Source organism: Blastococcus sp. TBT05-19 (assembly GCF_003319095.1).
Lineage (GTDB): Bacteria > Actinomycetota > Actinomycetes > Mycobacteriales > Geodermatophilaceae > Blastococcus.
On record NZ_QOHI01000003.1, the window covers coordinates 281200 to 338870 of the forward strand.

At 74.1% G+C, this 57671-nt stretch carries 50 protein-coding genes (2 of these 50 only partly in view); 28 read left to right on the forward strand and 22 right to left on the reverse strand.

Features of this window, described 5'->3' with window-relative positions:
* Positions 1–405: the 3' portion of a DEAD/DEAH box helicase gene (locus tag DQ244_RS10470; RefSeq protein ID WP_233491310.1), read on the forward strand. 1068 nt of this gene lie to the left of the window's left edge; only the last 405 of its 1473 coding nucleotides appear in the window; its start codon lies off the left edge, out of view; the stop codon is at positions 403–405.
* 67 nt (positions 406–472) lie between these two features.
* Here the strand turns inward: DQ244_RS10470 and DQ244_RS10475 are convergent, their stop codons facing one another.
* From DQ244_RS10475 to DQ244_RS10505, 8 genes are all read right to left on the reverse strand, one after another.
* Positions 473–1864, reverse strand: a complete 1392-nt coding sequence (locus tag DQ244_RS10475; protein WP_113811399.1) for a hypothetical protein — start codon at positions 1862–1864, stop codon at positions 473–475.
* A gap of 93 nt (positions 1865–1957) precedes the next feature.
* The gene (gene lpdA, locus DQ244_RS10480; RefSeq protein WP_113811400.1) at positions 1958–3361 is read right to left on the reverse strand and encodes a dihydrolipoyl dehydrogenase; all 1404 of its coding nucleotides are present in this window, start codon (positions 3359–3361) and stop codon (positions 1958–1960) included.
* Positions 3362–3434: 73 nt separating this feature from the next.
* Positions 3435–4307 carry an aldehyde dehydrogenase family protein gene (locus tag DQ244_RS10485; protein ID WP_233491311.1) on the reverse strand — a complete coding sequence of 291 codons (873 nt, stop codon included), beginning with the start codon at positions 4305–4307 and terminating at the stop codon, positions 3435–3437.
* On the reverse strand, positions 4304–5746 hold the full coding sequence (locus tag DQ244_RS10490) for an aldehyde dehydrogenase family protein (protein WP_113811401.1): 1443 nt from the start codon (positions 5744–5746) through the stop codon (positions 4304–4306). The genes DQ244_RS10485 and DQ244_RS10490 overlap by 4 nt, the downstream gene beginning before the upstream one ends.
* Before the next feature lie 5 nt (positions 5747–5751).
* Positions 5752–6762, reverse strand: coding sequence for a deoxyribose-phosphate aldolase (gene deoC, locus DQ244_RS10495; RefSeq protein ID WP_113811581.1), 1011 nt, complete (start codon positions 6760–6762; stop codon positions 5752–5754).
* 157 nt (positions 6763–6919) lie between these two features.
* Entirely contained in the window at positions 6920–7417 is a 498-nt protein-coding gene (locus tag DQ244_RS19640) for an SRPBCC family protein (RefSeq protein ID WP_199580339.1), read from the reverse strand.
* Positions 7414–8082 (reverse strand): hemerythrin domain-containing protein, encoded by a 669-nt coding sequence (locus DQ244_RS19645; RefSeq protein WP_199580340.1) that lies wholly within the window; start codon positions 8080–8082, stop codon positions 7414–7416. Before DQ244_RS19645 ends, DQ244_RS19640 begins: the two co-directional genes overlap by 4 nt.
* A 1-nt stretch (position 8083) precedes the next feature.
* Entirely contained in the window at positions 8084–8770 is a 687-nt protein-coding gene (locus DQ244_RS10505; protein WP_113811403.1) for a TetR/AcrR family transcriptional regulator, read from the reverse strand.
* Positions 8771–8935: 165 nt separating this feature from the next.
* Here DQ244_RS10505 and DQ244_RS10510 point away from each other — a divergent pair, with 165 nt between their 5' ends.
* The 3 genes from DQ244_RS10510 (at position 8936) to DQ244_RS10520 (ending at position 11776) form a co-directional block, all read left to right on the forward strand.
* On the forward strand, positions 8936–10180 hold the full coding sequence (locus DQ244_RS10510) for an HNH endonuclease signature motif containing protein (protein WP_113811404.1): 1245 nt from the start codon (positions 8936–8938) through the stop codon (positions 10178–10180).
* A gap of 79 nt (positions 10181–10259) precedes the next feature.
* Positions 10260–10883 (forward strand): uracil phosphoribosyltransferase, encoded by a 624-nt coding sequence (gene upp, locus DQ244_RS10515; RefSeq protein WP_113811582.1) that lies wholly within the window; start codon positions 10260–10262, stop codon positions 10881–10883.
* 2 nt (positions 10884–10885) lie between these two features.
* Positions 10886–11776: a Gfo/Idh/MocA family protein gene (locus DQ244_RS10520; protein ID WP_113811405.1), complete on the forward strand. Its 891-nt coding sequence runs from the start codon at positions 10886–10888 to the stop codon at positions 11774–11776.
* Positions 11777–11780: 4 nt separating this feature from the next.
* Here the strand turns inward: DQ244_RS10520 and DQ244_RS10525 are convergent, their stop codons facing one another.
* From DQ244_RS10525 to DQ244_RS10540, 4 genes are all read right to left on the reverse strand, one after another.
* Positions 11781–12344, reverse strand: a complete 564-nt coding sequence (locus tag DQ244_RS10525) for a dihydrofolate reductase family protein (protein WP_113811406.1) — start codon at positions 12342–12344, stop codon at positions 11781–11783.
* Positions 12345–12405: 61 nt separating this feature from the next.
* Positions 12406–14037 (reverse strand): phospho-sugar mutase, encoded by a 1632-nt coding sequence (locus DQ244_RS10530; RefSeq protein WP_113811407.1) that lies wholly within the window; start codon positions 14035–14037, stop codon positions 12406–12408.
* Positions 14034–14855 carry an NAD(P)-dependent oxidoreductase gene (locus tag DQ244_RS10535; protein WP_113811408.1) on the reverse strand — a complete coding sequence of 274 codons (822 nt, stop codon included), beginning with the start codon at positions 14853–14855 and terminating at the stop codon, positions 14034–14036. Before DQ244_RS10535 ends, DQ244_RS10530 begins: the two co-directional genes overlap by 4 nt.
* Positions 14852–15661: a purine-nucleoside phosphorylase gene (locus DQ244_RS10540; protein WP_113811409.1), complete on the reverse strand. Its 810-nt coding sequence runs from the start codon at positions 15659–15661 to the stop codon at positions 14852–14854. Before DQ244_RS10540 ends, DQ244_RS10535 begins: the two co-directional genes overlap by 4 nt.
* A gap of 114 nt (positions 15662–15775) precedes the next feature.
* Here DQ244_RS10540 and DQ244_RS10545 point away from each other — a divergent pair, with 114 nt between their 5' ends.
* The 5 genes from DQ244_RS10545 to meaB are packed head-to-tail and all read left to right on the forward strand — an operon-like array spanning position 15776 to position 23372.
* The gene (locus tag DQ244_RS10545; RefSeq protein ID WP_113811410.1) at positions 15776–16930 is read left to right on the forward strand and encodes a glutamate--cysteine ligase; all 1155 of its coding nucleotides are present in this window, start codon (positions 15776–15778) and stop codon (positions 16928–16930) included.
* Complete coding sequence (locus tag DQ244_RS10550) at positions 16927–18264, forward strand: amidohydrolase (RefSeq protein WP_113811411.1); 1338 nt, start codon at positions 16927–16929, stop codon at positions 18262–18264. Before DQ244_RS10545 ends, DQ244_RS10550 begins: the two co-directional genes overlap by 4 nt.
* Positions 18218–20158 (forward strand): methylmalonyl-CoA mutase family protein, encoded by a 1941-nt coding sequence (locus tag DQ244_RS10555; RefSeq protein ID WP_113811412.1) that lies wholly within the window; start codon positions 18218–18220, stop codon positions 20156–20158. The genes DQ244_RS10550 and DQ244_RS10555 overlap by 47 nt, the downstream gene beginning before the upstream one ends.
* Positions 20155–22362, forward strand: a complete 2208-nt coding sequence (gene scpA / locus DQ244_RS10560; protein WP_113811413.1) for a methylmalonyl-CoA mutase — start codon at positions 20155–20157, stop codon at positions 22360–22362. Before DQ244_RS10555 ends, scpA begins: the two co-directional genes overlap by 4 nt.
* Complete coding sequence (meaB, locus tag DQ244_RS10565) at positions 22362–23372, forward strand: methylmalonyl Co-A mutase-associated GTPase MeaB (protein ID WP_233491312.1); 1011 nt, start codon at positions 22362–22364, stop codon at positions 23370–23372. The genes scpA and meaB overlap by 1 nt, the downstream gene beginning before the upstream one ends.
* Here the strand turns inward: meaB and DQ244_RS10570 are convergent, their stop codons facing one another.
* Together DQ244_RS10570 and DQ244_RS10575 are read right to left on the reverse strand one after the other, a co-directional pair.
* Positions 23373–24029 carry a hypothetical protein gene (locus DQ244_RS10570; protein ID WP_147251499.1) on the reverse strand — a complete coding sequence of 219 codons (657 nt, stop codon included), beginning with the start codon at positions 24027–24029 and terminating at the stop codon, positions 23373–23375. It abuts the gene before it with no gap.
* Positions 24030–24098: 69 nt separating this feature from the next.
* A complete protein-coding gene (locus DQ244_RS10575) occupies positions 24099–24551 on the reverse strand; it encodes a gamma-glutamylcyclotransferase (protein WP_113811415.1) in 453 nt (150 codons plus the stop codon).
* A 116-nt stretch (positions 24552–24667) separates the two neighbouring features.
* Here DQ244_RS10575 and DQ244_RS10580 point away from each other — a divergent pair, with 116 nt between their 5' ends.
* From DQ244_RS10580 to DQ244_RS10590, 3 genes are all read left to right on the forward strand, one after another.
* A complete protein-coding gene (locus DQ244_RS10580) occupies positions 24668–26071 on the forward strand; it encodes an NAD(P)H-quinone dehydrogenase (RefSeq protein ID WP_113811416.1) in 1404 nt (467 codons plus the stop codon).
* Positions 26072–26191: 120 nt separating this feature from the next.
* The gene (locus DQ244_RS10585; protein WP_147251500.1) at positions 26192–27871 is read left to right on the forward strand and encodes a reprolysin-like metallopeptidase; all 1680 of its coding nucleotides are present in this window, start codon (positions 26192–26194) and stop codon (positions 27869–27871) included.
* 65 nt (positions 27872–27936) lie between these two features.
* Positions 27937–30618 carry a reprolysin-like metallopeptidase gene (locus tag DQ244_RS10590; RefSeq protein ID WP_147251501.1) on the forward strand — a complete coding sequence of 894 codons (2682 nt, stop codon included), beginning with the start codon at positions 27937–27939 and terminating at the stop codon, positions 30616–30618.
* Between the two features lie 58 nt (positions 30619–30676).
* On the opposite strand, the gene DQ244_RS10595 is transcribed toward DQ244_RS10590, so the two are convergent.
* From DQ244_RS10595 to DQ244_RS10620, 6 genes are all read right to left on the reverse strand, one after another.
* Positions 30677–32440: an acetyl/propionyl/methylcrotonyl-CoA carboxylase subunit alpha gene (locus tag DQ244_RS10595; RefSeq protein ID WP_199580341.1), complete on the reverse strand. Its 1764-nt coding sequence runs from the start codon at positions 32438–32440 to the stop codon at positions 30677–30679.
* 100 nt (positions 32441–32540) lie between these two features.
* Entirely contained in the window at positions 32541–33032 is a 492-nt protein-coding gene (locus DQ244_RS10600) for a hypothetical protein (protein WP_113811420.1), read from the reverse strand.
* Positions 33029–35005 carry a serine hydrolase gene (locus tag DQ244_RS10605; RefSeq protein WP_113811421.1) on the reverse strand — a complete coding sequence of 659 codons (1977 nt, stop codon included), beginning with the start codon at positions 35003–35005 and terminating at the stop codon, positions 33029–33031. Before DQ244_RS10605 ends, DQ244_RS10600 begins: the two co-directional genes overlap by 4 nt.
* A gap of 67 nt (positions 35006–35072) precedes the next feature.
* Complete coding sequence (locus tag DQ244_RS10610) at positions 35073–35681, reverse strand: nucleoside triphosphate pyrophosphatase (protein WP_113811422.1); 609 nt, start codon at positions 35679–35681, stop codon at positions 35073–35075.
* Positions 35678–35899, reverse strand: a complete 222-nt coding sequence (locus DQ244_RS10615; protein WP_113811423.1) for an acyl-CoA carboxylase subunit epsilon — start codon at positions 35897–35899, stop codon at positions 35678–35680. Before DQ244_RS10615 ends, DQ244_RS10610 begins: the two co-directional genes overlap by 4 nt.
* A complete protein-coding gene (locus DQ244_RS10620) occupies positions 35896–37524 on the reverse strand; it encodes an acyl-CoA carboxylase subunit beta (protein WP_113811424.1) in 1629 nt (542 codons plus the stop codon). Before DQ244_RS10620 ends, DQ244_RS10615 begins: the two co-directional genes overlap by 4 nt.
* Positions 37525–37823: 299 nt before the next feature.
* Here DQ244_RS10620 and DQ244_RS10625 point away from each other — a divergent pair, with 299 nt between their 5' ends.
* From DQ244_RS10625 to DQ244_RS10685, 13 genes are all read left to right on the forward strand, one after another.
* The gene (locus tag DQ244_RS10625) at positions 37824–38813 is read left to right on the forward strand and encodes a decaprenyl-phosphate phosphoribosyltransferase (RefSeq protein ID WP_113811425.1); all 990 of its coding nucleotides are present in this window, start codon (positions 37824–37826) and stop codon (positions 38811–38813) included.
* A 19-nt stretch (positions 38814–38832) separates the two neighbouring features.
* Positions 38833–40170, forward strand: a complete 1338-nt coding sequence (locus DQ244_RS10630) for an FAD-binding oxidoreductase (protein ID WP_233491313.1) — start codon at positions 38833–38835, stop codon at positions 40168–40170.
* Positions 40167–40922, forward strand: a complete 756-nt coding sequence (locus DQ244_RS10635; RefSeq protein WP_113811427.1) for a decaprenylphospho-beta-D-erythro-pentofuranosid-2-ulose 2-reductase — start codon at positions 40167–40169, stop codon at positions 40920–40922. The genes DQ244_RS10630 and DQ244_RS10635 overlap by 4 nt, the downstream gene beginning before the upstream one ends.
* 22 nt (positions 40923–40944) lie before the next feature.
* Positions 40945–41781, forward strand: coding sequence for a biotin--[acetyl-CoA-carboxylase] ligase (locus DQ244_RS10640; RefSeq protein WP_113811428.1), 837 nt, complete (start codon positions 40945–40947; stop codon positions 41779–41781).
* Positions 41782–41812: 31 nt separating this feature from the next.
* Positions 41813–42406, forward strand: coding sequence for a PH domain-containing protein (locus tag DQ244_RS10645; RefSeq protein ID WP_113811429.1), 594 nt, complete (start codon positions 41813–41815; stop codon positions 42404–42406).
* A gap of 77 nt (positions 42407–42483) precedes the next feature.
* Complete coding sequence (locus DQ244_RS10650; protein WP_113811430.1) at positions 42484–43632, forward strand: exonuclease SbcCD subunit D; 1149 nt, start codon at positions 42484–42486, stop codon at positions 43630–43632.
* On the forward strand, positions 43629–46589 hold the full coding sequence (locus tag DQ244_RS10655; RefSeq protein WP_113811431.1) for an AAA family ATPase: 2961 nt from the start codon (positions 43629–43631) through the stop codon (positions 46587–46589). The genes DQ244_RS10650 and DQ244_RS10655 overlap by 4 nt, the downstream gene beginning before the upstream one ends.
* A gap of 329 nt (positions 46590–46918) precedes the next feature.
* The gene (locus tag DQ244_RS10660; RefSeq protein WP_113811432.1) at positions 46919–48490 is read left to right on the forward strand and encodes a class I SAM-dependent methyltransferase; all 1572 of its coding nucleotides are present in this window, start codon (positions 46919–46921) and stop codon (positions 48488–48490) included.
* On the forward strand, positions 48487–48912 hold the full coding sequence (locus tag DQ244_RS10665) for a DUF6752 domain-containing protein (protein ID WP_147251502.1): 426 nt from the start codon (positions 48487–48489) through the stop codon (positions 48910–48912). Before DQ244_RS10660 ends, DQ244_RS10665 begins: the two co-directional genes overlap by 4 nt.
* Positions 48913–49018: 106 nt before the next feature.
* Positions 49019–50227, forward strand: coding sequence for a 5-(carboxyamino)imidazole ribonucleotide synthase (locus tag DQ244_RS10670; RefSeq protein ID WP_113811434.1), 1209 nt, complete (start codon positions 49019–49021; stop codon positions 50225–50227).
* Positions 50228–50255: 28 nt separating this feature from the next.
* A complete protein-coding gene (gene purE / locus DQ244_RS10675) occupies positions 50256–50735 on the forward strand; it encodes a 5-(carboxyamino)imidazole ribonucleotide mutase (protein ID WP_113811584.1) in 480 nt (159 codons plus the stop codon).
* Positions 50736–50758: 23 nt separating this feature from the next.
* Positions 50759–51916 (forward strand): acyl-CoA dehydrogenase family protein, encoded by a 1158-nt coding sequence (locus tag DQ244_RS10680; protein WP_113811435.1) that lies wholly within the window; start codon positions 50759–50761, stop codon positions 51914–51916.
* 45 nt (positions 51917–51961) lie between these two features.
* On the forward strand, positions 51962–52861 hold the full coding sequence (locus DQ244_RS10685) for a class I SAM-dependent methyltransferase (RefSeq protein ID WP_113811436.1): 900 nt from the start codon (positions 51962–51964) through the stop codon (positions 52859–52861).
* On the opposite strand, the gene DQ244_RS10690 is transcribed toward DQ244_RS10685, so the two are convergent.
* Both DQ244_RS10690 and DQ244_RS10695 read right to left on the reverse strand, forming a co-directional pair.
* Positions 52835–53656, reverse strand: coding sequence for a DUF1028 domain-containing protein (locus DQ244_RS10690; protein WP_113811437.1), 822 nt, complete (start codon positions 53654–53656; stop codon positions 52835–52837). The two genes, DQ244_RS10685 and DQ244_RS10690, sit on opposite strands and share 27 nt — an antisense overlap.
* 91 nt (positions 53657–53747) lie before the next feature.
* Positions 53748–54551: a TIGR03089 family protein gene (locus tag DQ244_RS10695; protein ID WP_113811438.1), complete on the reverse strand. Its 804-nt coding sequence runs from the start codon at positions 54549–54551 to the stop codon at positions 53748–53750.
* 238 nt (positions 54552–54789) lie between these two features.
* On the opposite strand from DQ244_RS10695, the gene DQ244_RS10700 reads away from it, so the two are divergent.
* The 3 genes in view from DQ244_RS10700 to DQ244_RS10705 are tightly spaced (each overlapping or abutting the next) and all read left to right on the forward strand, a layout consistent with a single transcriptional unit that may run on beyond the window.
* The gene (locus tag DQ244_RS10700; protein ID WP_158544515.1) at positions 54790–57114 is read left to right on the forward strand and encodes a hypothetical protein; all 2325 of its coding nucleotides are present in this window, start codon (positions 54790–54792) and stop codon (positions 57112–57114) included.
* Complete coding sequence (locus DQ244_RS19395) at positions 57111–57578, forward strand: GtrA family protein (protein ID WP_158544517.1); 468 nt, start codon at positions 57111–57113, stop codon at positions 57576–57578. The genes DQ244_RS10700 and DQ244_RS19395 overlap by 4 nt, the downstream gene beginning before the upstream one ends.
* A protein-coding gene (locus DQ244_RS10705) for an HAD family phosphatase (RefSeq protein ID WP_113811439.1) crosses the window boundary here: on the forward strand, positions 57575–57671 show its 5' end (the start). Its footprint extends 500 nt past the window's final position; 97 of the gene's 597 nt are visible here — the first part of the coding sequence; its start codon is at positions 57575–57577; its stop codon lies beyond the right edge, outside the window. Before DQ244_RS19395 ends, DQ244_RS10705 begins: the two co-directional genes overlap by 4 nt.

Here is a 57671-nt window from a genome sequence, read left to right on the forward strand (position 1 = left end):
GCCAAGACCTACCTGCACCGTTCGGGCCGGACCGCCCGCGCGGGTGCCGCCGGTGTCGTCGTCTCGCTGCTCCTGCCCGACCAGGTGGGCCAGTCGAAGCGCCGGTTCCGCACGGCCAAGGTCGACCCGGCGATCGACCGCATCCGGCCCAGCGACCAGGTCATCCTCGACCTCGTGGCCTCCGGGGTGGCGGTCGAGCCCAAGGAGCGCACGCAGCGCGACATGCGCCGCGGCGGCGGTGGCCCCGGTGGCCGTCCGCGTCGTGACGGCGACCGCCCCGGCGGCCCCCGTCGCTCCTACGGCGACCGCAACCGCTCCGGCGGTGGCGAGCGCTCGGGTCGCCCGGGTGGCGGCGAGCGCCGCTTCGGCGGGGAGCGCTCCGCGCGTCCGCCGCGCCAGGGCTGAACGAGCGCACCTCCGCACGCAGACGGCGGCCCGTCCCGGATTCCCGGGGCGGGCCGCCGTCGTCGTGTCAGCTGCGGAAGACGAGCGCTCCGCTGATCGCCGCGACGGCCTCGTCCCACACCGGGCGCAGCGTGGCGGCGTCGGCCTGGGTGAGCGTGGCGCCGGGCTCCCGGTCGGCGCGGCCGACCGCGCGACCCAGGGGAGCGGTGGGTGCGAGCAGCTCGTCGACGCGGGTCAGCCCCGCGTACTCGGCCAGGTCGCGCACCCCCTCGACCGGCTGCGCGAGCGCCTGGTGGGTGACCAGGCCGGGTGCGCCGTCGGCCACCTCGCCCAGGACCTCGGACAGCTCGGTGAGGTCGTAGCGGTCCTGGTCGGCCGGCAGCGGCATCGTGTCGGTGTCGGCCACCTCGGGCCACGACGCGATCTCGCTGAGGTCGTGGCGCTCGTTGCCGGCGCAGAAGCGGGCCAGGTCGGCCGGGGTGTCGAAGACGAAGATCTCGCCGTCGCGGCCCAGGAACCGGGCGACGTCGTCGACGTAGCAGCGCAGGGTGACCCCGGCGCCGTCGGGCACGACGACCTCCACCGGCAGGATGCCCACGGCCTCCCAGAACTCCGCGGCGGCGGCGACCGCGGCGGGGGAGGCGGTGACCTTGCTGCCGCGGGCGATCGTGCTCACCCCGGCGCTGGACGCCGCGGTCGCGCCGGCCGGCTCGGCCCCGGCGTCCTCGTCGGAGGCGTCCTCGTCCTCCAGCGGCTCCTCGGGGGCCTCCGAGGCCGACGGGTAGTCCTCGGGCGACACGGTGCCGCCGCCGGTCCAGTCGAAGTGCTCCGAGAGCTCCTCGACGACGTCCTCCCACAGGTCGTCCAGGATGCTCCCCACCCCGAGCCACGCGTCCTCGCCGGAGCGCCCGACGAAGGCCTCCACGCCGAGGCCCAGCGAGCCGATCTCCGGCTTGGCGACGAGCTCGGCGACGGCCTCGAACTCGGTCTCGTCCTCGCCCAGGTCGTCGTCGTCCTCGTCGTCGGTGGTGTCGAGGCACTCGGCCAGCCGGCCCACGACGTCGACGGTGGCGGCGAGCTCCTCGACGGCCCAGCGGTCGGGGCTCTCCGCGGCGATGTCGTAGACGCCGTCGAGGTCGAAGCGGTGGTCCTCGTCGGGCGTCAGGTCAGCGGCGCGCAGACCGGAGACGACCGGCCACACCGGGTGGTCGGCGAGGTCGTGGTCGGTGCGCGCGCGGCAGAACGCGGCCAGCGCGGCCGGCGAGGGGAAGAGGTGGACGACGGCCCGCGAGATGGGGCTGTCGGGGTCGTCGTCGTTGATGTCCGCGCGCACCTCGACGGTCGTGCCGAGGAACGCCTGCCACTCCTCGCCGTCCTCCTCCCACGGAGGAGCCCACAGGGTGTACCCCGTGCGGTCGTCGAGGGTGAGGGCGATCGGGACGATGCTCGGCCTGGCCACCCGCCCATCCTGCCCTGTCGGCCCGGCGGCGCATCCCCGGGGCAGAACCGTCACCGGCCCGTTCCCGAGCGGGAACGGGCCGGCAGCCGGGCGTCAGAGGTTGATCATGTGCCCGGCGAGGCCGTGGATGGCCTCCTGCAGCCCCTCGCTGAGCGTGGGGTGCGCGTGCACGTTGCGTGCCAGCTCGGTGGCCGTGAGGTCCCACTTCTGCGCCAGGGTGAGCTCGGGCAGCAGCTCGGTGACCTCGGGGCCGACCAGGTGGCCGCCGAGCAGCTCGCCGTAGGTGTCGTCGGCGATCAGCTTCACGAAGCCGGTCGGCTCGGCGAGGCCGTGCGCCTTGCCGTTGGCGGTGAAGGGGAAGGACGAGACCTTGACCTTCCAGCCCTTCTCGTCGGCGAGCTCCCGGGCCTGCTTCTCGGTGTAGCCGAAGCTGGCCACCTGGGGGGAGCAGAAGGTGGCCCGCGGCATCATCACGTAGTCCAGCTCCATCGTCTCCGCACCCGCGAGGGTCTCGGCGGCGACGACGCCCTGGGCCTCGGCGACGTGGGCCAGCATGAGCTTGGCCGTGACGTCGCCGATCGCGTAGACGTGCGGGACGTTGGTGCGCATCCGGTCGTCGACGGCGATCGCGCCGCGGTCGGTGAGCTCGACGCCGAGCTTCTCCAGGCCGTAGCCCTCGGTCCGCGGGACGAAGCCGATCGCCTGCATCACCTTGTCGGCGGTCAGCTCGCGGGTGCCCTTGGCGTCGGAGACCGTGACGGTGACCTGGTCGCCGGAGTCGTCGATCTTCTCCACCTTGGTCGAGGTGAGGACGTCGACGCCGAGCTTGCGGTAGGCCTTGGCCAGCTCCTTGGAGACGGCCTCGTCCTCCAGCGGCAGGACGCGGTCGGCGAACTCGACGATGGTGACCTGGACGCCGAAGTTGCGGAGCACGAAGGCGAACTCGACGCCGATCGCGCCGGCGCCGGCGATGATGATGCTCTTCGGCAGCTCGCGGGTGAGGATCTGCTCCTCGTAGGTGACCACGCGCTCGGAGAGCTCGGTCCCGGGCAGCAGCCGGGTCTTCGCGCCCGGGGCCAGGATCACGGCGTCGAAGGTGACGGTCTCCTCGCCACCGCCGTTCAGCGCCACCTGCAGCGTGTGCTGGTCGGTGAAGGTGCCCCACCCGTCGAACTCGGTGACCTTGTTCTTCTTCATCAGGAAGTGCACGCCCTTGACCCGGCCGTCGGCGACCGAGCGGCTGCGGTCGAAGGCGGCGCCGAAGTCGAAGGAGACGTCACCGGAGATGCCGAAGGTCTTGGCCTCGTCGCGCACGAGGTGGGCGAGCTCGGCGTTGCGCAGCAGGGCCTTGCTGGGGATGCAGCCCACGTTGAGGCAGACACCGCCCCAGTACGTGGACTCCACAACGGCCACGCTCTTGCCGAGCTGGGCGGCGCGGATGGCGGCGACGTACCCACCGGGGCCGGCACCGAGGACGACGACGTCGAAATGAGGCACGGAGAGAGGGTAGTGCGACCGCGGCCGGTGACCTTTGAGAGGTCACCGGCCGCGGCAAGGCGATGGAACGGCCTCAGATGCCCATCGGGTGCCAGACCGTCTTCGTCTCGAGGAACGGTGTCATGCGGGTGAGGCCCGGGTCGGCGGTCCAGTCCGGCTCGGTCGCCGGCGGGCGGACGACGCGCTTGATGGTGCCGGCGGCCTCCCGCTCGAACTCCATCGCCCGGCTCGCGGGGGCGCCGGTGAGGTCGATGCCGTCGACGTCGGCGTGCTCGGCCAGCCAGGGGCCGAGCTCCTCGGCGGAGCCGGTGAGCAGGTTGACCACACCGCCGGGGACGTCGCTGGTCGCGAGCACCTCGCCGAGGGTGACGGCCGGGAGCGGCCGCTCCTTGGAGGTGACGACGACGGCGGTGTTGCCGGTGGCCAGGACCGGGGCGAGCACGCTGACCAGGCCCAGCAGCGACGACTGCTGCGGCGCGAGGACCGCCACCACGCCGGTGGGCTCCGGCGTCGAGAAGTCGAAGTACGGGCCGGCGACCGGGTTCGACCCGCCGAGGACGGCGGCGAGCTTGTCGGTCCAGCCGGCGTACCAGACCCAGCGGTCGATGGCGGCGTCCACTGCGGCCCGCGCCTTCGACGTCGACAGGCCCTCGGCGGCGGCGACCTCCTCGCAGAACTGGACGTGCCGGCCCTCCATCACCTCCGCGACGCGGTAGAGCACCTGGCCGCGGTTGTAGGCGGTGGCGCCGGACCACGTCGCGAAGGCGCCGCGGGCCGCGACGACGGCGTCGCGGGCGTCCTTGCGGCTGGCCCACGCCGTGTTGGCGAGGAAGTGGCCCTTGGCGTCGGTGACCTCGTAGGTGCGGCCGCTCTCCGAGCGCGGGAAGGCGCCGTTCACGTACAGCTTGTAGGTCTTGCGGACGGCGAGACGGTCGTTGCCGATCACTGGTCAGCACCCTTCAGGTAAGCGGCGAGCCCGTGCCGACCGCCCTCGCGGCCGTAGCCGGACTGCTTGTAGCCGCCGAAGGGCGACGTCGGGTCGAACTTGTTGAACGTGTTGGCCCACACCACGCCGGCGCGCAGCTGGTTCGCGATCTGCAGGATCCGCGAGCCCTTCTCGCTCCAGATGCCGGCCGACAGCCCGTAGGTCGAGTTGTTGGCCTTGGCCACCGCCTCGTCGGGCGTGCGGAAGGTGAGCACCGAGAGCACCGGGCCGAACACCTCGTCGCGGGCGATCCGGTGCGCGGGGGAGACGTCGGTGAAGACCGTCGGCGGGAACCAGAAGCCCCGGTCGGGCAGCTCGCAGGCGGGCTGCCAGCGGTTCGCGCCCTCGGCCTCGCCGATGTCGGAGAGCTCCCGGATGCGGGCGAGCTGCTCGGCGGAGTTGATCGCGCCGATGTCGGTGTTCTTGTCCAGCGGGTCGCCGACGCGCAGGGTGCCGATGCGGCGCTGCAGGCTGGCGATGACCTCGTCGTGGATCGACTCCTGCACGAGCAGCCGGGAGCCGGCGCAGCAGACGTGGCCCTGGTTGAAGAAGATGCCCTGGACGATGCCCTCGACGGCCTGGTCGATCGGGGCGTCGTCGAAGACGATGTTCGCCGCCTTGCCGCCGAGCTCCAGCGTCAGCTTCTTGCTGGTGCCGGCCACCGCGCGGGCGATCGACCGGCCGACCTCGGTGGAACCGGTGAAGGCCACCTTGTCGACGTCGCCGTGCTCGACGACCGCGCGACCGGTGTCACCGGCGCCGGTCACGATGTTGACCACGCCGGCCGGCAGGTCGGCCTGGCGGCAGATCTCGGCGAACAGCAGCGCGCTCAGCGGGGTGGTCTCGGCCGGCTTGAGGACGACGGTGTTGCCGGCGGCCAGCGCCGGGGCGACCTTCCACGCCAGCATGAGCAGCGGGAAGTTCCAGGGGATGACCTGGCCCGCCACGCCCAGCGGCCGCGGCTGCGTGCCGAGCCCGACGTGGTCGAGCTTGTCGGCCCAGCCGGCGTAGTAGAAGAAGTGCGCCGCGGCGAGGGGCACGTCGACGTCCCGGGACTCCCGGATCGGCTTGCCGTTGTCCAGCGACTCCAGGACGGCGAACTCCCGGGCCCGCTCCTGCAGCAGCCGCGCGATGCGGAACAGGTACTTGCCGCGGTCGGCGGGGCGCATCGGGCCCCAGGTCTTCTCGAAGGCGCGGCGGGCGGCGCGGACGGCGCGGTCGACGTCGGCGTCGCTGGCGGAGGAGACCTCGGTGAGCACCTCCTCGGTGGCCGGGTTGACCGTCTTGAAGGACTCGCCGGTGCCGTCGACGAACTCGCCGTCGATGAACAGGCCGTAGGAGGGGGCGATGTCGACGATCGACCGCGACTCGGGGGCGGGGGCGTACTCGAATACGGACATCTCGTTCAGTCCACCGTGACGTAGTCGGGGCCGGAGTAGTGGCCGGTGCGCAGCTTCTGCCGCTGCAGGAGGAGGTCGTTGAGGAGGCTGGAGGCGCCGAAGCGGAACCAGTCGGGGTCCAGCCAGTCCGGGCCGACGGTCTCGTTGATCATCACGAGGTGCTTGACGGCGTCCTTCGTCGTCTTGATGCCGCCGGCGGGCTTGAAGCCGATCTGGCGGCCGGTGGCGATGCGGAAGTCGCGCACGGCCTCGAGCATGACCAGGCCGACCGGCAGCGTGGCGGCCGGGTTGACCTTGCCGGTCGAGGTCTTGATGAAGTCGCCCCCGGCGAGCATGGCGATCCAGCTGGCGCGGCGGACGTTGTCGAGCGTCTTCAGCTCGCCGGTCTCCAGAATGACCTTGAGGTGGGCTGGGTCCTTCCCGGGGCGCGCACAGGCTTCCCTGACCGCGACGATCTCCTCGTAGACCTCGAGGTAGCGGCCGGTCAGGAAGGCGCCCCGGTCGATGACCATGTCGATCTCGTCGGCACCGTTCTCCACGGCGTCGCGGACGTCGGCGATCTTCACCGCGCGGCTGGCGCGACCGCTGGGGAAGGCGGTGGCGACGGCGGCGACGTGGATGCCGGTGCCGGCCAGGGCGTCGCGGGCCACGCCGGCGAGGTCGCCGTAGACGCAGACGGCGGCGACCTTCGGGGTGGTCGGGTCGCCCGGGTCGGGCTGCTTGGCCTTCGCGGCGAGGCTGCGCACCTTGCCGGGGGTGTCGGCGCCCTCGAGCGTGGTCAGGTCGACCATCGAGATGGCCATGTCGATCGCCCACGCCTTCGACGTGGTCTTGATCGAGCGGGTGCCGAGCTGGGCGGCGCGCGCCTCGGCGCCGACCTGGTCGACACCTGGCAGGCCGTGCAGGAAGGCGCGGAAGGCCGAGTCCGAGCGGGTCACGTCGTCGTACGGCGGCAGCGGCGCGTGCACCGCGGGGGTCGCCCCGGGCAGCGCGTCGGGGTCGAGCACGTGGGTCATGCCGGCCATTCTCCACTGACGGCGACCGCTTCCCGACCACCGCTCACCCGCCGTGGGGGCATCGCCCCCGCGGGGTGCCGGGCGATGTCCCCCAGGCGCGCATTCGCGGGCCGGAGATGCGCGCCTCCGGGACCTCGCTCCCGGCCGACACCGCGGCTCAGGCGGCGACGGCGGCGAGCTGCGCCCGGAGCGTCCCGAGGTTGAGCCGCATCTGCGGTCGCATGTCCCGGTGCTGCGGCAGGAGCAGGCCGTAGACGGCGCGCATGGGGCGCAGCGGCAGCTGCGTGATGACGTAGGAGTGCCGCACCCGGGTTCCACCGGGAACCGGCTCCAGGTCGTAGCGCCAGGTGGTGGAGTCGCGGCGGGTGAGGTCCAGTCGCTCCGGCAGCGTGCGGAAGGCGAAGACCCGCCCCGGCTCAGCGGCGACGACCTCGCAGCGCCTCGACCACCGGGCCGCCCGGCCCGCCCGGTTGCTGCCGCGGAAGACCGCGCCCACCGTGCCGGCCGGTGCGCCCGGCAGCCAGGTGGCGGTGTGGCACTCCGGGCTGCGCTCGCCGATCCGCGTCACGTCGGCGACCACGGCGTAGACGGCGTCCGGACCGGCCGGCACGACGAGCTCGACCGAGCCCGACGTGCGCCACGGGCGCGCGGTCACGGGGTGGCCGTGCCGAACAGGCGCGTGGCATACCGCGCGTAGACCCGCGGCGCGAGGAACGGCAGCAGCAGGCGAGGCAGGAGCGGGGCGTGCGCCAGCATCCCCCGGATGACCTCCGGGTCCGCCCGGTACATCACCATCCCGAACACCAGGGGCAGCTGCGACTTCGGCAGCCCGCCGATGCCCGCCTCGCCCAGCCGAGCCCACTCCGCCGGTGTCATGTGCACGGCCGCCAGCGGCAGGATGTGCTCCTCCTCGGCGGCCAGGTGCTCGGTGATCCGCCCGGTGAGCGCCTCGAACGCCGTGGCCAGCGCCTCGCGCTCGTCCGGGCCGCCGGTGCTGCGCCAGGCGGCGAGGGCGGCGCTCACCGCCCCCTGCTGCTCCGCGATGCCCTCGTGCTGGGCCTCCATCCGCTCCACGGTCGCTGCCACCTCCGCCGGCAGGCGGGGCTGCAGCACCGGCCAGAGCAGCCGGTCCTCGCCGGTGTGGTGGTGGTGGACCAGGTCGCCCAGGAGCTGGAGGTGGTCGGCGACGACGGCGGCGCGGGCGGTGTCGCCGTCGGCCACCCCGCGGACCAGCCCCGGCGCCTCGCCGAACTGTCGCCGGATGGAGGCGTGCACGACCAGCATGTCGCGGGTGTCGGTGGGGGTCGGGGTGGTGGTCATGTCAGGTTCCTGACGTCGGGAGGGTGGACCGGGGGAGGAGCAGTGCGCGGAGCTGCGCGGTGACGGCCTCGGCCATCAGGTCGATCGACCAGCCGAGCGTCGTGAGAGCGGTGTGCGCGGCCCGCGGGGTGACCACGAGCCAGACGGCGTCGGTCGCGGTCTCGACGCTCCAGCCGTGCGCCAGCGGGCCGCGCTCGGCCACGGCGACGACGAGGCGCCGGAGGTCCAGCCTGCGGTGCTGCTCGGCGGCGGCCCAGAGCTCGGCGGTGGCGGTGTCGGAGGCCGCGGCGTCCTCGAAGGCGACCAGCAGGCCACCTGCCCGCGCGCCCACCACGGCGAACGCGCGGACGTAGCCCTCGACGACGTCGGCGGCGTCCGGGTGAGCCAGGGCGGCCGCGAAGTCCGCCCGGTCGGTGAGCGGCACGTCGTCCTCGTCGCCGCCGAGGGCGCGGTCGACGCAGGCCAGGAGAAGGGCTGACTTGCCGCCCTGCGCGTAGACCGTCTCGACCGACGTCCTGGCCTCGCCTGCGATCGCCTTCATCGTCGTGCGCAGGTAGCCGTCGCGGACGAACAGGGTGGCCGCGGCGTCCAGCACGGCGCCGCGCGTGGCCTGGGCCCGCGCGCGCCGCAGCGGGGACTCGTAGGCGCGTCCGGGAGTGACCGCCTCCACCGCGTCGCTTTTGGTCACAGGCGGACTGTGGCGAAATCGGCGGAGTGTGTCAACGGGTTCGCGCGCGCCATCTCATCGCGAGGTCGGCGCGTTCGATGTCGAGCGGTCCGCGGGCGCTGTGGACAAGTCTCCGACCTGGGGATTCGTGCTGCAGGCGCAAGTGGATTCGGCTAATATTCGTACATGTGTTCGACTGGTCCAGCGACTCTGGAGGCGGCTCTCGACGAGTTGTCGTCCGAGCGGCTGGACGGTCTGTTCGGACCGGCGCTCATCGAGCGGGAGGCGCAGCTGATCGTCGCGGCGAACCGGCTCGCAGCCGAGCTGGCCAGGACGACGCGGCAGTGTGAGCTCGCCGGAGCGGCAGACGTCGACGGAAAGGCGTCGATGGCCGCCTGGCTGCGCGGGCACGCCCGGTTCTCCGCGTCCGCCGCCTCGGCACTGGTCCGCAACGGCCGGGCGCTGGAGCAGTTGCCGGTACTGGCCGCAGCGTTCGCGGCCGGTGCGGTGTCTGCCGAGGCCGTGGCCGCGATCGCGCCGGTGGTGGCACCGGCGAACGTGGCCGCCGCCGAGGCCTCGGGTGTGGACCTGGCCCAGATCGACGAGCTGCTCACCGAGGTCGCCGCCGGTGCCTTCCACGCCGATCTGCGCAAGGCGGTCGCGCACTACCTGGAACGGCTGGACCCCGACGGACCCGAGCCCGACCCGACCGAGCAGCGGTCGTTCACCCTGGTGAAGCACGCCGACGGCAGCGTGTCCGGCCGGTTCGAGCTCGACGCCGTGGGTGGGGAGAAGGCCCAGGCGGCGATCGAGTCGATCGTGCAGGCCAACCGGCCCGCCGGTGACACCCGCACGAGAGCCCAGCAGCAGGGCGACGCGTTCGTGCAGCTCTGCGACAACCAGCTCGCCGCCGGCACCCTCCCGACCCTGCGCACGGTCAAGCCGCACGTCGTGGTGACCATCCCGCTCGAGGACCTCGTCGGCTCCGACACGAGCCCGGCCACCGCCGACCTCGGGTTCGGAGCCACCATCTCCGCCGCCCGCGCCCGCTGGCTGGCCTGCGACGGCAACGTCACCCGCATCGTCATCGGCCCCGAAGGCCAGCCCCTCGACCTCGGCCGCAGCCACCGCGTCGTCCCGCACCCCCTGCGCCGCGTCATCGAGCACCGCGACCACCACTGCGTCTTCGCCGGCTGCGACGCACCGTCGTACTGGTGCGACGTCCACCACCTGATCCACTGGGCGCACGGCGGGGAGACCGAACCCGGCAACCTCGCCTTGTTGTGCGAACGGCACCACACCAAGGTGCACCACGGCTTCCGGATCGAACGATCACCCGACGGCCGATGGCACACCTACCGGCCCGACGACACCGAGATCCTGCTGCTCCCCGCGATCTCCGCGGACATGGCGCGAGCCCGCACGGGCTGAGGTCCGCGTCTCAGGCGTACGGGTGGCCGGTGCGGACAGGGCGCCCGGCAGGCGCGCGGTGGCCGATACCGTGTCGCCCGTGCAGCTGACCGTCGTCGACCACCCGTTGGCCCGTGCCCGCCTCTCCCGCATGCGGGACGAGCGCACGGACAACGCCATGTTCCGGGCCGCCCTGCGCGAGCTCACGCAGATGCTGGTCTACGAGGCCACCCGCGACCTCACCATCGCCGAGGAGCAGATCACCACCCCGGTGACGACGACGACCGGCTACCGGCTGGCCGCTCCGCCGCTGATCGTGCCGGTGCTGCGGGCGGGCCTCGGCATGGCCGACACCGCGCACGGGATGCTGCCGGAGTCGCAGATGGGCTTCGTGGGCCTGGCCCGCAACGAGGAGACCTTCGAGCCGGAGGCCTACATGGCCTCGCTGCCCGAGACGCTGGTCGGCCGCGACGTCTTCGTGCTCGACCCGATGCTCGCCACCGGCGGCTCGCTGGTGCACTGCTGCGAGCTGCTCGTCGCCCGCGGGACGACGTCGATCACCGTGCTGTGCGCCCTCGCCGCGCCGGAGGGCATCCGGCGGCTGGAGGAGAGCGGGCTGCCGCTGCGGGTGTTCACCGCCAGCCTCGAGGAGGGCCTGAACGACAAGGCCTACATCGTCCCGGGCCTCGGCGACGCCGGCGACCGCCAGTTCGGCTCGGTCTGACCGTGCGCTTCGGGGTGCTCGGCACCGGCCACTGGGCGCGGGCCGTGCACGCGACCGCGCTGGCCGAGCACCCGTCGGCCGAGCTGGTGGGGGTTTGGGGCCGGGACCTCGCGAAGGCCAAGGCGCTGGGTGCGGAGTTCGAGGTCCCCGGCTACGGCGATGTCGACGCGCTGCTGGCCGAGGTGGACGCCGTCGCCATCGCGCTGCCGCCGGACGTGCAGGCGCCGCTCGCGGTGCGCGCCGCCGAGGCCGGGAAGCACCTGCTGCTGGAGAAGCCGATCGCCCTCGACGTCGCCGGCGCCGACCGCGTGGTGGACGCCGTCAGGGCCGCCGGCGTCGCCTCCGTCGTCTTCTTCACCTTCCGGTTCCGGACGGCGACCTCCACCTGGCTGACCCAGGCCGGCCGCACCCGGCTGGCCGGGGGCTCGGGCTCCTGGCTGTCGTCGCTGGCCGGGACGCCGTTCGCCTCCTCGCCCTGGCGGCAGGAGCACGGGGCGCTGTGGGACATCGGCCCGCACGCGCTCTCGCTGCTCGTGCCGGCCCTGGGCCCCGTCGTCTCGGTCCAGGCCGGCGCCGGTCTCCGCGACACGGTGCACCTGGTGCTGACCCACGAGTCGAATTCCGCGTCCACGGTCACGCTGTCGCACACGGTCGCCCCGATGTCGACGGGCATCGAGTTCTCCGTGCACGGCGACGCCGGCCGGTTGGTCCTGCTGCCCGAGGTCGACGAACCGGTCGCCGCGTTCCGGGTCGCCGTCGACGAGCTGACCGCGGCCGCCGTGACCGGTGGGACGCACCCCTGCGACGTCGGCTTCGGCCGGGACGTGGTCGCCGTGCTGGAGGCGGCCACGCGCGCGCTGGCCTCCGGCTGCCGGGAGCCCGTCGGGGACTGACCCGTCAGCGGTCGCGCTCGTGCCGGAGCAGGACGACGCCGTTGCCGAACTGCCGCACCTCGGCCAGCCGGAGACCGGTCGGCGCCTCCCCGTCGGCGAACAGCCGCCGCCCCCGGCCGAGCAGCACCGGGTTGACGAACAATCGGTACTCGTCGATCAGGTCGTGCCGCCGGAACGTCTCGACCAGGTCGGCGCCGCCGATCGTCATGTCGCCGCCGGGCTGCCGCTGCAGCGACCGGATCTCCTCCGGATCGACCTCGCGGTGCACCTCGGTGGCCCACTCGACCTGCTCGAGCGTCCGGGAGAAGACGATCCGCGGGATCCGCCGGTAGATGCCGACGAACTCCCGCCTCGGTCCGCTGCTCGGCAGGTCCTCGTCGGCGCCGGCCCAGAAGCCGGCCATGTTCTGGTGCGTGACCCGGCCGAAGAGGAACGCGCTCGTCGTCGCCAGGTACTCGTCGATGCACGCGATCATCTCGTCGTCCACCCGGTGCCAGCCGAGGTCGTGGTCCGGCCCCTCGAAGAACCCGTCGAGGGACACCGCCAGGTGGACGACGATCTTGCGCACCGGTTCCTCCGCTCGTGGACGTCCCGGGTACGACCGCCCGGGCGGGCAGAACTGATCGGCGTCAGAGCCCGAGCGCCGCCGACATCTCCGCACGCAGCTGGTCCAGCTCGTCGGCACCGCGTCCGCGGGCGGCGATCAGGCCGGCGTCGTCGTGCACCGGCACCACCGTCTCCAGGTACGCCTTGAGCTTCGGCTCGGTGCCCGAGGGCCGCACGATCACGCGCACGCCGTCCCCGAGCAGCCGGACCGCATCGATGGACGGCGTCCCGACCGCCAGGTCGGTGAACTCCACCGGCCGTCCCAGCAGCATCGCCGGCGGCGCCGAGCGCACCCGCGCCATCGCGTCCGAGATCAGCGTGAGGTCCTCGACCCGCACCGACAGCTGCCCGGTCACGAACAGCCCGTGCTCGTTCGCCAGCTCGTCCAGCCGGTCGAGCACGGTGCGCCCGTCGGCCTTGAGCTCCGCGGCGAGCAGCGCGACGGCCAGCGCCGCGGAGATGCCGTCCTTGTCCTTCACGACCGAGGGCGCCACCGAGTAGCCCAGCGCCTCCTCGTAGCCGTAGACCAGCGGTGCCTGCTCCGAGCCCGCCCGCATGATCCACTTGAAGCCGGTCGGCGTCTCCTCCGACGCCACCCCGTGCGCCTCGGCCATCGCGTGCATCAGCGAGCCGCTGACCAGCGAGGACGCGTACGTGCCACGCACCCCGCGCCGGATCAGCCAGTCGGCCAGCAGCGCGCCGACCTCGTCGCCGGTCAGCTGCCGGCCACCGGCGACCACCGAGCAGCGGTCGGCGTCGGGGTCCTCGGCGATCGCGACGTCGGCGCCCACCCGGTCGGCCAGCGCCAGCAGCAGGTCGACCGCGCCAGGCTCCTCCGGGTTCGGGAAGGAGACGGTCGGGAACGCCGGGTCGGGGGAGTCCTGCTCGGGCACGCTGGCCGGCTCGCGCAGACCGGCGGCGGCGAACACCGCGCGCGTCGTGCCGGCACCCACGCCGTGCATCGCCGTGTAGGCCACGGTCAGCGCGTCGCGCGCTCCGGCCGGTACGCGGGAGGGGTCGACCGCGCGCACGACGGCGTCGACGTAGCCGGTCTCGATGTCCTCGCCGAGGGTGGCCCAGTCGCCGGACAGCGGCACCTCGCGCGCCGGGCCGACCGCCCCGATCGCCGCCTCGATCTCCCGGTCGGCCGGCGGCACGAGCTGGGCGCCGTCACCGAGGTAGACCTTGTAGCCGTTGTCGTCGGGCGGGTTGTGGCTGGCGGTCACCATCACGCCGGCCACGCAGCCCAGGTGCCGCACCGCGAAGGCGAGCACCGGGGTGGGCAGCGGGCGGGGCATCACCCGCACGGCGAACCCGGCCGCGGCGAGCACCTCGGCCGAGATCCGGGCGAACTCGTCGGACCGGCGGCGGGCGTCGAAGCCGATGACGACGGTCCCGCCGGCGTGGCCGGAGGCGGTCAGCCAGGCGCCGAGCCCGGCGGCCGCCCGGGTGACGACGGCGGCGTTCATCCCGGCCGGTCCGGCGCGCAGCGGCCCGCGCAGCCCCGCCGTCCCGAAGGTGAGCGGACCGGAGAACCGGCGGGCCAGCTCCTCGGTGTCGCCGGCCTCGACCAGCGCGAGGACCTCGGCCCGGTCGCCCTCGTGCGGGTCCGCCGCGGCCCAGGCGCGGGCGGTGTCGAGCAGGTCGTGCGTCATGCCGGGAAGTTCTCCGCGTCGAAGTCGGCGGTCGTGTACTCCCCGCCCACCCGGAGGTGGACCGGGTCGGAGAGGTCGGGCTCGCCGTGCGCCTCGACCAGCGCTTCGGCGTACACCTCGGCGTCGTCGGCCGGCTCGTAGCCGAGCTCGCGGGCCGCGGTCAGGTCCCACCAGCGGCGGGTGTTGTCCGAGACGCCCCACACCACGCGGAAACCCGGTGCCGGCGCGCTGAGCGCCGCGTGCACGAGCGAGACCGTGTCGGCGGGGGAGAGCCAGGTGGAGAGCTGGCGGGTGGTGGTCGGCTCGGCGAACGCGCTGCCGATCCGCAGGCAGACGACGTCGAGGCCGTAGCGGTCGACGTACAGCGAGCCCAGCGCCTCCATGGCGACCTTCGAGACGCCGTAGTAGGTGTCCGGCCGCTGCGGCGCGTCCTCCTCGCGCAGCAGACCGCCGTCGGCGGGGCGCTCGGTGTACCCGGTGGCGTGGTTGCTGCTGGCCAGCACGACCCGGGGCACGCCGGCCAGCCGGGCGGCCTCCAGCGCGGCGAACGTGGACTGGATGTTGGTGTCCCGGATCGCCGGCCAGGTGGACTCACCGGAGATGCCGGCCATGTGCACGACGGCGGACGCACCCTGCGCGGCGTCGGTCATCGCGGCGAGGTCGGTCGCGTCGGCCACGAGCTGCTCCTCGCCGGGCCGCACGTCGGGGATCGGGACGACGTCGAGGGAGCGCAGCGCCCAACCGCGCTCGGGCAGCCCGCCGCGCAGCACGGTGCCGATGCGCCCCGCAGCACCGGTCAGCAGGACGGGACCGCTCACGGCAGGCGGCCGATCAGCTCGACCAGGAACTCGCCGAGCCGCCCCGCAGCGGCCTTGCCCGCGGCGAGCACCTCTGCGTGGTCCAGCTTCTCGCCGGTGATGCCCGCGGCCGCGTTGGTGACCATCGACAGGCCCAGGATCTCCATGCCTGCCGCCCGCGCGGCGATCGCCTCGAGCGCGGTGGACATGCCGACCAGGTCCGCACCCAGGGTGCGCAGCATGCGGATCTCGGCCGGGGTCTCGTAGTGCGGGCCGGGCAGCTGGGCGTAGACGCCCTCGACCAGCGAGGGGTCGAGCTCCAGCGCCAGCGCCCGCAGGCGTGCGGAGTACAGGTCGGTCAGGTCGACGAAGTTCGCGCCGACCAGCGGCGAGCGCGCCGTCAGGTTCAGGTGGTCGGAGATGACCACGGCCTGGCCCACCCGGTGCTCGGGGGCGAGCCCGCCGGCGGCGTTGGTGAGAATCACGGTCCCGACCCCGGCCGCGGCCGCGGTGCGGACGCCGTGGACGACGGGGTCGATGCCGCGGCCCTCGTAGAAGTGGGTGCGGCCCAGGAAGAGCAGCACCTTCCGCTCGCCGACGCGCACCGAGCGCACCTCGCCGCCGTGCCCGACGGCCGTGGGGGCGGCGAACCCGGGCAGGTCACCGATCGCGACGGAGGCCTCGCCGGCGCCGAAAGCGTCGGCCGCGGGCGCCCATCCGGAGCCCATGACGATCGCGACGTCGTGCGGTCCGCCGAGCGCGCCGGTCAGGGCCTGCGCGGCCTGCTCGGCCAGGGCGGTGGGGTCGGTAGCTGGGAGCTCGCTCACGCACGGACGCTAGCGCAGCCCCCGTGGTGACGTGCTGGAGCGGCCTGCCTGCAGGGGCCCGGATCGAGCGAAGCGAGGTACGGGGGGCAGGCAGGTCCTTCTAGACTCCGGCAGGTGGAGATCCCCTTCCGTAGCTCGGAGCGCGCCAGCCTCGGTGTGGAGTGGGAGCTGCAGCTCGTCGACCGGGAGACCCGGGAGCTCGCGTCCGGCGCCGTCGAGATCCTCGAGGAGATCCGGCCCGACGGCGCCGAGGAGCACCCCAAGGCCAAGCACGAGCTGCTGCAGTCGACCGTCGAGATCATCACCGGCATCTGCGGCACCGTCGCCGAGGCCAAGGCCGACCTCGCCGGCACCCTCGCCGAGGTCGTCGCCTCCGCCGACCGGCACGGCCGCGGCGTGCTGTGCGCCGGCAGCCACCCCTTCACCCGGTGGGACTCGCAGGAGATCTCGCCCAAGGAGCGCTACTACCAGCTGGTCGAGCGGATGCAGTGGCCGGCCCGGCGGCTGCAGATCTTCGGGGTGCACGTGCACGTCGGCGTCCGGTCGCCGGAGAAGGTCATGCCGATCGTCAACGCGCTGACCTTCTACCTGCCGCACTTCCTCGCGCTGTCGGCGTCCTCCCCGTTCTGGTCCGGCTGCGACACCGGGCTCGCCTCGTCGCGCACCAAGGTCTTCGAGGCCATGCCGACCGGTGGGCTGCCGCACCAGCTCGCCGACTGGGCCGAGTTCGAGGAGTACATGGAGACCCTCATCCGGGCCCGGGCGATCGAGAGCGTCCGCGAGGTGTGGTGGGACGTGCGCCCGCACCCGGACTTCGGCACCGTCGAGCTGCGCGTGTGCGACGGCCTGCCCACGCTCGACGAGATCGGCGCGGTCGCCGCGCTGACCCAGTGCCTGGTCGAGCAGTTCGACACCCAGCTCGACCGCGGCTACACCCTGCCCACCCCGACCGAGTGGGTAGTGCGGGAGAACAAGTGGCGCGCGGTCCGCTACGGCCTGGACGCCGAGATCGTCGTCGACGACGACGGCACCGTGCAGCCGGTGCGCGAGGCGATCACCGACCTGGTCGAGGAGCTCGTGCCCACGGCCAAGCGGCTGCAGTGCGAGGCCGAGCTCCGCGACGTCCTGCGCATCCTCGAGGTCGGTGCCTCCTACCAGCGCCAGCGCGCCGTCGCGGCGGAGCACGGCGGGGACCTCGCCCCGGTCGTGGACAGCCTGCTGGCCGAGCTGCGCGACGGGCTGCCGTCGGCGGGCGGGCCGACCGGATGACCCCCGTCGTCGAGAAGCTGTCGGCGCAGGTCGACGAGTGGGCCGGCGCCCACCGCCAGGAGCTGGTGTCGGTCCGCCGGCACCTGCACGCCCACCCCGAGCTGGCCTTCGCCGAGTTCGAGACGACGGCCTTCCTGGAGCAGCGGCTGCGCAGCGCCGGGCTGAAACCGCGCCGGCTGCCGACCGGCACCGGGCTGGTCTGCGAGGTCGGCTCCGGCGACGGGCCGACGGTGGTGCTGCGGGCCGACATCGACGCGCTGCCGCTGAACGACCTCAAGGACGTGCCGTACGCCTCGACCCGCGACGGCCTGTGCCACGCCTGCGGGCACGACGTGCACACCACCGTCGTCCTGGGGGTGGCGCTCGCGCTCGCCGGCCTGGACGGCCTGCCGGGGCGGGTGCGGATCGTCTTCCAGCCGGCGGAGGAGACGGTGCCCGGCGGCGCCACCGAGGTGGTCGCCTCCGGCGTCCTCGACGGCGCCTCCCGCGCCTTCGCGGTGCACTGCGACCCGGCGGTCCCGGTCGGCAAGGTCGGCCTGCGGACGGGGGCGATCACCGCCGCCTGCGACCGCATGGACGTCACCCTCACCGGGCCCGGCGGGCACACCGCCCGGCCGCAGATGACCGTCGACCTCGTCGACGCCCTCGGCCGGCTGATCACCGACCTCCCCGGCCTGCTCTCCCGGCAGGTCGACCCGCGCTCCGGGATGAGCCTGGTCTGGGGCGCGGTCAACGCGGGTGTGGCCGCCAACGCCATCCCGCAGCGCGGCACCCTGCGCGGCACCGTCCGGGTGCTCGACCGCGACGCCTGGAAGGGCGCCGAGGAGCTGCTGACCTCGCTGGTCGAGCGGGTCGCGGCCACCACCGGGGCCGAGGTCGGCGTCGACTACATCCGCGGCGTGCCCCCGGTGGTCAACGACCCGCGTTGCGTGGCCCTGCTGCGCTCGGCCGCGATCGGCTCCGTCGGTGCGGAGAACCTCGTGCTGTCGCAGCAGAGCATGGGCGGGGAGGACTTCGGCTGGTTCGCCGACCTCATGCCGATCGCGCTGGCCCGGCTGGGCACCCACGGCGGCGGAGCGCCGCTCGACCTGCACCGGGGCACCTTCGACGTCGACGAGCGCGCGATCGGGGTGGGCGTCCGGCTGCTGGCCCGCACCGCGCTGCTGGCGCTGGAGGCCGACGCCGACACCTCTCCTCCCGGGTCCCCGGCACCCCCTCGAACGCGGCGCCCGGCGCCCGGAGACACTTCTGCCCGACGCACCGTCGACGAGAGGCGGGAACCGAAGGATGAGCACGACCGACCAGACGAGCGGTCAGGGACCAGCGGCGGCTGACGCCGAGGTGCCGGCCGAGCACGCGGTCCCCGAGGACCTGGCGCTCGCCGGCGAGTTCGACGCGGTCACCCGCGACCAGTGGCGCGACCTGGTCGCCGGTGTGCTGCGCAAGGCCGGCCGCGAGGACCTCCCCGACGCCGTCGAGGACGCGCTGCGCCGTCCGGTGGCCTCGGGCGTGACCGTGGCCCCGCTCTACACCGCCGAGGACGCCGGGGACCTGCTCACCGCGGTCGGCGTCCCCGGGCTGCCGCCCTTCGTGCGCGGCTCCCGCCCGGGCGGTGGCCCGGCCGGGTCGGCCGAGGTGACCGCGGCCGGGGGTGCCGACGGCGGCGCCTCCGGCGGGTGGGACGTGCGGCAGCGGCACGCGCACCCCGACGTCGCCGTGACCAAGGAGGCCATCGCGGCGGACCTGGAGAACGGCGTCACCTCGCTGTGGCTGGTGCTCGGCGAGGGGGCGATCCCGGCCGACTCCCTCGGCGAGGTCCTGTCCGACGTCTTCCTCGACCTGGCGCCAGTGAGCGTCTCGGGCGGTGTGCCGGCTGCCGAGGCGTTCCTGTCCCTGGTGGAGGGCCGCACCGACCTGGCCCCCGGCGGATCGCTCGGCCTCGACCCGCTGGGCGTCGAGGCGGCGTCGGGGGAGCGGCAGGACCTCTCCGGGCTGGCCGACATCGCCCGCCGCGCCGCCGCGCACCCCGGCCTGCGCACCGTGGTCGTCGACGGCACCGTCTTCGCCGACGCCGGGGCGTCCGTGGTCGAGGAGCTCGGCTGCTCGCTCGCCGCGGGCGTCGCCTACCTCCGCGCGCTCACCGATGCCGGCCTGTCGGTCGACGAGGCTGCCGCGCAGCTGGAGTTCCGCTTCTCGGCCACCGCCGACCAGTTCACGACGATCGCCGCGCTGCGCGCCGCCCGCCGGCTCTGGGACCGGGTCGGCGAGGTCGCCGGGGTGTCGCCCGACGCCCGCGGCCAGCGCCAGCACGCCGTCACCTCCTCGGTGATGACGACGAAGCGCGACCCGTGGGTCAACATGCTGCGCACGACGGTGGCCTGCTTCGGCGCGGGCGTGGGCGGGGCGGACGCCGTGACGGTGCAGCCGTTCGACGCCGCGCTCGGCCTGCCCGACTCCTTCTCCCGCCGAATCGCGCGGAACACGCAGAACCTGCTGGTGGAGGAGGGGCACCTCGGCCGCGTGCTCGACCCGGCCGGCGGCTCGTGGTACGTCGAGTCGCTCAGCGACGACCTGGCCCGCGCCGCCTGGGCCTGGTTCACCGAGATCGAGCGGGTCGGCGGGCTGTCGGCCGCGCTGACCTCCGGCCTGGTCCGCGACCGCATCGCGACCGCCTGGGACGCCCGTGCGAAGCGCCTGGCCACCCGCGCCGAGGCGATCACCGGCGTCAGCGAGTTCCCGAACCTGCAGGAGAAGCTGCCCGAGCGGCAGCCCGCGGCGGACCTGGACCCCACCGGCGGCCTGCCCCGGGTGCGGGCGGCGCAGGAGTTCGAGGCGCTGCGCGACGCCGCCGACGCCGCCGAGCAGTCGACGGGGTCCCGGCCCGCGGTCTACCTGGCCGCCCTCGGCCCGATCGCGAGGCACACCGCGCGGGCGAGCTTCGCCGGGAACCTCTTCCAGGCCGGCGGGCTCGCGACGCCGTCGGACGACGGGGTCACCGGTCTGGCGGACGCCGGCACGACCGTCGCCTGCATCTGCGGCACCGACAAGGACTACGCCGAGTCGGCCGCGGCTCTGGCGAAGGAGCTCAAGGAGGCCGGCGCCACGCAGGTGTGGCTGGCCGGCAAGCCCGATCTGGCCGTCGACGGCGTCGACGGGTACGTGTACGCCGGCTGCGACGCCCTCGCGGCCCTGCGCACGGTGCACGAGCAGCTGGAGGTCCAGGCATGAGCGCGATCCCCGACTTCGGCGACGTCGAGCTGGGCACCCCGTCGGCAAGCACCTCGGCCGACGACTGGGTCAAGGCGTTCGAGGAGACGACCGGTCGCGGCGTGGAGGAGGCTGCCTGGGAGACCCCGGAGGGCATCACCGTCCCGCCGCTCTACACGCACGAGCACCTCGCGGACCTGGACTTCCTCGAGACGCTGCCGGGGCTGCCGCCGTTCCTGCGCGGGCCCTACCCGACGATGTACACGACGCAGCCGTGGACCGTCCGCCAGTACGCGGGCTTCTCCACCGCCGCCGAGTCCAACGCGTTCTACCGGCGCAACCTCGCTGCCGGCCAGAAGGGCCTGTCGATCGCCTTCGACCTGCCCACCCACCGCGGCTACGACTCCGACCACCCGCGCGTGGTCGGCGACGTCGGCATGGCCGGTGTCGCGATCGACTCGATCCTGGACATGCGGCAGCTCTTCGACGGCATCCCGCTGGACAAGATGTCGGTCTCGATGACCATGAACGGCGCCGTGCTGCCGGTGCTCGCGCTCTACATCGTCGCGGCCGAGGAGCAGGGGGTGGAGCCGGAGAAGCTGACCGGCACCATCCAGAACGACATCCTCAAAGAGTTCATGGTGCGGAACACCTACATCTACCCGCCCAAGCCCTCGATGCAGATCATCAGCGACATCTTCAGCTTCACCTCGCAGAAGATGCCCAAGTTCAACTCCATCTCGATCTCCGGGTACCACATCCAGGAGGCCGGGGCGACGGCCGACCTGGAGCTGGCGTACACGCTGGCCGACGGCGTCGAGTACCTGAAGGCCGGCCAGGCCGCCGGTATGGACGTCGACGCGTTCGCCCCGCGGCTGAGCTTCTTCTGGGCCATCGGCATGAACTTCTTCATGGAGGTCGCCAAGCTCCGGGCCGGGCGCCTGCTGTGGGCGAAGCTCGTGAAGGAGGCGGGCGCGAAGAACCCGAAGTCGCTGTCGCTGCGCACCCACTCGCAGACCTCGGGCTGGTCGCTGACGGCGCAGGACGTCTACAACAACGTCGTCCGCACCTGCCTGGAGGCGATGGCCGCGACCCAGGGGCACACCCAGTCGCTGCACACCAACGCCCTCGACGAGGCGCTGGCACTGCCCACGGACTTCTCGGCGCGGATCGCCCGCAACACCCAGCTGATGCTGCAGCAGGAGTCGGGCACCACCCGCGTCGTCGACCCGTGGGGCGGCTCGGCCTACGTCGAGAAGCTCACCTACGACCTGGCCCGCCGCGCCTGGGCGCACATCCAGGAGGTCGCCGAGCACGGCGGCATGGCGCAGGCGATCGACGACGGCATCCCGAAGCTGCGCATCGAGGAGGCCGCGGCCCGCACGCAGGCCCGCATCGACTCCGGCCGGCAGCCGGTCATCGGCGTGAACAAGTACCGGGTCGACGCCGACGAGGCCATCGAGGTCCTCAAGGTCGACAACGCCGACGTGCTCGCGCAGCAGAAGGCGAAGCTGGAGCAGCTGCGGTCCGAGCGCGACGGTCGCGCGGTCGAGGAGTCGCTCGCCCGGCTCACCGACGCCGCCCGGTCCGCCGCCGAGGGCCGCCGGGGCAACGACCTCGACTCCAACCTGCTGAAGCTCGCCGTCGACGCGGCGCGCGCCAAGGCCACGGTCGGGGAGATCTCCGACGCGCTGGAGGCGGTCTACGGCCGGCACGCCGGCCAGGTCCGCACCATCTCCGGCGTCTACCGCGACGAGGCAGGAGAGTCCGGGCCGATGGAGGAGACGCGCCGCCTGGCCGAGGAGTTCGCCGAGGCCGAGGGCCGCCGGCCGCGCATCCTGGTGGCCAAGATGGGCCAGGACGGGCACGACCGCGGGCAGAAGGTCATCGCCACGGCGTTCGCCGACCTCGGCTTCGACGTCGACGTGGGCCCGCTGTTCCAGACGCCGGACGAGGTCGCGCGGCAGGCGGTGGAGGCCGACGTGCACGTCGTCGGCGTCTCGTCGCTGGCCGCGGGGCACCTCACGCTGGTGCCGGCGCTGCGCGATGCCCTGGCCGAGCTGGGGGCCGACGACGTGCTGATCGTCGTCGGCGGCGTCATCCCGCCCGACGACGTGCCGACGCTGAAGGAGATGGGTGCGGCGGCGGTCTTCCCGCCCGGCACCGTCATCGCCGAGGCGGCGCAGGAGCTGCTGGCGACCCTGTCGCAGCGCCTCGGTCACTGATGGCTCCGCTGGAGGTCCCCGCGCTCGTCGAGGGGGTGCTCGCCGGGGACCGCCGGGTGGTGGCGCGCGCCATCACGCTGGTGGAGTCCCGGCGGGCCGACCACCGCGAGCGGGCGCAGGAGCTGCTGGTCGAGCTGCTGCCGCACGCCGGGGGAGCGCGCCGGATCGGCATCAGCGGCGTGCCCGGCGTCGGCAAGTCCACCTTCATCGACCAGCTGGGCGTGGACCTGACGGCGGCGGGCTCCAGGGTGGCGGTGCTCGCCGTCGACCCGTCGTCGGCGCGCTCGGGTGGCTCGATCCTCGGTGACAAGACCCGCATGGCCCGGCTGGCCGTCGACGAGAACGCCTTCATCCGGCCCTCACCGACGTCGGGCACGCTCGGCGGGGTCGCGCAGGCCACCCGCGAGTCGATGGTCGTCGTGGAGGCGGCCGGCTACGACGTGGTGCTGGTGGAGACCGTCGGCGTCGGGCAGTCGGAGATCACCGTCGCCGAGATGGTCGACTCGTTCCTCTTCCTGACCATCGCCCGCACCGGCGACCAGCTGCAGGGCATCAAGCGCGGCATCCTCGAGATCGCCGACGTCATCGCCGTCAACAAGGCCGACGGCCCGGCCGCCGCCGACGCGCGCAAGGCCGCGCGCGAGCTCTCCTCGGCCATCCGCATGCTGCGTGGGCGCGGTGAGCCCTGGGACGTGCCGGTGCTGACCTGCGCCGGGCTGACCGGCGAGGGGATGGACGAGGTCTGGGCCAAGCTGGTCGAGCACCAGGAGCGGGCGAAGCTCGACGGCAGCTTCGACGAGCGACGGCGCAGCCAGCAGGTGCGCTGGACCTGGCAGCTGGTCCGCGACGGGCTGGAGCACTCGCTGCGCGCGCACCCGGGTGTGCGGTCCGCGGTGCCGGACCTGGAGAAGCAGGTCCTGGCCGGGGAGCTCACGCCGGCACTCGCCGCCCAGGAGATCCTCACGACGTTCCTCGCCGTTCCGGACGCCGGGCCCGCCGCCCGGGGCTGATCAGCGCAGGGCGGTGTACGCCCAGGTGAAGCGGTCGTCGGTGGGGCTGTTGCGGTCCCGCTCGCGCAGGAACACCCCGACGCACACCACGGCGTAGGCGTCCGCCGTCACGCCCAGCGTCGTGTCGACCGCGACCTTCCCGGTCTGGTCCGGCCCGCTCTCGTTCCACAGCAGGACGCTGAACCTGTCGTCCAGAGCGTCGTCCATCCGGTGGGACCCCCGGCACACGGCGGACAGGACCACCGGATCCACGTCGGCGGGGAAGCCGAGCACCTGCACCAGCATGGTCTCGGTGCTGCGTTGACTGGTGGCGCCCGCGACGACGGCGACCGTCGCGACGTCGCCCTCTGTCGTCACTCCCAGCGACACCTGCGGGATCTCCCGTGCCGTCTGGCTCCAGGCACCGAAGCCCACCACCGCGAGCAGGGCCACGCCCAGCAGCACGGTGCCCACGAGCGGAGCGCGGCGGAGGGGGACGAGCAGCACGAACACCGAGACCACGGCGACGCCGACGATCACCGCGGTGATCACCGGGTGGTTGCGCACGAGGCGGGGGAGGAGGTCGCCGGCGACGCCGACGGCCGCGAGCACGGCCACGATGGCGGCTGCGCCCAGGGCGGGGTTCTTCACCCACTCCGACCAATGCGGATCGGCCATCGTCGCCCCCCGTCCCCGTGCGCGACGGTAGCGAGCCCGGACCCCGGCGGGAAGCTGCTCGGGCGCGGGTCAGAACGCCGAGCGGCAGGGGCGGGCGCGCAGCTCGCGGACGTAGTCGTCGGGGGCGCCGGCGGCCTCGGCGCCGTCGGCGATCGATCCCAGGTGCCGCGCCGAGGGCAGGCCGCCCTCGAAGGCGTCCAGCACGTAGACGTAGGCGACGACGTCGCCGGCCAGGGTGTGCACCCGCAGGTGCACGCGGCGGTAGAGCCCGTGGTCGGCGCCCTCCCAGGCGTCCAGCGCCCGCTCGTCGGCCTCGGTGAGGTCGTAGAGCGCCGCGAAGACCTCGTCGGTCCCCCCGGCCGGGACCAGAGTCGCCAGCGCGCCCTCCCAGCCCAGCTCCTCGCCACCGAAGGTCAGCCGCCAGCCGTGGATCCACCCGGTCCCGGTGTGCGGCGAGGACGGGCACCGGCGCAGCATCTGCGCCGGGTCCATGTTCGACCCGTAGGCGGCGTAGAGGGCCATGGGAGGCGAGACTAACCAGCGCCGGGGCGTGCCGGGGCAGGGCGGTTCCGCGGCGGCGCCCCCGCACCGGGGACAATGGATCCCGACACACGGCTCGGCGACGAAAGATGGACCCCATGACCCGCATCGTCATCATCGGTGGTGGACCGGCCGGATACGAGGCCGCGCTGGTCGCCGCGCAGCTCGGTGCGCAGGTCACCGTCATCGAGCGCGACGGCATCGGCGGCGCCAGCGTGCTCACCGACTGCGTCCCGTCCAAGGCCCTCATCGCCGCGGCCGGCGCCATGACCTCGGTGCGCGACTCCGCCGTCCTCGGCGTGCACGGGGCCGAGTTCGCGACCGCCAGCCTCGACCTCGCGGCGGCCAACCAGCGGGTCAAGAACCTGTCGCTGGCCCAGTCGGCCGACATCCACGCCCGCCTCGAGGGCGAGGGCGTGCGCATCGTCCGCGGCCAGGCCCGGCTCGCCGACGACGTCCCCGGCCTCGCGGCGCACGAGGTGGAGATCCTCGACGACGCCGGTGCGGTCGTCGACGAGATCGCGGGCGACGTCGTCCTCATCGCCACCGGCGCCGACCCGCGCGTGCTCCCCGGCGCCGAGCCCGACCACGAGCGGATCCTGGACTGGCGGGACGTCTACGAGCTCGACCAGATGCCCGAGCACCTCGTCGTCGTCGGCTCCGGCGTCACCGGCGCCGAGTTCGCCTCCGGCTACCTCGAGGCCGGTGTGCCGGTCACCCTCGTCTCGTCCCGCGACCGGGTGCTGCCCGGCGAGGACTCCGACGCCGCCGAGGTGCTCGAGGAGGTGTTCCAGTCCCGCGGTGGCCGGCTGGAGCGCGGCCGGGCCGCCGGCGTCCGCCGGTCGGAGAAGGGCGTCGTCGTCGAGCTGACCGACGGCCGCACCGTCGAGGGGTCGCACGCGCTCATGACCGTGGGCACCGTCCCGAACACCGAGGGCCTGAACCTCGAGTCGCACGGCATCCAGGTCACCGAGGCCGGGCACGTCGTCGTCGACCGCGTCTCGCGCACCTCCGTGCCCGGCATCTACGCCGCCGGTGACGTCACCGGCGTCTTCCAGCTGGCGTCGGTCGCCGCGATGCAGGGCCGGATCGCGATGTGGCACGCCCTGGGCGAGGCCGTCGCGCCGATCAAGCTCAAGACGGTCGCCGCGAACGTCTTCACGCACCCGGAGATCGCCACCGTCGGCGTGCAGGAGAAGTCGCTGGCCGACGACGCCGACGTCGAGGTGGTGCGGCTGCCGCTGGCCACGAACGCCCGCGCCAAGATGAGCGACCTGCGCGCGGGCTTCGTGAAGCTGTTCGCCCGCCGCTCGACCGGCGTCATCGTCGGCGGCGTCGTCGTCTCCCCGGGGGCCTCGGAGCTGGTGCTGCCGATCGCCCTCGCCGTGACCAAGGGGCTCACGGTCGCCGACCTGGCGCAGACCTTCGCGATCTACCCGTCGCTGTCGGGCTCGATCACCGAGGCCGGGCGCCGGCTGATGGGCGCCGACGACCTGGCGTGAACGGGCTCCCGCTGAGGCGGGAGGGGGAGCAGCGACCCGTGTGACCCGAGTGCCGGCACGTTCGGCTCAACATCGCCGATCCGGTGCCGATCGCGCGCGGGCCCGCCGATGGACAGGTCGATGTCTGCTGACCACGACCTCCGTCGTCCCCGCGCCCTGGTGCGCTCGCTCGCCCTCACCGGCGCGCTGGCCGCCTCGGTCCTCGGCACCGTCGTCCTCCCGGGCGTCGCCGCAGCCGAGGCGGGCACCACGATCGCCGGCGAGCTCGTCCACGCCGTGGCCGAGGCCGAGCCCGGGACCGACGGGCACGCGGGCGAGGGCCACGACGAGGACGGCCGGATCAGCTGGGTCGTCACCGCCGACGGCGAGGTGCCGGTCGACGGTGCGGGTCTCTCCGACGTGCCCACGGGGTCGGAGGTCGAGCTCTCCGTCGGCCCGCTGGAGCAGGGAGAGGACGACGAGTCCGCCCACCCGGTGCTCGACAGCGATGTCATCTCCAAGGACACGACGCCCCCGCCGCCTGCACCCGCCCCGGTCGCCGGGCTCACCAACCAGGTCACGGTCGTGCAGGTGGCGCCCGCCGGCACCTCGCCCGACGGCACCCTCCTGAGCGACGTCGTCGCCACGGTGAACGGCCCGGTCGCCGGCTTCTGGGCCGAGCAGACCGCGGGCGCCGTCCGGCTCGGTGTCGCGGAGTCCCGGGACTGGCTCCGCACCACCGCCGACTGCTCCACCCCCGAGGCGCTGTGGAACGAGGTGGCGGCCGCCGTCGGCTTCCAGGCCGGCCCCGGCAAGCACCTCCTGGTGCGCCTCACCGGCGAGACCGCCGCCCGCCCGGGCTGCTCCTACGCGCTGGCGCAGGTCGGCGCCGGCACCACCTCGGGTGGCCGGCTCTACGTCCGCGAGAACCTGGCCTCGGTCATCGCCCACGAGCTGGGCCACAACTTCGGCCTCGGCCACTCCTCGGCGGCCCAGTGCGACGGCGCGGTGGAGGGCGCCTCCTGCCGCACCGCCGGCTACCGCGACTACTACGACGTCATGGGCGCCTCCTGGTCCCAGCTCGGCTCGCTCAACGCCCCCCAGGCCGCGGCGCTCGGGGTGCTGCCCGCCACCGCGCAGGCGAGCCTGTCGGTCGGCCAGGCGGAGTCCACGGTCACCCTCGCGCCGTTCGGCGGGAACACCGGAGTGCGCGCCCTGCGCCTCGTCGACCGCGAGGGCGCGGTCTACTGGCTCGAGCACCGCGCGGCGACCGGCCGGGACGGCTGGCTCGGCACCCGCGAGAACGTCTACGGACTCGACGCCGGCGTGCTGCTGCGCCGCGGCGGCGCCTTCCCGGACACCTCGCTGCTGCTCGACGGCACCCCGGGTCCCGCGGCCCGGTGGGACGCCGACCTCCAGTCCGCGATCCCCGCCGGCCGCGCCGTGTCCCTCTCCGGCGGCGACTTCACCGTGACCGTGCAGAGCGTCGGCGCCGCGGGCGCCGTCCTGCGGGTCGTCCCCGCGGCCGACGGCACCGGGCGCGCCGCCGCCCGCCCGGCCGGCTCGGGGCAGGGCGCCACCATCCCCGCGGAGGTCGCCGCGCCGGTCGAGGAGACCACGGCCGGCGAGCCGGCGTTCTGGGTGCCCTCGGTCGAGGTCCCGGCCGCGCGCGCCCAGGTGGCGCTGGACCCGGTGGCCGACGGCTCCAGCTCGCTCGGCGGGCTCCTCCTGCCGTTCGCCGTGGCCGTCGTCACCGGCGGGCTCCTGCTGCTGCTGCAGTGCCTGCGCCGCGGCCGGCGTCGCCGTCCGCTGTACCGCTGAGACCGGCTTGAGACGGCGCGACGCCGTGCCGATGAGGTAACCGAGTCCCCGGCCCAGGAGTGTTCGTGTTCGCTGTCCGTCCCCTGCGCGTCCCGCGTCCGCTGCCGGTCGCCGTCACGGCGCTCCTCCTCGTCCCCCTGGTGGTGGCGGGGCCCGGCAGCGTCGCGGCCGAGGAGCTGCCCACCACGGGTGACACCGTGGTCGGCGAGCTGGTGCAGGCCTTCGTCGACGAGCCGCACCCCCCGGCGGACGGCGCGGACGGGCACTCCGACGACACCGCCGTGATCAGCTGGGTCCGCACCGAGGTGGGCGAGACCGTGCGCGTCTCCACCGAGGGCGTGGAGTCGGTCGACCCCGGATCGACCGTCGAGGTGACCCTCGGCGAGGAGGCGGCGGACGAGGCGGCGGACGAGGCCACCGCGGCCGAGCTCGAACCGGCGCTGGAGGTCGCGGCGGTCGAGGTGCTGGCCGATCCCGAGGAGCCGGAGACGGCGCCCGCCACGGCGGTCGACCACCCGGTCACCGTCGTCATGCTGCAGCCGTCCGGGGTGGCGCGGGACTCCACGACGCCGGCGCAGGTGGAGACGATGGTCAACACGACGGTCGCCGACTTCTGGGAGCAGCAGACCCGCGGGGCCGTGCGCTTCGGGGTGGTGAAGACCGTCGACTGGGGCGCCGCGGCCACCGTGGGCTGCGACCAGCCCTTCGCGCTGTGGGACGAGGCCGCCCGGCGGGCGGGATGGACCTGGACCGACAAGGCGCACCTGCTCGTCTACGTGCCGGCCAACGCCGCCGGCTGCTCCGCCGGCCTCGGGACCATCGGATCGCTGACCGACGGCGGACTGGCCTACATCCGGTCGACCGCCCCCTCTGTCACCGCGCACGAGTTCGGGCACAACCTGGGCCTCGGGCACGCCTCGGAGCAGCAGTGCGACCGCACCGTCGAGTCCGGCTCCTGCCGGGTGACCGCCTATGCCGACCTGTACGACGTGATGGGCCTGTCCTGGGAGCAGATGGGCACGCTGAACCTGCCGCACGCCGCGAAGCTGGGGCTGCTGCGCCCGCAGGACGTGCTGACGGTGCCGGGCGACCAGCCGACCAGCGTGTCCGCCACCCTTGCGCCGGTCTCGGTCGCCGATCCCGTCGTCGGGGTCCGGGCGGTCGAGCTGGTCGACGTCGACGGCACCCGCTACTGGCTGGAGTACCGGCAGGCCAGCGGCCAGGACGCCTGGCTGGGCGACACCCGGAACCGCTTCGGGCTCCAGCAGGGGGTCACCCTCCGCCGCTCCGACCCCGGACCGGACAGCTCCCTGCTCCTGGACGGCACCCCGTCGGCGAGCGGCAGCTGGAGCACGGACCGGTCGATGGCGTTGCCGGCCGGCACGCCCGTGCGGTTCTCCGGTGACCGGTTCTCCGTGACCGTGCAGGGCGCGACGGCGTCGAGCGCGACGGTCAGCGTCACCGTGTCCTCGCCCATCGCCGACTACCACGCCGCCACAGGTGGCGACTCGGGGCCGCTCGGGCCGCTGGTCACGGCGGAGTCGTGCACCTCGGGCCGGTGCTCGGCCACGTACCAGAACGGCGTCGTCACCTGGTCGCGGGCCACCGGCGCGCGATCGGTCCGAGCTCCGGAGCGGGCGTCGTGGGAGTCGGCCCGCGACCTGCTGGGGCTCCCCGTGGCCGACCGCGTCTGCGGGCTGCGGGACTCCGGCTGCTTCCAGCACTTCCAGGGCGGCTCCCTGTACACGTCCGCGTCCACCGGGACGCGGCTCGTCGGCTTGGGCATCCGTGCCCGCTGGGGTCAGCTGGGCTGGGAGAGCGGCCGGCTCGGGTACCCCGTCCGCGACCAGACCTGCGGCCTGCCCCAGACCGGCTGCTTCGTGCACTTCCAGGGCGGCTCGATCTACAGCTCGGCCACCGGCGGCGTGCACGAGGTCCTCGGCGGCATCCGGGACCGGTGGGCGGCGTCGGGGTGGGAGCGGGGCGCGCTGGGCTACCCGATCTCGGCCAACGTCTGCGGCCTCCGGGACTCCGGCTGCTTCCAGCACTTCCAGGGCGGGTCGGTCTACGCGTCGGCCTCCACCGGGACCCGGCTGATCGGCGTGGGGATCCGCGGCCGCTGGGGTCAGCTGGGCTGGGAGAACGGCGGACTGGGGTATCCCGTCGGCGACCAGACCTGCGGCCTGCCCGACTCCGGCTGCTTCGTGCACTTCCAGGGCGGTTCGGTCTACAGCTCGGCCGCCGCCGGCGCGTACGAGGTCCTCCGCCCCATCCGGGACCGGTGGGCGGCGTCGGGGTGGGAGCGGGGCCCGCTGGGCTACCCGATCGCGGGCAACGTCTGCGGCCTCCGGGACTCCGGCTGCTTCCAGCACTTCCAGCAGGGATCGGTGTACACGTCGGCCTCCACCGGCGCCCGCCTGGTCGACGCCGCGTCGCGCGCGGTGTGGGGGTCGCTCGGCTGGGAGAACGGGCCGCTGGGCTACCCGGTCACCGACCAGGCGTGCGGCCTGCCCGGCGGAGGCTGCTACCTGCACTTCCAGGGTGGCTCGGTCTACACCTCGCCCGCGCACGGCAGCCACGCCGTCTCGGGCCGGATCCGGGACGCCTGGGCGGCGTCGGGCTGGGAGCGGGGTTCCCTGGGATATCCCGTCGAGGGAGCACGATCGGTGCCCGGCGGCCAGGAGCAGCGCTTCCAGGGCGGTCTGCTGACGCTGGACCAGCGGACCGGGCAGGTCCGCCGCAGCTGAGACGGGAAGGGCCCGCCACCGGTTCCCCGGGGCGGGCCCTTCCTCTGTCGTGCGGGTGCTACTCGGCCGCGTCGGCGATGGTGCAGATGACCGCGCCGCTGGTGACGGCCGCACCGACCTCGGCCGCCAGGCCGGAGATCGTGCCCGCCTTGTGCGCGGTGATGGGCTGCTCCATCTTCATCGCCTCGAGGACGACGATGAGGTCACCCGCCGCGACGGTGGCGCCGTCCTCGACCGCGACCTTGACAATCGTGCCCTGCATCGGCGAGGTGAGGGAGTCGCCGGACGCCCCGGAGCCGCCGCTGCCACCTCCGCGCTTGCGGGGCTTCGCGACGGCGCCGGCCGCCGCGCCACCGCCGCCGGCGGCCAGGCCGGCCGGCAGGGAGACCTCGAGCCGGCGGCCGCCGACCTCGACGACCACGGTCTGCCGCGGCGCGTCCTCGTCCTGCTCGGACGGGGCGGCGTCGTAGGGCTGGACCTGGTTGTCCCACTCGGTCTCGATCCACCGGGTGTGCACCGTGAACGGCTCGGTGGTGAACGCCTCGTCCCGGACGACGGCGCGGTGGAACGGGATCACCGTGGGCATGCCCTCGACGATCAGCTCGTCCAGCGCGCGGCGGGCCCGCTGCAGGGCCTCCTCGCGGGTGGCGCCGGTGACGATCAGCTTGGCCAGCATGGAGTCGAACGCGCCGGCCACCTCGCCACCGGTCTCCACGCCGGAGTCCCACCGCACGCCGGGGCCCTGCGGGATCTCCAGCCGGGTGACCGGGCCGGGAGCGGGCATGAAGTTGCGGCCGGCGTCCTCGGCGTTGATCCGGAACTCGATGCTGTGCCCGCGCGGGGTCGGGTCCTCGGTGATCTCCAGCGGCAGGCCGTCGGCGATGCGGAACTGCTGGCGGACCAGGTCCAGGCCGCTGGTCTCCTCCGAGACCGGGTGCTCCACCTGCAGGCGGGTGTTGACCTCGAGGAAGGAGATCGAGCCGTCGGCGCCGACGAGGTACTCCACGGTGCCGGCGCCGTAGTAACCGGCCTCGGCGCAGATCGCCTTGGCCGAGGAGTGGATCCGCTCGCGCTGCTCGTCGGTGAGGAACGGCGCCGGGGCCTCCTCGACCAGCTTCTGGTTGCGCCGCTGCAGCGAGCAGTCGCGGGTGCCGACCACGACGACGTTGCCGTGCTGGTCGGCCAGCACCTGGGCCTCGACGTGCCGCGGCTTGTCGAGGAACTTCTCCACGAAGCACTCGCCGCGGCCGAAGGCGGACACCGCCTCGCGCACCGCCGAGTCGAACTGCTCGGGGATCTCCTTCTCGTCCCGGACCACCTTGAGCCCGCGCCCGCCGCCACCGAACGCCGCCTTGATGGCGATCGGCATCCCGTGCTCCTTCGCGAACGCGACGACCTCGTCGGCGTCCTTCACCGGGTCCTTGGTTCCCGGCACGAGCGGGGCGCCGACCTTGGTGGCGATGTGCCGGGCCTGCACCTTGTCGCCGAGGGCGACGATCGCCTCGGGGGAGGGGCCGATCCAGGTGATCCCGGCGTCGATGACGGCCTGGGCGAAGTCGGCGTTCTCCGAGAGGAACCCGTACCCGGGGTGGATCGCGTCGGCGCCGGCCTGCTTGGCGGCGTCGATGATCTTCTCGATCACCAGGTAGGAGTCGCCGGGGGTGGTGCCGCCGAGCGCGAAGGCCTCGTCGGCGACGCGCACGTGCAGCGCGTCGCGGTCGGGCTCGGCGTAGACCGCGACGCTGGTGAGACCCGCGTCCTTGCACGCGCGGGCCACCCGGACCGCGATCTCACCGCGGTTGGCGATCAGGACCTTCTGCACCAGCGCTCTCCTTCTCAGTCGACCGCACGGAGAGTAGCCAGGAGCGGTGGGGACGGCACGACAGGGTCGCCCGCTCGGATGGGTCCCGGTGGACCGGCCGTCAGCCGCCGCAGTCGATCTCGAGTTCCGCGGAGCCTGCCCGCTGGTCGTCCTGGGCGAGGTCCGCAGCGAGGGACAGGTGGCCGTTCGACACCTCGTAGCGGCCGGTGCCGAGCTGCGAGGTGGCGGTCACCCCGGCGTCGTCCAGCTCGATCCGGGCACCGTCCGGACCGACGACCAAGGTGATCCGGGCGGTGTCGGCGGAGCCCTCGATGCGGGTCGCGTCGCCGTCGTGGGAGCACTCGCCGGTGAACGGCGCCCGCAGCTCCCCGAGACCCGAGAAGGCGAGCACCGCCGTCCCGGTGGCCGGCCCGGCGGGCAGCGCCTCCAGGGCCTCGGCCTCCGCGGGTCCGGCGAGCTGCACGGGCGCCGGGCTGCCGGCAGCCGACGGGTCCGTCCCACGGCGGCCCGCCTCGTCGTCGGAACCACCCGTGCAGCCGGCCGTCGCCAGCAGGACGACGGCCACCGCGGTGAGGGCGCGCAGCGGTCTCACGGCTGCTGGTCCCCCCGGCTGCTCGTCGGCGAGGCAGAGGTGGTCGGCGCGCTGCTCGTAGGCACCGCGGGCGTCGTCGTGGGTGCGGCAGGGGTGGTCGTCGGAGCAGCAGGCGTCGTCGTCCGGGCGGCGGAGGTGGTCGGCGTCGGGTCCGCGGGCGGGTCGGGCTCGGTCGGGGGCTCGGTCTCGAGCGGACCGGTGACGACCGGCGATCCGTCGGACGGGAGCGTCAGCATGCCGCCCTCGAAGTCCTGGCGCGTCCCCTCGGGAACGGCGTACGTGCCGCTGGTGGGGTAGCCGAGCGGGCCGTTCTCCCAGCGCTGGGCGCCGTAGGCGGTCAGGATGCGGCCGCTCACGGTGTGCGCGCCGGTCGCGGGGGAGGCGTAGACGTAGCCGCCCTGGAAGCGGTTGAGCGAGCCGTCGTCCCGCAGGGCGATCGTGCTGCTGGTGGGGTAGCCCAGGGGGCCGTTCTCCCAGCGCTGGGCGCCGTAGGCGGCCAGGATCGGTTGGCGCACCGAGTGCGCGCCGGTCGCGGGGCTGGCGTAGACGTAGCCGCCCTGGAAGCGGTTGAGCGAGCCGTCGTCCCGCAGGACGATGGTGCTGCTGGTGGGGTAGCCCAGGGGGCCGTTCTCCCAGCGCTGGGCGCCGTAGGCGGCCAGGATCGGTTCGCGCACCGAGTGCGCGCCGGTCGCGGGGGAGGCGTAGACGTAGCCGCCCTGGAAGCGGTTGAGCGATCCGTTGTCCCGCAGGGCGATCGTGCTGCTGGTGGGGTAGCCCAGGGGGCCGTTCTCCCAGCGCTGGGCGCCGTAGGCGGCCAGGATCGGTTCGCGCACCGAGTGGGCACCGGTGGCCGGGGACCAGTAGATGAAACCGCCCTGGAAGCGGCTCAGGGCTCCTCCGGGCAAGACGATCTCGTCGCTCGTCGGATACCCGAGCGGGCCGAGCTCCCAGCGCTGCGCGGCGTAGGCGTCGAGGATCGCCCCCCACACGGAACGCGCACCGGTGGCCGGCGACCAGTAGATGAAGCCGCCCTGGAAGCGGCTCAGCGCTCCACCGGCCAGTCCGATCTCGTCGCTGGTCGGGTAGCCGAGACGCCCGGAGGCGCCGCCCATCCCGTACCAGTGCTCACCGATGGCCCCCTGGACGCGCGGGATCAGGCCCTCGGGGAACATCGCCCGCACGGCGCCGCTGATCGACTCCTCGATGTGCGCGCCGCCGCGCGAGGAGGGCTCCCGGCTCAGCACGACCAGGATGTAGCGGTTGACGTGGCCGACGAAGCCGGAGGAGTGCCGGAAGATGTCGCCGTTGACGCAGCACATCCACCCCTGCTTCTGGGCGATCGCCCCCTCCCGGGGCAGCCCGTCGTGCAGGCCGAAGAACTGCCGCCCACCGTCGCCGTACATCGTGGACTGGCGCATCTGGTCGACGATCCAGTCGCGGGAGCCGGCGGACAGGCCTCCGGAGCCGTCCATCAGCCGACGGTAGAAGACGACCATGTCGTGCGCGGTGATGAGCGTGTTGCCCCAGTAGCGCGGGTTCGACGTCAGGCCCGTCTGGGTCAGCCCGTAGCGGTTGATGACGTCCTGCACGATGCCGTTGGCCCCGTAGGTGCTCCAGAACCGGTTGGCCGGCGCGTTGGCGGAGTCGCGCAGCATCGCCGCCATGTCGTTCATGTCGGTCGCGGAGAGGCGGATCTGCCCGCGGTCGCGCCGGTTCAGCAGGTGCTCGGCGATGAAGACCTTCATCACGGAGGCGGACTCGATCCGCGTGGTCGCGGCCGCACCGTTGTTGCGGTACTCGCCGGTGCGCTGGTCGAGCATCGCGATCGCGACGGTGGTGCCGCGGCTACCGGCGAAGTTGCTCCCGGCCCAGACGCGGTCCTGCCAGGAGTCGGCCCGCGCGACTCCGCCGGGCAGCAGCAGGGAGACCCCCACCGCCGCGACGACGAGCACACGCATCCAGCGCTTGGTCATCCCACACCCCCGTGACGAGACCTGCACCCTCTCACAGAGAACGGCCGGTTCCGGGACTTGTGGGACCTCAGCGACGCCAGAGATCGGTGATCGTCAGACCACGCTTGCCGAGCTGGGTGCGGAGCACGGTCAGGGAGAGCCCGACGACGGCCGCCGGGTCGCCCTCGACGCGGCGGACGAACGGTGCGCCCAGTCCGTCGAGGGTGAAGGCCCCGGCCACGGCCAGCGGCTCGCCGGTGGCGAGGTAGGCCTCCACCTCCGGCGGGGTGGGGTCGGCGAAGTAGACGACGGTGGAGGCCACCGCGATGTCGCGGCTGACCACCGATCCGTCCCGCACGTCGAACAGCGCCTGGCCGGTGTGCAGCACGCCCGACCGGCCGGCCATCCGGCGCCAGCGGTCCCGGGCCTCGGCGGCGTCGGCCGGCTTGCCCTGGGGCTTGCCGGCGAACTCCAGCAGCGAGTCCGCGCCGATCACGAGCGCGTCGGTCTCCCGCTTGGCGACGTCGGCCGCCTTGGCCGCCGCGAGCAGCGCGACCTGCTCGGCGACGCGGGGAGCGGTGTAGCCGGACTCGTCGACGCCGCTGACGACGACCTCGGGGGAGAGGCCGGCCTGCCGCAGCAGGGACAGGCGGGCGGGGGAGGCCGAGGCCAGCACCAGCCGGCGGTCCTCGGTCACGCGAACCTCCCGGCCGAGCGCCAGCCGCCGGGACCGGCCTGGACCGCACGGCGGTGGCCGTCGGCGTAGGACGCCCACGCGCCGACCGGCGTCGGACGCTTCCGCGACCGGCGCTGCGACAGCGCCGCGACCACGACGGTGAGCGCCGCGAGCTCCTCCGCGGACGGCTCGCCCCGGACCACCCGGAGCAGGGGCCGGACCGCGTCCTGCTCGCTCACAGCGGGATGTTCCCGTGCTTCTTCGGCGGCAGGGTCTGGCGCTTGTTGGCGAGGACGCGGAGCGCCTTGGTCACCTGCACGCGGGTGTGCGACGGCGGGATGACCGCGTCGACGTACCCGCGGTCGGCGGCGATGTAGGGGTTGGCGAGGGTGTCCTCGTACTCGGCGATGAGCTCCGCGCGACGGGACTCGGGGTCCTCGGCGGCGGCGAGCTCCTTGCGGTAGAGGATCCCGACCGCGCCCTGGGCGCCGACGACGGCGATCTGCGCTGTCGGCCAGGCCAGGTTCACGTCGGCGCCGAGGTGCTTGGAGCCCATGACGTCGTAGGCGCCGCCGTAGGCCTTGCGGGTGATGACGGTGACCTTCGGGACGGTCGCCTCGGCGTAGGCGTAGATCAGCTTGGCGCCGCGCCGGATGATGCCCTCCCACTCCTGCGAGGTGCCCGGCAGGAAGCCCGGGACGTCGACGAAGGTGAGCACCGGGATGTTGAAGGCGTCGCAGGTGCGCACGAAGCGGGCGGCCTTCTCGCTGGCGTCGATGTCCAGCGTGCCGGCGAACTGGGTCGGCTGGTTGGCCACGACGCCGACCGGCCGGCCCTCGACCCGGCCGAAGCCGATCAGCAGGTTCGGGGCGAACAGCGGCTGCACCTCGAGGAACTCGCCGTCGTCGAGCACGTGCTCGATGACGGTGTGCATGTCGTAGGGGGTGTTCGCCGAGTCCGGGATGAAGGTGTCGAGCTCGAGGTCCTCGTCGGTGAGCGCCTCCGGCAGCACCGTGTCCACCGGGGCCACCTCGACGGCGGGCAGCGGGTCGAGGTTGTTGCTCGGCAGGTAGGAGAGCAGCGCCTTGACGTAGTCGAGGGCGTCGTTCTCGTCCTCGGCCAGGTAGTGCGCGACACCGGACTTGGTGTTGTGCGTGCGGGCGCCGCCGAGCTCCTCGAGCGTGACCTCCTCGCCGGTCACGGTCCTCACCACGTCGGGCCCGGTGATGAACATCTGGCTGGTCTTGTCGACCATGACGATGAAGTCGGTCAGCGCGGGGGAGTAGACGTGCCCACCGGCGGCCGGGCCCATGATCAGCGAGATCTGCGGGATGACACCGGAGGCGTGCACGTTGCGCTGGAAGATCTCGCCGTAGAGGCCGAGGGAGACCACGCCCTCCTGGATCCGGGCGCCACCGCCCTCGTTGATGCCGACGACCGGGCAGCCGTTCTTGATCGCGAAGTCCTGGACCTTGACGATCTTCTCGCCGTAGACCTCACCGAGCGCGCCGCCGAAGACGCTCACGTCCTGGCTGAAGATGGCCACCGGGCGGCCGTCGACCGTGCCGTAGCCGGTGACGACGCCGTCGCCGAACGGGCGCTTGTCGGCCATGCCGAAGTTGGTCGACCGGTGCCGGGCGAACTCGTCGAACTCGGTGAACGAGCCGGGGTCCAGCAGCGCCTCGATCCGCTCGCGGGCGGTCATCTTCCCCGCGGCGTGCTGCTTCTCCACCGCGCGCTCGGAGCCCGCGTGCTGGGCCTCCTGCACGCGGCGTTCGAAGTCGGCGAGCTTCCCGGCGGTCGTGTGGATGTCGACGTCGTCGGGGACGGTCTCCCCGGCGCTCTCCAGTTCGGCGGCACTCACGCGTCCTCGTTCTCCTCGCTGGCGCTGGTCGGCCGCCGGGGCGGCGCTCCTGTGCTCGGGCGTGACCTCGCAAGCCAGGTCACGGGTTCCGTAGCGTAGGGGAGCACTCCGGTGGTCTTCCTGGTGGAGTCCGTTCGGTCCGTCGAACGGGTGCCTCCCCGCAGGTCGCCTCCCCACCCCGACCGGGTGGGGAGGCGGTGCTCCCGCCCGGGGAGGCGTGCACGATCTCCGCGCGGGGAACCCGACCGCCGATCTCTCCCGCCGACCGCGGCCGGGAGTTCTGCCAGAGAGGCCTGACGATGTCCGACCCACGGTCGCCGGCGCAGCCGGCGGAGCTCGTCGAGCCCGGGCCCCGCGTGCCCCCGGCCGGCCCGCCACCGCTGCCCCCGCTGCCACCGCAGCCCGGGGGCCTCAAGGGGTCGCTGCCCTGGGGGCTGGTGCGCGCCGTCCGCCCCCACCAGTGGGTCAAGAACGTCCTGGTGTTCGCCGCGCCGCTGGCGGCGGGGCGGGTCCTCGACGCCGACGTCCTCGTCCCGACGCTGGTCGCCTTCGTGCTCTTCTGCCTGGTCTCCGGTGCGGTCTACCTGGTCAACGACGCCATCGACGTGGAGGAGGACCGCCGGCACCCGCGCAAGCGGCTGCGGCCCATCGCCTCCGGTCTGGTGCCGCGGGGGCTCGCCGTCGCGCTCGCGGTCGTGCTCGCCGCCACGGCCCTCACCCTCGCGGCCGTCCTCACCCGGCCGGAGCTGGTGTGGGTGCTGTCGATCTACGTCGTGCTCCAGCTGGCCTACTGCGTCTGGCTGAAGAACCAGCCCGTCCTCGACCTCGCGGTGGTCGCGTCGGGCTTCCTGCTCCGCGCGGTGGCCGGCGGTGTCGCGGCGGGCCTGGCGCCGTCCCAGTGGTTCCTCCTGGTGGCGTCCTTCGGCTCGCTGTTCATGGTCGCCGGCAAGCGGTACTCGGAACTGGTGCTCCTCGGGGACGCCGCCCAGACGCGGAAGACGCTGCAGGAGTACTCGGCGAGCTACCTGCGGTTCGTCTGGGGTCTCTCGGCGGGCGTGGCCTGCACGGCCTACAGCCTGTGGGCCTTCGAGATGCACGAGCTCCGCGGCGGGGTGCCGTGGGCGACGCTGTCGATCGCGCCGTTCGTGCTCGGGATCCTGCGGTACGCCGTGGACATCGACAAGGGCACCGCGGGAGCCCCCGAGGAGATCGTGCTGCACGACCGCGTGCTGCTCGTGCTGGGACTGGTGTGGGTCGTGACGGTGGGGGCCGGGGTGTTCGGTGGCTGACGCGCAGCGGGAGAGGGAGGTGTCGCTGACCGGATGGGGACGGACGGCTCCCACGCCGGCGACGCTGGTTCCCGTCCGGGACCCCGCCGATGCCGCTGCGGCGCTCGCGGCACGCACACCGCGCGGGCTGCTCGCCCGAGGGCTGGCGCGCAGCTACAACGACGCCGCGCAGAACGCCGGCGGGCAGGTGCTGGACATGACGACCGCCGACCGCGTGCTCGACGTCGACCTCCCTGCCGCGGAGATCGAGGTCGAGGCGGGGATCTCCCTGGACCGGCTCATGAACCTCTTCGTGCCGATGGGCTGGTTCGTGCCGGTCACCCCGGGCACCCGGTACGTCACCGTCGGGGGCGCGATCGCCGCGGACATCCACGGCAAGAACCACCACGTCGCCGGCACCTTCTCCCAGCACGTCGCGTGGCTGGACCTGCTCACCGCCGACGGCGAGGTGCGCCGCATCGGGCCGGACCAGGACCCCGACCTGTTCTGGGCGACCGCCGGCGGCATGGGCCTGACCGGTGTCATCCTGCGCGCCCGCGTCCGGATGAAGCCCATCGAGTCCTCGCGGATCGTCGTCGACACCGACCGCACGCCCGACCTCGACTCGCTCATGACGCTGCTGACCGAGACCGACCACCTCTACGACTACTCGGTCGCGTGGATCGACTGCGTCGCCCGGGGCGCACGCATGGGCCGGTCGGTGCTCACGCGGGGGCGGTTCGCCCGTCGCGAGGAGCTGACGCCGAAGCAGCAGGCCGACCCGTTGCGCTACTCCGGCCAGGTCAGGCTGTCGGCCCCCGGCGTCTTCCCACCCGGCCTGCTCAACCCCGCGACCGTCGCCGCCTTCAACGAGGTCTGGTACCGGAAGTCGCCGCGCCGGAAGCGGGACCAGCTGCAGACGATCGGCGCCTTCTTCCACCCGCTCGACGGCGTGGGGGACTGGAACCGCGTCTACGGGCCGCGCGGGTTCGTGCAGTACCAGTTCGTCGTCCCCTTCGGCCAGGAGGACGCGATGCGCCGCGCCATGGAGCGGATCAGCCGCTCCGGGCACGCCTCGTTCCTCGCCGTCCTCAAGCGGTTCGGCGAGGGCAACCCGGGCATGCTCTCCTTCCCCGTGCCCGGCTGGACCCTGGCGCTGGACATCCCGGTGGTCGGCGGGCTGGCCGCGCTGCTCGACGAGCTCGACGAGCTGGTCGTCGCGGCGGGCGGCCGGGTCTACCTCGCCAAGGACCCCCGGGTGCGGCCCGACCTGTTCGAGCAGATGTACCCCCGACTCGAGTCGTTCCGGGACGTGCGCAGGCGCGTCGACCCCGAGGGCGTCTTCACCTCTGACCTGGCCAGGAGGCTCACCCTGTGATCGACGCCCTCGGTTCCGTCGGCTCGCTGCTGCTCGTCGGCGGCACCTCCGACATCGCCGTCGCCACGGCGCGCCGCTATCTCGACGAGCGCCCGCTGCGCGTCGTCGTCGCCGCCCGCGACACCCCGCGGCGCTCCGCCGTCGCCGAGGAGCTCCGGAAGGCCGGCGGCCGCGTCGAGGTGCTCGACTTCGACGCCGACGACCCGGGCTCGCCGGCCCGGATGGTCGCCGGGGCGGCTGCCAGCGGTGACATCGACGTCGCGGTGGTGGCCTTCGGCCAGCTCGGCGACGCCGACCAGCTGCGCACCGACGCCGCGGCCGCCGCGCACCTGGCGCAGGTGAACTACGTCGCCGCCGTCTCGGTCGGCACGGAGCTCGCCGGCCGGATGCGCACGCAGGGGCACGGCGTCATCGTGGCGCTGTCCTCGGTCGCCGGGGAGCGGGTCCGCAGGTCGAACTACGTCTACGGCTCCACCAAGGCCGGCATGGACGGGTTCTACTCCGGGCTCGGCGACTCGCTGGTCGGCACCGGGGTGTCGGTCCTCGTGGTCCGCCCCGGCTTCGTGCGCTCGAAGATGACCGAGGGCATGCCCGACGCACCGCTGTCGACGACCCCGGAGGCCGTGGCGGAGGCGATCGTCGCCGGCGTGCGCAGCGGGCGGCACACGGTCTGGGTCCCGGGAGCCATGCGCTGGGTCATGAGCGGCCTGCGGCACACGCCGCGGGCGATCTTCCGGCGCCTGCCCTTCTGAGCCCGCTGGCTACGGTTCTCCCGTGAGCGACTCCTCCTCGCGCTGGTCGGACCTCGAGCGCCCGGCGCTCGACGCCGCCGCGCTGCAGTCCGCCCTGACGCGGGACAGCACCCTGTGGCGCTCGGTCGAGGTGGTGCAGGAGATCGGCTCGACCAACGCCGCGCTCGCCGCCGCCGCGGCCGACGGCGCCCCGGAGGGCACCGTCCTGGTTGCCGAGCACCAGGTGACCGGGCGCGGCCGGCTGGACCGGACGTGGACGTCGCCACCGCGGGCCGGCGTCACCGTCTCCTTCCTGCTGCGCCCCGACGTGCCGGCGGCCAGGCGCGGGTGGCTGCCGCTGCTGACCGGCGTCGCCCTGGCCGAGTCCGTCCGCGACGTCACCGGGGTGCTCGCCTCGGTCAAGTGGCCCAACGACCTGCTGGCCCGCGACGGCCGCAAGCTCGCCGGGATCCTCGCGGAGGCGCACGACCGGGCCGTCGTCGTCGGCGTCGGCCTCAACGTGTCGACGACGTCCGCTGAGCTCCCGGCCACCGCGACGTCCCTGTCGGCGATCACCGGCGCGACCGTCGACCGCGGGCCGGTGCTGCTGGGCTTCCTGCGGGCGGTCGAGCGGCGGTACCGGGGCTGGGTGGAGGCGCTGGGCGACCCGGTGGTCTCCGGGCTCGCCCGCGACTACCTCGCGTGGTCCTCGACCGTGGGCAGCGAGGTCGAGGTGACCTTGCCCGACGGGTCCGCGCTGGTCGGGGCCGCGCGGGCGGTCGACTGGGACGGCCGGCTGGTCGTCGACACGCCGGGCGGCACCGTTGAGCTGGCCAGCGGCGACGTCCGACACGTCCGGACACGCCCCGCGGAGGCATGACGACGGGCGGCGCCTCCGTCATCCTGGCGACGTGGCCTACCCCGACAAGCTGCTCGCCGACGACGAAGAGGTCGTCCGCCACCTGCACCCGCACTGGCTGACCCTCGTCCGGCCGGTGCTGGTCCTGCTGCTCGTCATCGGGGGCGCGTCGTTCGGCGCCGCGCTGATCCCGCCCGGTCCCCAGCAGGGGATGGCCCGGCTGGGCATCGTCGTGCTGAGCCTGCTGCTCCTGCTGGTGCTCGTCGTCGTCCCGGTGCTGCGGTGGCGGACCACCCACTACGTGGTCACCACCCACCGGCTGCTGTTCCGCGAGGGCATCCTGGCCAGGCGCGGCCGCGACCTCGGCCTGTCCCGCATCACCGATGTCTCCTACACCCAGACGCTGTGGGAGCGGGTCGTGCGGTCGGGGACGCTGACGATCGAGACGGCCGGCGACAGCGGGGCCACGGTGCTGCGGAAGATCCCCGACAGCGACGGCGTCCAGCAGCTGATCGCGTTCATGATCGAGGAGGACGCCGACCGCCGGGCGGAGGTCGCCGGCTACGGAGGGGGCGATCGCGGCTACCCCGAGGACGGCTACGGCTACCCGCCCGAGGACGGCTGGCGGTCGACCGCGGTCCTCTGACGCGGGCACCGGATGTGACGGGTCCGTCACGGCGCGCCTGAGCGTTTCTGTCGTACCCCCTCCTTACCTTCGCGCCCATGCGGCTGCTGCACACCTCCGACTGGCACATCGGCCGGACGCTGCACGGCACCGACCTGCTCGCCGAGCAGGAGGCGGTGCTCGGTGGCCTGGTCGCGGTGGTGAACGCCCAGGAGGTCGACGTCGTCGTGGTGGCGGGTGACGTCTACGACCGCGCCGTCCCCTCGGCCGATGCCACGGCGGTGCTCGACCGCGTCATCGGGCGGCTGCTGGCCACCGGCGCGCGCGTGGTGCTCACCCCCGGCAACCACGACTCGGCCCGTCGCCTGGGCACCTTCTCCGGGCTGCTGAGCGCCGCCGGCCTGCACGTGCGGGCGGCCACCCCGCGGCTGGACGAGCCGGTCCTGCTGGCCGACGAGCACGGTGAGGTGGCGGTCTACGGCATCCCCTACCTCGAGCCGGAGGTGGCCCGGCACGAGCTCGGGATCCCCGGTGCCCGCGGGCACGAGGCGGTGCTGCGCGAGGCGATGGACCGGGTGCGCGCCGACCTGTTCCTCCGGCCGGGTGCGCGCTCCGTCGTGCTGGCCCACGCGTTCGTCGGCGGCGGGGTGGCCAGCGAGAGCGAGCGGGACATCTGCGTCGGCGGGGTCGACCTGGTCCCGGCGTCGGTCTTCGACGGCGTCGACTACGTGGCGCTCGGGCACCTGCACCGGCCCCAGACGCTCAGCCCCCGCATGCGCTACAGCGGCTCGCCGCTGGCCTACTCCTTCGGCGAGGCGGGGCAGCAGAAGCAGGCGTGGCTGGTCGAGCTGGACGCCGACGGCCTGGCCGAGGTGCGCGCGGTGCCGCTGCCGACCCCGCGGTCGCTCAGCGTGCTCACCGGCACGCTCGAGGAGCTGCTCGCCGACCCGGCGCACGCCGGCGCCGAGCAGCACTTCGTCTCCGCGCGGCTCACCGACCCGGCCCGCCCCGCCGACCCGATGCGGCGGCTGCAGGCGCGTTTCCCGCACTGCGTCCACCTGGACTGGACCGGCGCGGGGGCGGCGGCCGAGAGCGGGAGCTACCAGGAGCGCATGCGCGGGCGCAGCGCGCTCGACGTCGCCGGCGAGTTCGTCAGCCACGTGCGGGGCGTTCCGGCCACCTCCGCCGAGCGGGAGCTGCTCGCGCGCGCCCTGGGCGCGGCCGACCGCGAGGAGGCCGCCCGATGAGGCTGCACCGGCTCTCGCTGACCGCCTTCGGCCCGTTCGCCGGCACGGTCGAGGTCGACCTCGACGAGGTGGGCCGGGACGGGCTGTTCCTGCTGTGGGGACCCACCGGGGCGGGCAAGACGACGTTGCTCGACGCCGTCGTCTTCGCCCTCTACGGCAGGGTGCCCGGCGCGCGCGGCGAGGAGAAGCGGCTGCGCAGCGACCACGCCGACCCGGCCACCCGCACCGAGGTCGAGTGCGAGCTCACCCTGGGCGCCGAGCGGCTGCGGGTGGTGCGCCGGCCCGAGCAGCAGCGGCCCAAGAAGCGCGGCGAGGGCTGGGCGACCGAGCAGGCGAAGCTGGTGGTCTCGCGGCTCACCGACGGCGGCTGGGAGCCGGTGAGCACCCGCATCGACGAGGGATCGGAGCACCTGCGCACCCGGCTCGGGCTCGACGTGCACCAGTTCTGCCAGGTGGTCCTGCTCCCGCAGGGGGACTTCGCGCGCTTCCTGCGGGCCGAACCCGAGCACCGCGCCGAGCTGCTGCGCACCCTCTTCGACGTCGACCGGTTCGCCCGTGCGGAGGAGTGGCTGGCCGACGAGCGAACCGCGGCCCGCGAGCGGACCGCCGGCCACCGGGCGCAGCTCGCCACCCTGCTGGCGCGGGTGGCGCAGATCGCCGACGTCGACGTGCCCGAGGACCTGGCCCCCGAGCTCGTCGGCGCGGCCGCGGGCGGGCGGGTGCTGCCCTGGGTCGACCAGGTCGCGGCCACGGCCGGACGTCGGCTGACCGAGGCCGTGGGCCGGGCCGACGACGCCGCCGCCGAGGCGGCTGCCACCGACGCGGAGCTTGCCGCTGCGCGCGCCCTGCAGGAGCGGCACACCCGCCGGGACCAGGCGGCCTCGGAGCTGGCGGCCCTCGAGCAGCGGGAGCCCGCGCTGGCGCCCCTGCGCGCCGAGCGGGACGCCGGCCGCCGGGCCGAGCCGCTCCGGGACGTGCTCATCGCCGCCGGAACGGCCGCTCTCGCCGCCGAACGGGCCGCCGCGGCGCTGTCCGGCACGCGCGCGGTCTGGACGCCGGTCTCCGAGGGGCAGGACGCGAGCGCCGCCGTCGCCCGGGAGCTCCGCGACCGGGTCGCCGAGTCCCGTGCGCTGCTGCCGGAAGCCGACCGGGTGGTGGCCCTCGGGCGGTCGATCGCGGCCCTGGACCGCGCGGCCGACGACCTGGCCCAGCGGTGCGGATCGGCGGAGCAGGCCCTGGCCGCGCTGCCGGCCCGCGTCGCCGCCCAGGAGGACCGGGTCGCCGAGGCGCGGTCCGCCGCCGCGGAGCTGCCGGGGGCGCAGGCGGCGCTGGACGCCGCCTCGGCCGCCCTGACCGCGCGCCGGGCGGCCGAGCGGCTCGAGGAACGGCTGGCCGCCCTCCGCGAGGACGTGCGCGGCGCCCGCGACGCGCGGTCGGACGCCCGCGAGCGCTGGCTGGACCTGCGCGGCCGGCGGCTCGACGGCATGGCGGCCGAGCTGGCCGCAGGACTCACCGACGGCGCCGACTGCCCGGTCTGCGGTGCCACCGAGCACCCGCGGCCGGCCACCGCTGCGGGTGACCGCGTCACCGCCGCCGACGAGGACGACGCCCGGGCGCTCGCCGACGAGGCGGAGGCCGCGCTCACCACGGCGGCCGGCCGGCTGGAGGAGGTCGAGCGCGAGCTGGCCGCCCTGCGCGCGCGGGCCGGCGAGCTGCCGGTGGCCGAGCAGGCCGCGCGCGTCGCCGAGCTGACCGCGAGCCTCCGGGTGACGTCGGAGCTGGCGGCCGGCCTGGACGCGGCGGAGGGTCTGCTCCGTCGGCTGGTCGCCGAGCGCGAGGGCGCCGCCGCGCAGCTGGCCGCCGACCGCGAGCAGCTGGGAGCACGACGGGCCGAGCGCGAGGCGCTGGCCGCCGGGCTCGCCGACCTGCGCGACCGCCTGGAGACCGCCCGGGGCACCGATCGCGACCTCGCGGCCCGGGTGGCGAGGCTGTCGGCCGCGGCGCTCGCCTGCGAGGCGGTGACCGCCGCGGAGGCCGAGGAGCTGCGCGCCCGCGTGCAGGCCGATGCCTCGCGCCGCACGGCGGAGGAGCGCGCGGCGGCCGCCGGCTTCGCCGACGTGCTCGCCGCGTCGGGAGCCCTGCTGGAGCCGGGGCGGCTGGCCCGCCTCGACCGGCAGCTCGACGAGCACGACCAGCGGCTGGCCGTGCTGCGGGCGGTCCTGGCCGACCCGGAGCTCGCCGAGCTGGGTCCCCGGCCCGATCTCGCCGGGCTCGAGGAGCGGTGCGCCGGCGTCACCCGGAGTCGCGAGGAGGCGGTGGCCCAGCTGGAGCAGGCGCGTCGCTGCACCCGCTCGCTGACCGACGTCGTCGGACGGATCACCACGGTCGAGCTCGAGCTGGCGCAGCTCCGCGACTGGGCCGATCAGGTCACTGCCCTCGCCGACCTCGCCCACGGCCGCGGGGCGAACACCCGCAAGATGCGGCTGCAGTCCTTCGTCCTCGCCGCCCGGCTCGAGCAGGTGGCCGAGGTGGCCAGCCGACGGCTGCTGGACATGTCCGGTGGCCGCTACACCTTCCTCCACAGCGACGCCCAGGGGCGGCACGGCGCCCGGGGCGGCCTGGGGCTCGACGTCTTCGACGAGTACACCGGTGCCCGGCGGCCGACCAAGACGCTCTCCGGCGGCGAGAGCTTCATGGCCTCCCTGGCCCTCGCCCTCGGGCTCGCCGACGTCGTCACCGCCGAGACCGGCGGGGTGCGCATCGACACGCTCTTCGTCGACGAGGGGTTCGGCACGCTCGACGCGCAGGCGCTCGACGCCGTGATGACCGTGCTCGACGAGCTGCGCCGGGGTGGCCGGACAGTCGGCGTGATCAGCCACCTGGAGGAGCTGCGCACCCGGATCCCCACGCGCCTGGAGGTGATCGCCGGCCGCAACGGCTCCCGGCTCGCGAGCTGACCTGCACCGGAGCGCCCTCCACGGGGTCCGGTCCACGCCGGTCGACCGGCGCCGAGGAGGTCCCCGGACGGTCGTCGTCGGAGGGCTGCCAGGTCCGCCCGGTAGCTTCGGACCCGGCCGCCGGAGCGGTCCTGTCGTCACGCGCCCGGGGTGCGTGCGCGGCATCGGCGTGCATGGAGGAGTGGGGAAGCGATGTCGCTCGGTGATCGACGCGCCACGGTCGACCGTCACCGGGTCGGCATGCCACCCGCGGCTGACGTCTGCCGAACGGCCCTCGGCCGTGCCGCCGCTCCGCCGCCGTCGTCGGTCGGCGTGCGCTCCTCCCGCTCGTGAGGGTCACGGCCGACGCGACGGCACTGGTCGCCGAGTTCCCGCCGGACGAGGACGTCCCGGCGGTGCTCGACGTCCTCATGGAGGGCCGGCGGACCGTCTCCTTCCCTGCCACCGCCGCGACCACGACCGTCGCCGCGGCGGGTGGACGGCGGATCACCTTCGCCTGGCCCACGCCCCTCGCCCAGGCGCTGTCGGGTCGGGCCACCCTCCTGGTCAGGGACGCCGCGGACAAGCGCCCGCTGGGCACCGCGGAGGTCGCGTTCGGCTCGTCGGACGACCCGCTCGACCTGCGGGACGCCGCGGGGAGGTGGCTGTCGGTCAACAAGTGGGGCCGGCTGGCGCCGAGCTTCGACGGGCTCGACCCGGCCGCCGCCGTGGCGCTGCAGGACCGGCTGCTCGACCGGCTCGCCCAGCTTCAGGCCGAGCTCGAGAGCCTGGGGATCGAACCGTTCGTCTGCTACGGCACCCTGCTGGGCGCCGTGCGGGACGGGGACCTGATCCCGCACGACGACGACGCCGACCTCGCCTACCTGTCGCGGCACGAGAACCCCGCGGACGTGGTGTGGGAGAACCTGCGACTCAGCAGGGCCCTCACCGCCCGGGGGTACTCGGTCATCCGGCACAGCGGCGGGCACCTGCAGATCACCTTCACCGACCCCGACGCGGGGCAGGACCACTACATCGACATCTTCACCGCGTTCCGGGTCGAGGGTCTGACCTACCTGTGCTTCCAGGTGGGCGACGAGGCCCTGGACCTGCGGGAGCGGGAGCAGATCTCCCTCCGCGGGCGGTCGTACCCGGCGCCGGCGGACAGCGAGGCGCTCCTCGCGGCCACCTACGGCCCCGGCTGGCGGGTGCCCGACCCCTCCTTCACCTTCACCACGCCTCCGCGGGTGAGGGCTCGGCTCAGCACCTGGATCGGAGAATTCAACATGGCGCGTGACTACTGGCAGGACTTCTACCAGAGCCCCGGCGTCGACCGGGTCCCCGCGACGGAGTCCACCTTCGCCGGCTGGGTGGCCGAGCGGCTGCCGGACGGAGCCGGTGTGCTCGACGTCGGCACCGGGACCGCCCGCGACGCGCGCTTCTTCGCCCGTTCGGGACGGCGCGTCCTCGGGCTGGACTACTCCTCGGCCGCCATCGAGCGTGCCCAGGGCCTGGCGGGCGCCGAGGAGTGGTCCGCCGACTTCCGCGTCCTGAACCTCGGGGACCTGACCGCGATCGGGAACCTGGTGGCCGATCTCGACTGGTCGGCCGGCTGGCACCTCTACGCCCGCTTCCTCCTGCACGCCATCGACGACACCGCCCGGTCCAACCTGTGGACGCTGGCCGGCGCCGTCGCTCGCCGCGGAGGTGAGTGCTGGTTCGAGTTCCGGACCTCGGAGGACCAGGACGCCCCGCACGTCTTCGGGGAGCACTTCCGGCGCTACCTGTCGCCCGACCAGGTCGCCGAGGAGCTGGCCGAGCACGGGATGGAGGTCGTGGAGCGCCTGCACAGCCAGGACCTCGCCCCGTACAAGGACGAGAACCCGTGGGTGGCCCGGCTGCGCGTGCGGAGCTCGGCATGAACCCCCGCGACGTCCTCGGCCGGGCACTGCGCCGGGTCGCCCCCGGCACCCTCGCCCGGCTCGACGACGTCACCCGGCTGCGGCAGGAGGTGGACCGGCTGAACGCGACCGCCGCCGACCAGCAGTCGCGGAACCTCGAGCTCGACGACCGGGTGGCGGCCGCGGCCCGGGATATCGCCGCCGTCGACGAGACGCTCCAGGACGCCCGCCGGCGCGGCGGGCTGGCCGACGACGCGATCGCCCGGCTCGTCGAGCAGGTCGAGGGGCTGCACGGGCGGCTCGACGAGGTGGCCGCCGACCTGCAGGAGTCCCGGCGGCTGTCGTTGCGCGTCGCGCAGCTGGCGGATCTGGTGTTCGACCGGCTCGTCGCGGCGGACCCGGCACCGGACGGCGACGTCACCACCGCGCCGACGGACCGCTGAGCGGTCGGTCCCTCCCGTCCGCGGCGCCGCGGCAGGGGCCGGCTGCCGCACCGGCGTCGCCCCGCGCCCGGTACGCGGGCGAGCGGCCCCGCTAGCCTTCGGGACCGTGCCCTCCTCCTCCCTCGACCCGCGGACCGGGCTCCCCGTCGTCGCGATGGTGGGAGGCGGGCAGCTGGCCCGGATGACCTCCCAGGCAGCGGTCGCGCTCGGCCAGTCGCTGCGGGTGCTCTCCGCGGGCCCCGACGAGTCGGCCGCCCTGGTCGCGGCCGACGTGCGGATCGGCGCCCACGACGACCTCGCCGCGCTGCGCGACCTGGCCGAGGGCGCCACCGTGGTCACCTTCGACCACGAGCACGTGCCCCAGGAGCACCTGCGCGCCCTGGTCGACGCCGGCACCCGTGTCGCCCCGGGGCCCGAGGCCCTGGTGCACGCGCAGGACAAGCTGGTGCTGCGCCGCGCGCTCGCCGACGCCGGCGAGCCGCAGCCGGCCTGGGCCGAGGTCGGCTCCGCCGAGGACGTGACCGCCTTCGCCGCGGCGCACGGCTGGCCGGTGGTGCTGAAGACGCCCCGCGGCGGCTACGACGGCAAGGGCGTCTTCGTCGTCCCCGACGCCGAGGCCGCCGCCGCGCTGGTCGAGCGGCACGGCACCCTGCTGGCCGAGGAGCGGGTCGCGATGGTCCGCGAGCTCTCGGCGCAGGTGGCCCGCTCGCCGTTCGGGCAGGTCGCGGTGTGGCCGGTGGTCGAGACCGTGCAGCGCGACGGCGTCTGCGCCGAGGTGTTCGCGCCGGCGCCCGGGCTGTCCGACGAGCTGGCCACCATGGCCCAGGAGCTCGCCGTCCGGATCGCCGACTCCCTCGGCGTCGTCGGGATGCTCGCGGTGGAGCTGTTCCAGACCGCGGACGGCGTCCTGGTCAACGAGCTGGCCATGCGCCCGCACAACTCCGGGCACTGGACGATCGAGGGTGCGCGCACCAGCCAGTTCGAGCAGCACCTGCGCGCCGTCCTCGACTACCCGCTGGGGTCCACGGCGATGACGGCCCCCGTCGTGGTGATGGCCAACGTGCTGGGCGGAGCCGCCGCGGCCGAGGACTGGGCCGGTGCCCCTCTCGACGAGCGGATCCACCACCTCATGGCGCACTGGCCGGACGTGAAGCTGCACTGGTACGGCAAGGGGCAGCGGCGCGGCCGCAAGCTCGGGCACGTCACGGCGCTGGGGGAGGACCTGGCGGAGGTGCGGGCCCGCGCCGTCGCGGCGGCCCGGTACCTCGCCGACGGCGTCGTCGATCCCGCATTCGCCTTCCCCGAGGAGCACTGACGTGGCAGAACCCCTGGTCGGCATCGTCATGGGCAGCGACTCCGACTGGCCGATGATGGAGCCCGCTGCCGACGCGCTCACCGAGTTCGGCGTCTCGTTCGAGGCGCACGTCGTCTCGGCCCACCGCACCCCGCGCCGGATGCTCGACTACGCCGAGTCCGCCGCGGGCCGGGGCCTGAAGGTGATCATCGCCGGCGCGGGCGGTGCGGCCCACCTCCCCGGCATGGTCGCGGCCGCGACGCCGCTCCCCGTCATCGGCGTGCCCCGGGCGCTGGACCGGCTCGACGGCCTGGACAGCCTGCTGTCGATCGTCCAGATGCCCGCCGGCGTCCCGGTGGCGACGGTGAGCATCGGCGGTGGGCGGAACGCCGGGCTGCTCGCCGTCCGGATCCTCGCTGTGGGGGATCCGCAGCTCCTCGCCGCGGTGACCCGCTTCCAGGCCGAGCTCGCCGAGCAGGTCGTGGCTCGCGACGTCACCCTGCAGGAGCGGCTCGCTACCGACGGGTAGTCGGACGTCCTACGATCGGGTGCGTGGGTAACGACGCTGCAGGGCTCTACGCCCTGACCGAGGAGCACGAGGCCATCCGCGAGGCCGTCCGCGACATCGCCGAGCGGGAGATCGCGCCGTACGCGGCCGAGGTCGACGCCGACTCGCGGTACCCGATCGAGGCGCAGAAGGCGCTGACGGCGGCCGGCTTCCACGCCACCCACATCCCCGAGCAGTACGGCGGCGAGGGCGCCGACGCGATCGCGACCTGCATCGTGATCGAGGAGGTCGCCCGGGTCGACGTCAGCGCCTCGCTGATCCCGGCGGTGAACAAGCTCGGCTCGATGCCGATCATCATCTCCGCCGACGAGGCCCTCAAGCAGAAGGTCCTCGGCCCCATCGCCTCCGGCGAGGCGATGATCAGCTACGGGCTCTCCGAGCGGGAGGCCGGTTCCGACGCCGCCGCGATGAAGACCCGCGCCCGCCTCGAGGGCGACAGCTGGGTTCTCGACGGGACGAAGGCCTGGATCACCAACTCCGGCGTCTCGGAGTGGTACACGGTCATGGCCGTGACCGACCCGGAGAAGGGTGCCAACGGCATCTCCGCCTTCGCCGTCCACCGTGACGACCCCGGCTTCGCCATCGGCCCCAAGGAGCGGAAGATGGGGATCAAGGGCTCGCCCACGTGCGAGCTCTACTTCACCGGCTGCACCATCCCGGCCGACCGGATCATCGGCGCCCCGGGGACCGGGTTCAAGACCGCGCTCCGCACGCTGGACTTCACCCGGCCGACCATCGGCGCGCAGGCCGTCGGCGTCGCCCAGGGTGCGCTGGACGCGTCGGTGGCCTACGTCAAGGAGCGCAGGCAGTTCGGCAAGAACATCGGTGAGTTCCAGGGCGTGCAGTTCATGCTCGCCGACATGGAGATGAAGATCCAGGCGGCCCGCCACCTCGTCTACGTCGCCGCGGCGGCGGGGGAGCAGGGCCGCCCCGACGTCACCCGGGTCTCGGCCTCGGCCAAGGCGTTCGCCTCCGACGTCGCCATGCAGGTCACCACCGACGCCGTGCAGCTCTTCGGCGGCGCCGGCTACACCCAGGACTTCCCGGTCGAGCGGATGATGCGCGACGCCAAGATCACCCAGATCTACGAGGGCACCAACCAGGTGCAGCGGATGGTGATCGCGCGCAGCCTGCTGCGCTGAGGGCGTCCGCTTCCCCTCGGCGTGGTTCGCTGCGAGCATCGGCGGATGCTCAGGAGGACACGGGAGCGGCTGCGGGCGAAGCTCGGGCGCGCCCTGGAGGACTACGTCACCCGCGAGGTGCGGCAGCAGGCGGACCGGCTCGCCGAGGACCTGCGAGCGGTCCGCGACGAGGTCGCCGGGCTGCACGCCCGCCTCGAGGAGGCGCGCAGCGCCGAAGGCAGGCTGATCGACCACATGCGCGCCTGGGAGCGGCGCCAGCGCCGTGACATGGCGACGATCAGCGACATCCGTGCCGCGCAGAGCTCCGAGGTGTTCGCGCAGGCGGAACTGGACCGCGCCGCCGCGCACCCTTCTCCGGGGGACACGCGGATCGGTGCGCTGGAGGCCGCTCCCGCGGAAGGGCTCTTCCTCGAGTTCGGGGTCGCCAGCGGCGGCACCCTCCGGATGATCGCCGAGCGGGCGCCGGAGGGCTCGGTGTTCGGTTTCGACTCCTTCGAGGGTCTGCCCGAGCACTGGCGGTCCGGGTTCGAGGAGGGCACGTTCGCGCAGGACTGGATGCCCGACGTCCCCGGCGCCGAGCTGGTCGTGGGCTGGTTCGACCAGACGCTGCCCGGCTTCCTGGAGGCGCACCCCGGGCCGGTCGCCTTCCTGCACCTGGACGCCGACCTCTACTCCTCGACCGTCGTGGTCCTCGAGGCGCTGGAGAGCCGGCTGCGGCCGGGCACCGTGCTGCTCTTCGACGAGTACTTCAACTTCCCCGGGTGGGAGGCGCACGAGCACCGCGCGTGGACGGAGTTCGTCGCCCGCACCGGCATCCGGTTCGAGTACCTCGGCTACACCGTCGACGACGAGCAGCTCAGCCTGCGGCTGACCGCCGTGCCGGGCTACGAGTCGGTCTCGTCGTCGGGAGCCCCGGCCTCAGCCCAGCAGCCGGGAGACGGCTGACAGCCGGGCGTCACCGGCCATCGAGGCGAGCCAGCCCGACCAGCCGGGCCGGCTGCGCATGGCCTCCAGCGCCTCCCGGGCCGCCTCGCGGTCCCCGCGGCGGGACGCGGCGAGCGCGGCGTAGAGCTCTCGGGCCCCCTCGGGTGCGAACAGCGCGAGGTACTCGTAGTCGCGCTCGTCGTAGGCCCGCTGCAGGTTGCGCAGCATCCGCAGCTGCGCCACCGGATCGCCCGAGTCGTCGACCCGCAGGTCCACCCGCACCCCGTCGTCGTCCTCGGTGGCCGGCGTCCCGCTGATCACCAGGAGAGAGGCGGACTGCCGGCCCCGCAGGTCGCCGCCGGCGTCCTGACCCGCGGTGAGGGCGGCGAGCAGCCGGTCGGGCAGGCTCCCGGTGGCGCCGGTGAAGGCGTGCGCCATGGCCGGCAGCACGTCGGACGAGGCCAGCATGTTGCCCTGGACGCTGAAGCCCTCGCCCACCAGGTGGCCGCTCACCGGCAGCGACCCGCGGCCGGTGTCGGCGGCCACCCGCCCGCCGGGAGCCAGCACGGCGATCTGCCGGTCGGCGTCCTCCGCCGAGTGCGCCGCCCGCCGGACCAGCGACCCGGGCGTCCCACCCGAGGCCAGCCCGTCGAGCAGCGTCGTGCCCAGTCCGCGCCGGCTCCGGGCCTGCACCGCCACCACGCCCACCCCCGGACGTGCGGACGGGACGGCGCGGCCGACGGCGAGGATGCAGGAGGAGACGGCGATCCCCATGTCGCCGGTGGCCGGGTCGGAGGCCACGACGGAGAAGGTCACGCTCCCGGCTCCGCGACGGTGCCCCCGCCGGGAGCAGAGCTCGCCTCGCGCAGCGTGGACACCACCGTCCGGGTCGTCACCGTGGGTGCGGTCAGTCGGGACGGCCCAGCTGCCGGACGCCCTCGATCCGCGTGCCGAGGGTAGCGGTCACCCGCTCCGACGTGGCCCGCGCCGCGAGGGCGTCCGGGTCGGGAGAGCTCACCAGCACGATCGACGCGCCCGCCGCCAGAGGTGCGAGCAGCCAGGCCACCGGCCCCGCCTCGGCGGCGGTCTCGTCGACGACGAGCACCCGGTCGCCCGGGCCGATGCCGAGGCGGCCGGCCAGCTCGGTCGCCGCCTCCACCAGCCCGCCGAGCGTCAGCTGCAGCGCGCCCAGGACCAGGCCCGGGCCCGCCGGGTCCGGCTGCTGCCAGGGCGTGAAGACGTCGCCGTACCCCCGCACCTCCGCCGCGAAGTCCCGCGCCGGCCCCACGTACCCGGTCATGCCCAGGCCCAGCGGGTGCAGCGACAGCCCGAGCAGGTCCGGGACGTCGAGGTCGTCCAGCTCGGACAGCCGGTCCTGCGCGGCCAGGACCACGTCGGCGCCGTCGAGCCGGCCCTCGTCCTCGGCGGTGGTGTCCAGCACCGCGGCACCGCACCCCCAGACCGCCAGCAGGACGGCGGCGGTCTGCCAGTGCACCGGCAGGACGACCGCGACCGTGCTGCCCGGGCCGACGTCGAACTCCTCCTGCAGCAGGTTGCCGCACTTGGCCACCCAGTTGGCCGTCGTGGCGCCGGACAGCTCGACGCGGTCGCCGGTGGCGTCGTCGTAGAAGGTGATCAGGGGTGCGGCGGAGTCCCGGCGGACGACGGCGTCCAGCAGGGCGGTGGGATGCGTGGGGTCGGTGGGTGTCACGGGGTGAGCGTTGCACCCTCTCCCCGGAAACGGCGCCGCGCGGTGGTTCCGCGGTTACAGTTTGGCCGAGGGCTCGCAGGAGCTCTCACGGTGTCGAGCGGGTGTGGCGGGCGGCTGGGGTCGCCGTCGCAGGCCGGTGGATCCGTGACGGGGCGCCGCTTGCGAGGGGTGCCCGGCCGCCGGTCGTGGTGCGCCTGACGGGCGCCCGGCGTTGTCCCACTACGAGAGGTCGCAGGACGTGCTCGACGTGACGGTCGATGAGCGGGACGACGTCCCCACGGCGGCCCGTACCGGTGAACCAGCGGTCGGGCGCGAGCAGCGGCCCCGCCGCCTCGGCGACGCCCTGACCGCGGTCGCTGCCTACATCGGTCTGCAGGGGCTGGTGCTGTTCGCCCTGGGCCGCGTCGCCCCCCGCTTCTTCTACCTCGACGACTCCCTCGGCCAGTTCCTGCCCATGATGTGGTGGCTGGGACGCAACGCCGAGGGCGGCCGGCCGCCGCTCCTGGACCCCGAGCAGGGCATGGGCGGGAACGTCCTCGCCGACATGCAGTACGGCGCGCTCGACCCGCTGCACTGGGTGATGCAGGCACTGGCGGCCTCCTCCGACGACTTCGTCGTCATCTCCTTCCTCTTCGGCGCCGTCTCGGTCACGTGGTTGGGGCTGGGGGCCCTGGCGGTCCTGCTCACGCACCGCGTACCGGTCGTCCTCGCGGTGGCCGGCGCGATCGGCATGGCGTCCAGCGGCTTCTTCCTCTGGTACGGCAGTTCGTGGTGGCCGCTGCTGTGGAGCGTCGCCTGGCTGCCGTGGTTCTGGTTCGGGCTCGTGGCCCGCGGCCCGCTGGCCGTTCTCGTGATCGGGGTCTCCAGCTGGGCGCTGCTGGCCTCCGGCAACCCCTACGTCCTCTTCTTCGTGGTCGTCCTCGTCCTCGGCCACGTCGTCGAGCGCCGCCGGGCGGCGGGTGGCTGGCGCGGGGTGGTGGACCGCGACCTGGTCCTGCGCGCCGTCGCCGCGGTCGGCGGCGTCGTCGTCGCCCTCCCCACGCTCCTCACGACCGTGGAGCTGTCGAGCGTCATGGGCCGGCCCGAGGGCGACCCGGTGATCGGCAACGTCGGTTTCGCCGTCGCCAACTTCGCCGACGTCGTCCTGGGCGGGGCGACCCTGATGGGCCAGACCAACGCGTGGAGCGGGAACATCGGCCTGGTCCCGGCCCTGGCGACGATGCTCGTCGCGCTGCCCGCGCTCGCCTTCGTCGACTGGCGCCGGGCGGTGAGCGCCCCCGGTGTGGTCCCCGCCGGGCTGGTCTACCTCACCGCTGTCGTGGCGACCCAGCTGCCCACGACCGTGGCGGTCTTCCGGTACCCGCTCCGCTACGTCGTCGTGGCCGAGGTGTTCCTGCCGGCCCTGGCGCTCATCGCGCTCGTCGCCGCGCGACGGGTCACCCGGACCAGGGTGCGGGTCGCGGCGGGCATCGTGCTCGCCCAGTTCCTGCTGGCCTGCTTCCGGGCACCGGTCTTCTACAAGTGGCACATCGTCGCCGGCGTGGTCGCCGCGGCCGGGCTGGCCGCTCTGGTCGTCCACCTCGCCGGGCCGCGGTTCCGCCGGGAGGCGGGGGTCGTGCTCGCGCTGCTGGTGACCCTCGCTCCGCTGGTGAGCGTGCAGATGATGGTCTCCGTCCAGGAGCGCGTGGACTCGATCGAGGGCACGGACAGCGGCGGTCAGCCCTTCCGGGCCCTGGCCAACGGGTACTGGATGGGCACCCGGGTCGACCAGTACCGGGAGCGGGCGGTCCGGACCGACACGGCGGCCACCGTCATCACCTTCGGCCTGGACCCGGACTGGGGCTGGTCGTCCGGGGTGCTGGTGGGCAACGCCAACCTGCCGGCCGGCCTGCGGCCGGGCTTCGGCGCTCTCGCCGTGTGGCACGACGGGATCAACGAGCACTGGTGCCGCACCTACCAGGGCATCACCTGCTCCGAGCCCGACGAGCTGCTCGCCCCGGCGGGGGAGACCGGGGTGTCCTGGCTGGAGCTCCTGTCCTCGGACACGGTGATCCTGGACAACGACGCACCCGCGGAGATCCGCGAGCACTTCGACTCGGGCTGGCGGACGGCGGGCACCGGCGAGAACTGGACGGAGTACCAGCGGGACGACGTGCTGCCCGGACGCATCACGGCTGCCGCCGACGTCACGGTCTCGATGACCGACTGGACCTCCGACCTCGCGCGGGTCGACCGGCCGATGGACACCTACGTGGTCTCCACCGGGGACACCGCGGGCCGGCTCGCGTTCCGCATCCCGCAGTACCCCGGACTCGAGGCCACGCTCGACGGCCGGCCGCTCGAGGTCACCAGCGTCGACGGCGCGGCCCTGGCGATCGACGTGCCGGCGGACGTCACCGACGGCCGGCTGGAGATCTCCTTCCGCCCGCTCGGCGTCGTCCTGCTGACGCCCGCGCTGGTCACCGGCCTCCTCCTCATCGTGCTGGCGGGCGGCGCGCACGCGTTCCTGGGGTGGCGCTCCGGGCGCCGGCCCGCCGTCGACCGGGTGGGTTCCCGGCGGTGACCGGGCGGCATCGGCTGGTCGCCCTCGTGCGGGAGGTGCTCCGGTTCCTGGTGGGCACCTGCCTCGGGCTCACGGTCGACCTCGGCGTCTTCGAGGCGGCGGTGCGGCTGGGGGCCGCGCCGGGCGTGGCCAACGTGCTCAGCTCCGGCTGCGCCGTCGTGGTGATGTACCTCGTCGTGACGCGCTACGTCTTCCGGGCCGACCGCTCGCCGTCCTCGTTCGCGGTCTTCGTCGGCTACTACGCCGTCTCCATCGCCACCTTCTCGATCGTCATCCAGATCCTGCACGAGACGACGGGATGGCTGCCCTTCATCTGTAAGTTGGTCTCGTTGCCCCTCTCCTTCGCCGCCAACTTCGTGTTCAGCAAGGTCATCTTCCGGCGTTCGGGACGGCCGTCGGAGTCGCCGAGCGACCGCCCGCTCGCGGGCCGGGACGTGGTCGAGGCCAGGGAGGCGACGCGATGACGACGGTGGGGGAGCGGGGCATGGCCAGGTACGTGAGCACGGTCCGGGCGTTGCTGTTCGACCTGGACGGCACGCTCGTGGACACCCGGGAGG

Excerpts from the sequence above, each read along its gene's own strand:
- DQ244_RS10490 (WP_113811401.1), bottom strand. The coding sequence starts at position 5,746 with ATGTCCGTATTCGAGTACGCCCCCGCCCCCGAGTCGCGGTCGATCGTC.
- deoC (WP_113811581.1), bottom strand. The coding sequence starts at position 6,762 with ATGACCCACGTGCTCGACCCCGACGCGCTGCCCGGGGCGACCCCCGCG.
- DQ244_RS19645 (WP_199580340.1), bottom strand. The coding sequence starts at position 8,082 with ATGACCACCACCCCGACCCCCACCGACACCCGCGACATGCTGGTCGTG.
- DQ244_RS10510 (WP_113811404.1), top strand. The coding sequence starts at position 8,936 with ATGTGTTCGACTGGTCCAGCGACTCTGGAGGCGGCTCTCGACGAGTTG.
- DQ244_RS10530 (WP_113811407.1), bottom strand. The coding sequence starts at position 14,037 with ATGACGCACGACCTGCTCGACACCGCCCGCGCCTGGGCCGCGGCGGAC.
- DQ244_RS10550 (WP_113811411.1), top strand. The coding sequence starts at position 16,927 with ATGACCCCCGTCGTCGAGAAGCTGTCGGCGCAGGTCGACGAGTGGGCC.
- DQ244_RS10555 (WP_113811412.1), top strand. The coding sequence starts at position 18,218 with ATGAGCACGACCGACCAGACGAGCGGTCAGGGACCAGCGGCGGCTGAC.
- scpA (WP_113811413.1), top strand. The coding sequence starts at position 20,155 with ATGAGCGCGATCCCCGACTTCGGCGACGTCGAGCTGGGCACCCCGTCG.
- meaB (WP_233491312.1), top strand. The coding sequence starts at position 22,362 with ATGGCTCCGCTGGAGGTCCCCGCGCTCGTCGAGGGGGTGCTCGCCGGG.
- DQ244_RS10570 (WP_147251499.1), bottom strand. The coding sequence starts at position 24,029 with ATGGCCGATCCGCATTGGTCGGAGTGGGTGAAGAACCCCGCCCTGGGC.
- DQ244_RS10575 (WP_113811415.1), bottom strand. The coding sequence starts at position 24,551 with ATGGCCCTCTACGCCGCCTACGGGTCGAACATGGACCCGGCGCAGATG.
- DQ244_RS10580 (WP_113811416.1), top strand. The coding sequence starts at position 24,668 with ATGACCCGCATCGTCATCATCGGTGGTGGACCGGCCGGATACGAGGCC.
- DQ244_RS10585 (WP_147251500.1), top strand. The coding sequence starts at position 26,192 with ATGTCTGCTGACCACGACCTCCGTCGTCCCCGCGCCCTGGTGCGCTCG.
- DQ244_RS10605 (WP_113811421.1), bottom strand. The coding sequence starts at position 35,005 with ATGACCAAGCGCTGGATGCGTGTGCTCGTCGTCGCGGCGGTGGGGGTC.
- DQ244_RS10625 (WP_113811425.1), top strand. The coding sequence starts at position 37,824 with ATGTCCGACCCACGGTCGCCGGCGCAGCCGGCGGAGCTCGTCGAGCCC.
- DQ244_RS10650 (WP_113811430.1), top strand. The coding sequence starts at position 42,484 with ATGCGGCTGCTGCACACCTCCGACTGGCACATCGGCCGGACGCTGCAC.
- DQ244_RS10655 (WP_113811431.1), top strand. The coding sequence starts at position 43,629 with ATGAGGCTGCACCGGCTCTCGCTGACCGCCTTCGGCCCGTTCGCCGGC.
- DQ244_RS10665 (WP_147251502.1), top strand. The coding sequence starts at position 48,487 with ATGAACCCCCGCGACGTCCTCGGCCGGGCACTGCGCCGGGTCGCCCCC.
- purE (WP_113811584.1), top strand. The coding sequence starts at position 50,256 with ATGGGCAGCGACTCCGACTGGCCGATGATGGAGCCCGCTGCCGACGCG.
- DQ244_RS10685 (WP_113811436.1), top strand. The coding sequence starts at position 51,962 with ATGCTCAGGAGGACACGGGAGCGGCTGCGGGCGAAGCTCGGGCGCGCC.